Annotated in this window: 53 protein-coding genes (2 of these 53 cut by a window edge); 17 read left to right on the top strand and 36 right to left on the bottom strand. The window is 46.1% G+C overall.

Translation table 11 applies throughout. The features are described from left to right. The 12 genes in view from NL644_RS16580 to gspC are tightly spaced (at most 59 nt apart) and all read right to left on the bottom strand, a layout consistent with a single transcriptional unit that may run on beyond the window. Nucleotides 1–344, bottom strand: partial view of a type II secretion system protein N gene (locus NL644_RS16580; RefSeq protein ID WP_114323038.1) — the 5' end (the start) only. Its footprint begins 418 nt before the window's first position; only the first 344 of its 762 coding nucleotides appear in the window; it begins with the start codon at nt 342–344; its stop codon lies beyond the left edge, outside the window. Between the two features lies 1 nt (nt 345). Then, the gene (locus NL644_RS16575; protein WP_012841219.1) at nt 346–837 is read right to left on the bottom strand and encodes a type II secretion system protein M; all 492 of its coding nucleotides are present in this window, start codon (nt 835–837) and stop codon (nt 346–348) included. A 7-nt stretch (nt 838–844) separates the two neighbouring features. After that, entirely contained in the window at nt 845–2,047 is a 1,203-nt protein-coding gene (gene gspL / locus NL644_RS16570; protein ID WP_005394975.1) for a type II secretion system protein GspL, read from the bottom strand. Beyond that, nucleotides 2,016–3,026: a type II secretion system minor pseudopilin GspK gene (gspK, locus tag NL644_RS16565; protein ID WP_114323037.1), complete on the bottom strand. Its 1,011-nt coding sequence runs from the start codon at nt 3,024–3,026 to the stop codon at nt 2,016–2,018. The genes gspL and gspK overlap by 32 nt, the downstream gene beginning before the upstream one ends. Continuing rightward, the gene (gspJ, locus tag NL644_RS16560; RefSeq protein WP_006741790.1) at nt 3,019–3,696 is read right to left on the bottom strand and encodes a type II secretion system minor pseudopilin GspJ; all 678 of its coding nucleotides are present in this window, start codon (nt 3,694–3,696) and stop codon (nt 3,019–3,021) included. Before gspJ ends, gspK begins: the two co-directional genes overlap by 8 nt. After that, nucleotides 3,683–4,072 carry a type II secretion system minor pseudopilin GspI gene (gene gspI, locus NL644_RS16555; RefSeq protein WP_162860657.1) on the bottom strand — a complete coding sequence of 130 codons (390 nt, stop codon included), beginning with the start codon at nt 4,070–4,072 and terminating at the stop codon, nt 3,683–3,685. The genes gspJ and gspI overlap by 14 nt, the downstream gene beginning before the upstream one ends. Continuing rightward, the gene (locus NL644_RS16550) at nt 4,059–4,661 is read right to left on the bottom strand and encodes a GspH/FimT family pseudopilin (RefSeq protein WP_114323180.1); all 603 of its coding nucleotides are present in this window, start codon (nt 4,659–4,661) and stop codon (nt 4,059–4,061) included. The genes gspI and NL644_RS16550 overlap by 14 nt, the downstream gene beginning before the upstream one ends. 30 nt (nt 4,662–4,691) lie before the next feature. Continuing rightward, nucleotides 4,692–5,135, bottom strand: a complete 444-nt coding sequence (gene gspG, locus NL644_RS16545) for a type II secretion system major pseudopilin GspG (protein WP_005394985.1) — start codon at nt 5,133–5,135, stop codon at nt 4,692–4,694. A gap of 59 nt (nt 5,136–5,194) precedes the next feature. Continuing rightward, a complete protein-coding gene (gene gspF, locus NL644_RS16540; RefSeq protein WP_005394987.1) occupies nt 5,195–6,412 on the bottom strand; it encodes a type II secretion system inner membrane protein GspF in 1,218 nt (405 codons plus the stop codon). Then, nucleotides 6,412–7,914, bottom strand: coding sequence for a type II secretion system ATPase GspE (gene gspE, locus NL644_RS16535; RefSeq protein WP_005394994.1), 1,503 nt, complete (start codon nt 7,912–7,914; stop codon nt 6,412–6,414). Before gspE ends, gspF begins: the two co-directional genes overlap by 1 nt. Continuing rightward, a complete protein-coding gene (gene gspD / locus NL644_RS16530; protein ID WP_005394995.1) occupies nt 7,914–9,932 on the bottom strand; it encodes a type II secretion system secretin GspD in 2,019 nt (672 codons plus the stop codon). The genes gspE and gspD overlap by 1 nt, the downstream gene beginning before the upstream one ends. Nucleotides 9,933–9,968: 36 nt before the next feature. Further along, nucleotides 9,969–10,892: a type II secretion system protein GspC gene (gene gspC, locus NL644_RS16525; RefSeq protein ID WP_048624610.1), complete on the bottom strand. Its 924-nt coding sequence runs from the start codon at nt 10,890–10,892 to the stop codon at nt 9,969–9,971. A gap of 253 nt (nt 10,893–11,145) precedes the next feature. On the opposite strand from gspC, the gene hslR reads away from it, so the two are divergent. The 4 genes from hslR to NL644_RS16505 all read left to right on the top strand — a co-directional run bounded on the left by hslR (nt 11,146) and on the right by NL644_RS16505 (nt 16,680). Continuing rightward, nucleotides 11,146–11,532 carry a ribosome-associated heat shock protein Hsp15 gene (gene hslR, locus NL644_RS16520; protein WP_031780440.1) on the top strand — a complete coding sequence of 129 codons (387 nt, stop codon included), beginning with the start codon at nt 11,146–11,148 and terminating at the stop codon, nt 11,530–11,532. A 31-nt stretch (nt 11,533–11,563) separates the two neighbouring features. Next, nucleotides 11,564–12,439 (top strand): Hsp33 family molecular chaperone HslO, encoded by an 876-nt coding sequence (hslO, locus tag NL644_RS16515; protein WP_046874147.1) that lies wholly within the window; start codon nt 11,564–11,566, stop codon nt 12,437–12,439. Between the two features lie 337 nt (nt 12,440–12,776). After that, nucleotides 12,777–14,405, top strand: a complete 1,629-nt coding sequence (pckA, locus tag NL644_RS16510) for a phosphoenolpyruvate carboxykinase (ATP) (protein ID WP_145473362.1) — start codon at nt 12,777–12,779, stop codon at nt 14,403–14,405. A gap of 193 nt (nt 14,406–14,598) precedes the next feature. Then, nucleotides 14,599–16,680 carry an AsmA family protein gene (locus NL644_RS16505; protein ID WP_253658640.1) on the top strand — a complete coding sequence of 694 codons (2,082 nt, stop codon included), beginning with the start codon at nt 14,599–14,601 and terminating at the stop codon, nt 16,678–16,680. A gap of 13 nt (nt 16,681–16,693) precedes the next feature. On the opposite strand, the gene NL644_RS16500 is transcribed toward NL644_RS16505, so the two are convergent. From NL644_RS16500 to NL644_RS16490, 3 genes are all read right to left on the bottom strand, one after another. After that, a complete protein-coding gene (locus NL644_RS16500) occupies nt 16,694–17,611 on the bottom strand; it encodes a bifunctional GNAT family N-acetyltransferase/hotdog fold thioesterase (RefSeq protein ID WP_005395003.1) in 918 nt (305 codons plus the stop codon). Between the two features lie 106 nt (nt 17,612–17,717). Then, complete coding sequence (gene dtd / locus NL644_RS16495; protein ID WP_012841223.1) at nt 17,718–18,152, bottom strand: D-aminoacyl-tRNA deacylase; 435 nt, start codon at nt 18,150–18,152, stop codon at nt 17,718–17,720. Next, entirely contained in the window at nt 18,124–19,068 is a 945-nt protein-coding gene (locus tag NL644_RS16490) for a virulence factor BrkB family protein (RefSeq protein ID WP_005379281.1), read from the bottom strand. Before NL644_RS16490 ends, dtd begins: the two co-directional genes overlap by 29 nt. Before the next feature lie 34 nt (nt 19,069–19,102). Here NL644_RS16490 and NL644_RS16485 point away from each other — a divergent pair, with 34 nt between their 5' ends. Next, nucleotides 19,103–19,744: a DUF2959 domain-containing protein gene (locus NL644_RS16485; protein WP_006741783.1), complete on the top strand. Its 642-nt coding sequence runs from the start codon at nt 19,103–19,105 to the stop codon at nt 19,742–19,744. A gap of 31 nt (nt 19,745–19,775) precedes the next feature. On the opposite strand, the gene NL644_RS16480 is transcribed toward NL644_RS16485, so the two are convergent. After that, nucleotides 19,776–20,318, bottom strand: a complete 543-nt coding sequence (locus NL644_RS16480; protein ID WP_253658639.1) for an AAA family ATPase — start codon at nt 20,316–20,318, stop codon at nt 19,776–19,778. 80 nt (nt 20,319–20,398) lie between these two features. Further along, nucleotides 20,399–22,228 carry a translational GTPase TypA gene (typA, locus tag NL644_RS16475; RefSeq protein ID WP_046874152.1) on the bottom strand — a complete coding sequence of 610 codons (1,830 nt, stop codon included), beginning with the start codon at nt 22,226–22,228 and terminating at the stop codon, nt 20,399–20,401. 530 nt (nt 22,229–22,758) lie between these two features. Between typA and glnA the strand changes: the two genes are divergently transcribed. The 6 genes from glnA to add all read left to right on the top strand — a co-directional run bounded on the left by glnA (nt 22,759) and on the right by add (nt 31,387). Next, nucleotides 22,759–24,168, top strand: coding sequence for a glutamate--ammonia ligase (glnA, locus tag NL644_RS16470; protein ID WP_005395023.1), 1,410 nt, complete (start codon nt 22,759–22,761; stop codon nt 24,166–24,168). A 196-nt stretch (nt 24,169–24,364) separates the two neighbouring features. Then, nucleotides 24,365–24,946, top strand: coding sequence for a DUF4124 domain-containing protein (locus tag NL644_RS16465; protein WP_114323032.1), 582 nt, complete (start codon nt 24,365–24,367; stop codon nt 24,944–24,946). 132 nt (nt 24,947–25,078) lie between these two features. Next, complete coding sequence (gene glnL, locus NL644_RS16460) at nt 25,079–26,125, top strand: nitrogen regulation protein NR(II) (RefSeq protein WP_012841226.1); 1,047 nt, start codon at nt 25,079–25,081, stop codon at nt 26,123–26,125. A 57-nt stretch (nt 26,126–26,182) separates the two neighbouring features. Continuing rightward, nucleotides 26,183–27,586, top strand: coding sequence for a nitrogen regulation protein NR(I) (gene glnG, locus NL644_RS16455; RefSeq protein ID WP_005395036.1), 1,404 nt, complete (start codon nt 26,183–26,185; stop codon nt 27,584–27,586). Between the two features lie 102 nt (nt 27,587–27,688). After that, nucleotides 27,689–30,235, top strand: a complete 2,547-nt coding sequence (locus NL644_RS16450) for an EAL domain-containing protein (protein ID WP_005395037.1) — start codon at nt 27,689–27,691, stop codon at nt 30,233–30,235. A 147-nt stretch (nt 30,236–30,382) separates the two neighbouring features. Then, nucleotides 30,383–31,387 (top strand): adenosine deaminase, encoded by a 1,005-nt coding sequence (gene add / locus NL644_RS16445; RefSeq protein WP_005395038.1) that lies wholly within the window; start codon nt 30,383–30,385, stop codon nt 31,385–31,387. A 70-nt stretch (nt 31,388–31,457) separates the two neighbouring features. Here add and hemN read toward each other — a convergent pair whose 3' ends face one another. The 5 genes from hemN to NL644_RS16420 all read right to left on the bottom strand — a co-directional run bounded on the left by hemN (nt 31,458) and on the right by NL644_RS16420 (nt 36,167). Then, a complete protein-coding gene (hemN, locus tag NL644_RS16440; RefSeq protein WP_109168673.1) occupies nt 31,458–32,849 on the bottom strand; it encodes an oxygen-independent coproporphyrinogen III oxidase in 1,392 nt (463 codons plus the stop codon). A gap of 184 nt (nt 32,850–33,033) precedes the next feature. Further along, the gene (locus NL644_RS16435) at nt 33,034–33,522 is read right to left on the bottom strand and encodes a DUF2489 domain-containing protein (RefSeq protein ID WP_005379254.1); all 489 of its coding nucleotides are present in this window, start codon (nt 33,520–33,522) and stop codon (nt 33,034–33,036) included. 7 nt (nt 33,523–33,529) lie between these two features. Continuing rightward, nucleotides 33,530–34,072 (bottom strand): Der GTPase-activating protein YihI, encoded by a 543-nt coding sequence (gene yihI, locus NL644_RS16430; RefSeq protein WP_005394455.1) that lies wholly within the window; start codon nt 34,070–34,072, stop codon nt 33,530–33,532. Beyond that, complete coding sequence (locus NL644_RS16425; RefSeq protein ID WP_005394454.1) at nt 34,072–34,710, bottom strand: class I SAM-dependent methyltransferase; 639 nt, start codon at nt 34,708–34,710, stop codon at nt 34,072–34,074. Before NL644_RS16425 ends, yihI begins: the two co-directional genes overlap by 1 nt. Before the next feature lie 839 nt (nt 34,711–35,549). After that, entirely contained in the window at nt 35,550–36,167 is a 618-nt protein-coding gene (locus tag NL644_RS16420) for a cytochrome c (RefSeq protein ID WP_005379248.1), read from the bottom strand. A 159-nt stretch (nt 36,168–36,326) separates the two neighbouring features. Here NL644_RS16420 and yihA point away from each other — a divergent pair, with 159 nt between their 5' ends. Further along, nucleotides 36,327–36,986: a ribosome biogenesis GTP-binding protein YihA/YsxC gene (gene yihA / locus NL644_RS16415; protein ID WP_104971129.1), complete on the top strand. Its 660-nt coding sequence runs from the start codon at nt 36,327–36,329 to the stop codon at nt 36,984–36,986. Between the two features lie 748 nt (nt 36,987–37,734). Here yihA and polA read toward each other — a convergent pair. From polA to hemB, 3 genes are all read right to left on the bottom strand, one after another. Continuing rightward, nucleotides 37,735–40,521 (bottom strand): DNA polymerase I, encoded by a 2,787-nt coding sequence (gene polA / locus NL644_RS16410; RefSeq protein ID WP_006741776.1) that lies wholly within the window; start codon nt 40,519–40,521, stop codon nt 37,735–37,737. 620 nt (nt 40,522–41,141) lie between these two features. After that, nucleotides 41,142–41,576 (bottom strand): GNAT family N-acetyltransferase, encoded by a 435-nt coding sequence (locus tag NL644_RS16405; protein ID WP_012841227.1) that lies wholly within the window; start codon nt 41,574–41,576, stop codon nt 41,142–41,144. Between the two features lie 127 nt (nt 41,577–41,703). After that, nucleotides 41,704–42,765, bottom strand: coding sequence for a porphobilinogen synthase (hemB, locus tag NL644_RS16400; protein WP_031777176.1), 1,062 nt, complete (start codon nt 42,763–42,765; stop codon nt 41,704–41,706). A 184-nt stretch (nt 42,766–42,949) separates the two neighbouring features. Here hemB and NL644_RS16395 point away from each other — a divergent pair, with 184 nt between their 5' ends. Further along, complete coding sequence (locus tag NL644_RS16395; protein WP_006741775.1) at nt 42,950–43,711, top strand: TatD family hydrolase; 762 nt, start codon at nt 42,950–42,952, stop codon at nt 43,709–43,711. 460 nt (nt 43,712–44,171) lie between these two features. Here NL644_RS16395 and tatC read toward each other — a convergent pair whose 3' ends face one another. The 7 genes from tatC to rmuC form a co-directional block, all read right to left on the bottom strand. Further along, a complete protein-coding gene (gene tatC / locus NL644_RS16390) occupies nt 44,172–44,924 on the bottom strand; it encodes a twin-arginine translocase subunit TatC (protein WP_005394442.1) in 753 nt (250 codons plus the stop codon). Nucleotides 44,925–44,992: 68 nt separating this feature from the next. After that, a complete protein-coding gene (gene tatB / locus NL644_RS16385) occupies nt 44,993–45,391 on the bottom strand; it encodes a Sec-independent protein translocase protein TatB (protein ID WP_005382959.1) in 399 nt (132 codons plus the stop codon). A 3-nt stretch (nt 45,392–45,394) separates the two neighbouring features. Beyond that, nucleotides 45,395–45,640 (bottom strand): Sec-independent protein translocase subunit TatA, encoded by a 246-nt coding sequence (gene tatA, locus NL644_RS16380; protein ID WP_005382958.1) that lies wholly within the window; start codon nt 45,638–45,640, stop codon nt 45,395–45,397. 52 nt (nt 45,641–45,692) lie between these two features. After that, nucleotides 45,693–47,327, bottom strand: a complete 1,635-nt coding sequence (gene ubiB, locus NL644_RS16375; protein ID WP_253658638.1) for a ubiquinone biosynthesis regulatory protein kinase UbiB — start codon at nt 47,325–47,327, stop codon at nt 45,693–45,695. Then, nucleotides 47,324–47,959 (bottom strand): SCP2 domain-containing protein, encoded by a 636-nt coding sequence (locus NL644_RS16370; RefSeq protein WP_114323028.1) that lies wholly within the window; start codon nt 47,957–47,959, stop codon nt 47,324–47,326. Before NL644_RS16370 ends, ubiB begins: the two co-directional genes overlap by 4 nt. A gap of 11 nt (nt 47,960–47,970) precedes the next feature. Beyond that, nucleotides 47,971–48,750, bottom strand: coding sequence for a bifunctional demethylmenaquinone methyltransferase/2-methoxy-6-polyprenyl-1,4-benzoquinol methylase UbiE (gene ubiE / locus NL644_RS16365; protein ID WP_005379210.1), 780 nt, complete (start codon nt 48,748–48,750; stop codon nt 47,971–47,973). Nucleotides 48,751–48,828: 78 nt separating this feature from the next. Continuing rightward, a complete protein-coding gene (gene rmuC, locus NL644_RS16360; protein WP_253658637.1) occupies nt 48,829–50,361 on the bottom strand; it encodes a DNA recombination protein RmuC in 1,533 nt (510 codons plus the stop codon). A 168-nt stretch (nt 50,362–50,529) separates the two neighbouring features. Here rmuC and NL644_RS16355 point away from each other — a divergent pair, with 168 nt between their 5' ends. Continuing rightward, entirely contained in the window at nt 50,530–51,438 is a 909-nt protein-coding gene (locus NL644_RS16355) for a DMT family transporter (RefSeq protein ID WP_109168667.1), read from the top strand. 191 nt (nt 51,439–51,629) lie between these two features. Beyond that, a complete protein-coding gene (locus NL644_RS16350) occupies nt 51,630–54,077 on the top strand; it encodes a bifunctional diguanylate cyclase/phosphodiesterase (RefSeq protein ID WP_114323026.1) in 2,448 nt (815 codons plus the stop codon). Nucleotides 54,078–54,095: 18 nt separating this feature from the next. Here NL644_RS16350 and NL644_RS16345 read toward each other — a convergent pair whose 3' ends face one another. From NL644_RS16345 to NL644_RS16330, 4 genes are read right to left on the bottom strand one after another with little or no spacing between them, the layout of a single operon-like run. Next, nucleotides 54,096–55,166 (bottom strand): AI-2E family transporter, encoded by a 1,071-nt coding sequence (locus tag NL644_RS16345; protein WP_005394430.1) that lies wholly within the window; start codon nt 55,164–55,166, stop codon nt 54,096–54,098. Between the two features lie 43 nt (nt 55,167–55,209). After that, entirely contained in the window at nt 55,210–55,605 is a 396-nt protein-coding gene (locus NL644_RS16340) for a hypothetical protein (protein ID WP_239073774.1), read from the bottom strand. Then, nucleotides 55,550–56,062: a hypothetical protein gene (locus tag NL644_RS16335; protein WP_005394427.1), complete on the bottom strand. Its 513-nt coding sequence runs from the start codon at nt 56,060–56,062 to the stop codon at nt 55,550–55,552. The genes NL644_RS16340 and NL644_RS16335 overlap by 56 nt, the downstream gene beginning before the upstream one ends. 46 nt (nt 56,063–56,108) lie before the next feature. Next, the gene (locus tag NL644_RS16330) at nt 56,109–56,357 is read right to left on the bottom strand and encodes a hypothetical protein (RefSeq protein WP_005394426.1); all 249 of its coding nucleotides are present in this window, start codon (nt 56,355–56,357) and stop codon (nt 56,109–56,111) included. 363 nt (nt 56,358–56,720) lie between these two features. Here NL644_RS16330 and NL644_RS16325 point away from each other — a divergent pair, with 363 nt between their 5' ends. Beyond that, nucleotides 56,721–57,158: a DUF2383 domain-containing protein gene (locus NL644_RS16325; RefSeq protein WP_005394423.1), complete on the top strand. Its 438-nt coding sequence runs from the start codon at nt 56,721–56,723 to the stop codon at nt 57,156–57,158. Nucleotides 57,159–57,313: 155 nt separating this feature from the next. Beyond that, nucleotides 57,314–57,671: the 5' portion of a hypothetical protein gene (locus NL644_RS16320; RefSeq protein WP_114323025.1), read on the top strand. 41 nt of this gene lie beyond the right edge of the window; the window shows 358 of its 399 coding nt (coding positions 1–358); its start codon is at nt 57,314–57,316; its stop codon lies beyond the right edge, outside the window.

The following is a 57,671-nucleotide window of genomic DNA, read 5'->3' as shown; positions in this document are numbered from 1 at the left end:
GAGGCAACTAAGTTTTTGGCATAAGGGCCATCACTCAAGCTATAGCCAACAAAACCGCGACCACGAACGTCCATTTCACTACCACGACCAAAGCGTACGGCAAACTCAGCTTTACCAGTTAGTAAACTCGACCATTGGAAATCCCAATTAACTTCTCCAAGGTTCTGGCGCTGCCAACGAACACTAGAAGCTTGACCTTGCCATACAGAGCCATTGGCACCCTGAATGTCTAGTCCTCTCACGGTTGGTGCTTGCTGTAACACCCAAGAAACGGGTAATCCCATTAAAAGACTGACTGAAAAAAAGACGATAAAGATAACAACGTAAAGTACTGCTCGCTTCACCTTAACCTCGCTTAAACTGAAGGCGGTTCACATCAATCATGCCCGCTTGATCCGTTCGGTCGATATCTAAAAATTCGACTTCAATACCCTGTTGCTCTTTCAAGTAACGTAACCAATCCACCAGCTGATTAAACGCGAGTGGTTTGATCCACACCTGAACACTCTCATTGCGAGGTTGTACTCGAATCAACTCAACTTTATAACGACGGGCTGAAGAAGAAACCAGTTGATTCAACGGTTGGCTAGAGTAGCTCACACCGCTGCTTTTGCGCAGTGCAGTAATGCCATCCGCTTTATCTTGTACCCAAGCCAGCAACTGTTTTTCACTTTGAATGCGTGATTGAGCTAGCTCCGCCCGTTGGCTCATTGGCTGTAGCAATCCCCAATAGATAATACCGATAACGGCAATAGCGCCACATCCCATGACCAAACGCTGCTCACGCTGTGAGATGCTGCTCCACCAAGCCTGAGCTTGAGAAATTAAGTTTTTCATCATCACCTCACAAACGCTTCAAAACAAAGCTGCCAACCACAACGTTATCGCTACGGTTCAGCTGTCCTTGCTCAACATTAAACTTCTCTGCCAATTTCACACGAGCCTGCTCAAAAGGTTGGAAGTCTGAACTGCGAGCTTGAATTCGCACTTCGCCACGTTGACCATCATATTTAAAGCTGGTGATTTCCAAATCGCTGACCTGACCAAGTGTCGCGGGCAGTGCCGCCAACCAAGACAACATCGCCTGCTGACCGCCACCACCAGATAAGCGGCGCTCTTCATCATCCATTTGTCGTTTGAGATAACTAACGGTAGGAATTCGTCGTTTATTCGGAAACACCTGGCGGAAAATGCGCTCACTCTCCTCACGATACGCTTGTGCTTGTGCTTCGTACTTGTGGACGACGAGCAACTGCTGCGCAACCATAACAACGATAAGCACGCCCGCAGCAATGGTGGCTTTTTGCCAGAGCTTCCAGTATTTCCCCCAAGAGGATTTAGGCTTGAAGATCCCGGTCAGCAAATTGACTTTGCTTTCTGTAACCCCCTTCGCCAGTAACCCCATGGTCATTTCTTCTGGCTGCGGCTCCCATACTTCAGGTAACGCAGATTCAGGGACTGAGCTATAGCAATCGAGCTTCCAACCTTCATGATTTTGTAGATAAGAAGAGAGGTAAAGGTCTAACCAAGAAGCATCGACAACCGCACCCTCTGTCGCTGAGTGACGAATCAACCATTGATCACCAAGCATCGCGGCACTGCTATGCTCTCCCTGAACAGGTAACGCAAGCACATCTGGCAAGATGCGTTTGATGGTGATGCCTTGGCTTGAAAAACGCTGCAATACGGTCTGAATCCAAGCGCGTTCAACAGCGCACACTTGCGCTTTATCCGCTTGTTTACCTAACACGGTAAAGTGAAGGCCATCAACGTCCTGCGCGACTTCATCTTCCACGAGGTACGGTAACATCGCGTCGAACTGACGTGTTGCGCCAGGCGGTATATCCACTTGCGTCAAGACCACATCATTACTCGCCAATAGCGCCACAACTTGGCGCTGACCTGCATAAGAGATCAACTCATCTAAATGTTCCCATCCGGCGATTTCACCGCTGGCAATCACTTCCTGTTGATCTGTCGACCACACCACCCAAGGAATGGTACTTTGTTGTTCGCTACTCAGCCGAACGGTCAGAAACTCGCTCACTGATCCCTCCAAAACGACGGCGAACTACGGTCACCGTCTCTCTATTTGTACTTTGCAAAAGGCTTCGGATACGTACACGTGATTCATCCACCAACACTTGTGCATCCAATTCAAAAAAGGCGCTATCCACACCCAAATAGCCTTTGGCGTTTTTCTTTACATCTTCACTTAAGCCAGCCATTTCTGACTCTGCTAAAAATTCATCAATGCTATCCCACCCATCAAATGGGCGTTTTTCAATTAGCTGAATCGCATCACTACTGCTTAAGTTTGGTGAGAACATTGCCACCAAAATCGGAGCTTGCTCGACTTCAATCGTATTTACGTTTAAACGCCAATCATCACTAGGCAATGCGCAGATTAGCGGTTCCAATTTTTGGAAAATATCACCACTCACCTGATAAACCGCTCGCAACTCGGTGGCATCTGCCATCCAGCCATTTGACGCTAAATACGCGGGTTTCATCGCTTCATATGTGCTGTCTTCGACCCCGGTTGTGGAGCGAACGGTGTCATCAGCATCAATGTATTCCCAGGTAGAGTCTGCAATGATTTCTGCCTGATACGATTCAACATCCGATTCTTCCAATAAACGCTGCAGCACATTGACTAAATAAGGTCTTGCGATTTGCTGTCCCGTCGGTTGTACACGGCTCAATACATTGAGGTTAAAGCACGCTTGTTTGTCTCTAATTCGTCCCGCCGCTTGACCATAATCTAGCGGATAGACTTGTTCTTTTATTGCCCACGGCTGACTCATATTGATCGTATCGGTGTCTTTGTAGCTTTGCTCGATACCGACTTTTGCCAACGCCTCTACCCCAAGGCTATACCAATACGCTTGCTGGTAGTTAACTTGATTGGCGCCCCGCTGAAACTGCAAAAACAAACGCTCCGACATACTGGCGGCAACTGTCGCCATAATCGCCAGTAACATCAGCACAATAATCAAAGCGACACCGCGCTGACGATTAACCATTATTGCTGCCTCCTGAACTTCCTTCTTTCTGACTCAATGTGCCATCAGGAGTCAGATAGGTGCGGGCAATCTCTCCATAATCTTTTAGAGTAAGGATTACAGAAACCGCTTTCGGTAGCGATTTTTCATCATCCCACTCTTTTTTCCATTGTTTACCATCGTAAAAACGCATATCAAACGATTCGACCTGCGTCAGCAATGGGGTAACGATGCCTTGTTGACCCACTGGCGTGTCAGGGTAGCGCCACCATACTCGTTGTAATGTTTCTTCTTTTAAACGATAGCCAACCTTGGTGACCTCCCCTCGGGGAAACTGCTGTTGAGGGTTGTGCCATCCTAAGCGAGCAAACATTAGCCCTTTAGTGTCGGAGTCGAGCAAGTAATCTGACCAAAAAATCAGTTGGCTCGCGGGCTCTTCACCATTTGTCCGCGTTTGGCGCATCGCCATTTGACGAAAGTCATTATCCATCATCACCATGGCGCGCTGAATTTCATTTAAGCGCTGAGTTCGCTCTTGTGATAGTGCATTGCTGCGCTGCACTTGCGATACCACTTGATACGCGGCGACACTTAAACTGGCAAAGATGGCAATCGAGACCAACACTTCAATAAGTGTAAAACCTTTTGCCAGTTGGCGCTTACTTGCGCGTGGATTCTTATTGCGCCACATAACTTCGTACCGTCACGACTGGGCTCGCGTTTTTCTCGAGCGCGACACTCACATCAAATGCTTTCAGCAATGGCTGCGTGGTGGCAACAGGCGTGATTTTCCAGTACCAAGTGCGCCCAGCCAGCTCTTCTGTGCCGTTCTTTACTTTAAGTTCACTGGTACTCAACATCACGTTGGCCATCTGATTATCCACAACCATGGCTGCAAACATTTTTTCTTCTAAATAACTGATCGTATTAATATGCTGGCTCACCGAGCGAATGACGCTGATGGCAGCGGTGGCGAAAATAGCCAGTGCGACCAATACTTCCAGTAGTGTCATGCCTCTCGTCCGGCGATGACTCCAATGTGGGCGAGCTTGCTTAGAATTGCGCATTCTCATCCTCTTTCACTTCTTCGCCCGGCGCTAGTAACAAGATTTGTCCACTTTCTTTGCCGATGACTCGCCACCCGTCATTAAAGGCGTCACCATTTTGCGGAAAAAAAGACAGAGTAAATGGCGTAACTTCTGCACTGGAGAAGATAAACACTTGCGGTGGCTTAACTTTCTTTTCGTCGTCTTCTTCTTCAGCAAACATGTCTTCATCAAAAAGAGAGCCCGGTTTGAATAGGCGATCATCATTATCCCAAGCACCGCCACCTAGCTCGAGCCATAGCGTAATGTCATCTTCCAACTTGGTTTTGCTCGGAATCTGCTTTAACTCCAGAGGCTGCCAACCTTCCGCGGTCAAACTCAGTAGAGCGTACGTTGATTTAGCGTCATCCACTCGAACGCCAAAGTCTTTACCGCTTAGTACGGCCTCTTCGTTAAGTAGCTGTAAACGCTGAAAAAAGCTTTGAGCATACTGTTTGGAAAGATCTTTTTGGCTGGTCGGTAATGTCGTGATCACGGCCACTGCCGTGAGGGATAGCAAAACCAGCACCAATAGAATTTCTATCAATGTAAAACCGTTGTGTTTTCGCATTTGCTTCATTAGTGCTGGCTTAGGCTCTATTTATTGGAAATCTTGCATGTTCCAGTTGCCAATATCTGCAGCTGGACCTTCTCCACCCTCTTGGCCATCTGCGCCTAGAGTGAAGATGTCAATCGTACCGTTATCGCCTGGGCTTAGGTACTGGTACTGGTTACCCCAAGGATCATTAGGAAGACGTTTGATGTAACCGCCATCACGGTAGTTGCGAGGCTCTGGGTTAGAAGGCTTGCTAACTAATGCTTCCAGGCCTTGGTCTGTCGTTGGGTAAACGCTGTTATCCAACTTGTACATATCTAGGGCATTTTCCAGCGCTACGATGTCCGTAATCGCTTTTTGTTGGTCAGCCTTCTCTTTGTTACCCAATAGGTTTGGAACAACGAAACTTGCCAAAATACCAAGGATAACGACAACAACCATCACTTCTAAAAGTGTGAAACCGTGTTGTTTACTACGTTTAAATTTCATTTTTTTCTCCGAAAGTTAGATTCAAGCCATGCCGTAAGTAGACACGTCTTAATTCGAATTTATCCGCTCATCAAGTTATTCATTTCTAGCATTGGCATCAAGGTCGCCATCACAATGAACAACACTAATCCAGCCATTAAGGCAATTAATGCCGGAGTGAATACGCCTAACGCAATATTGACTGTAGATTCAAAGTTTTGATCTTGGTTATCGGCAGCACGCGTCAACATGCTCTCCAATTCACCACTTTGCTCACCACTGGCGATCATGTGTAGCATCATTGGTGGAAACAGACGAGTTTGATCTAACGCCTTACGCAGGCTGGCACCTTCTCGAACGTTATCTGCAGCAAGTAACACTTGCTGCTTCACATAGCGATTAGACATAACATCCACCGCGACACGCATGCCTTCTAGAATTGGAATCGCACTGGAAGTACAAATCGAAAGTGTTCGTGCGAATCGTGCGGTATTCAAACCTCGAGAGATTTTGCCCAATAGCGGTAGACTCAAGATTTTTCTATCCCAAGCTAAGCGAAAGTCTGGTTTTTGCAACGCCAGTTTGAGCCCATAGAAAAACACCACCAGCACGACGAAGATGATAAGCCCCCAATCTTGCACAAACTCACTGGCTGCCAGTAAGAACTGTGTTGACTGAGGTAATTCTTGTCCCATCTGAATGATTGGCTCAATGATTTTGGGTACCACTGTCGCTAATAAGAAAGAAACAATAACAACCGCAAACACCACTAAAACCACCGGGTAAATCATGGCTTGAAGCAGTTTGGAACGCATCTTCTGACGGTTTTCGACGTAGTCCGCCAAACGCTCTAATACCGTATCAAGATGGCCTGACTTTTCACCCGCCGCAACCATGGAGCGATAGAGCTCATCAAACACGTGAGGGTAATCAGCAAAACTGTCGGCGAGCGGATAACCCTCGGTTACTTTCGAGCGAACCGCAGCCAGCATAGAACGAATTCTCGGCTTTTCAGCCTGCTCAGAGACCGCGCGCAAACATTCTTCCAGAGGCATACCTGATTGGACTAACGTGGACAATTGACGTGTGATTAGTGCCAGCTCAGATGTTGAGATGCCGCGCTTAAAGCTGACTGAGCCTGAAGACTTAGCCGATTTAGCTTTCGTCTCAACCACTTCAATCGGGATCATCCCTTGCTCTTTGAGTCGCTGGCGCACTTGTCGGGCGTTGTCCCCTTCTATCGTGCCTTTTTTATGCTTGCCTTTTGCATCTAGCGCTTTGTACTCAAATGCCGCCATTAGGTTTCCTTCGTCACTCGCATCACTTCTTCAAGTGACGTAATACCACGACGTACTTTGCTTAGACCATCACTGCGAATACTTGGCGTATGGGCGCGAACGGCTCTCTCAATTTCTTGCTCACCAGACTCTCGGTGAATCAATTCTTGCACTTGCTCATCGACCATAATGAGCTCGTGGATACCTGTTCGACCTCGGTAGCCTTTTTGGTTACACGCTTCGCAGCCCTTAGCACGGTGTAGCTCTAGTGGTTCATGTGCTTCCATACCAAACAGTTTCTTCTGTTCAGCATCGGCTTCATACGGTTCTTTACAACTTGGGCAAAGCGTACGAACCAAGCGCTGTGCTAACACACCCAATAACGATGAAGAAATAAGGAATGGTTCAATGCCCATATCGCGTAGACGCGTGATCGCACCAACAGCGGTGTTGGTGTGAAGGGTCGACATTACTAAGTGACCCGTTAAGGACGCTTGCACTGCAATTTGTGCGGTTTCTAAGTCACGGATCTCACCGACCATCACCACGTCAGGGTCCTGACGCAGAATAGCACGCAAGCCACGCGCAAAAGTCATGTCGACCTTCGGGTTCACCTGAGTCTGACCGATGCCATCAATGTCAAATTCGATCGGGTCTTCAACCGTTAAGATATTGCGTTCGTTACTGTTGATCTCTTGCAAGCCAGCGTACAAAGTCGTCGACTTACCAGAACCCGTCGGGCCGGTGACCAAGATGATACCGTGAGGACGCTGAATAAGATGACGGAAATTGTCGTGCACGGAAGGCGTCATACCTAAGCTATGCAAATCGAGGCGCGTCGCGTTTTTATCCAACAGACGCATAACTACTCGCTCACCATGTGACGACGGCATTGTAGAAACACGCACATCAACCGCACGACCACCAATACGCAGTGAGATACGACCATCTTGAGGTACACGCTTTTCTGCAATATCCAGCTTCGCCATGACCTTCACTCGCGACACTAACAGTGGTGCAAGCTTACGACTTGGAGTGAGCACTTCACGCAATACGCCATCGACACGGAAACGAATCGAAAGGGTTTTCTCGAAAGTTTCGATGTGAATATCCGACGCCCCTTCTTTGATCGCTTCACCCAACATCGCATTGATCAACTTAATGATTGGTGCATCGTCTTCTGACTCTAGTAAGTCTTCATCATGCGGCAGCTCTTCAGCCAATGAGAAAAAGTCGTCGCTATCGGCACCGATGTCTTCCATCAATTGACGCGCTTCAGACGAGTCACGCTGATAAGCTTCGGTTAACTTTTTATCGAAGGCTTCTTTATCGATAGGTTGCGGCACGAAGCTTTTCTTCAGCACACGACGGACTTCGACCAGAGCCGCTGGGTTGAGCGGCTCGACATAGTAAAGAATGGGCGGACGCTCAGGATGCTCTGTCTCCAGCACCAGTTTAAAGCGATTGGCAAAACTGAATGGCAGACGACGCATACTTGGCGCTGTGTCTAACATATCAACCATTAGTTGTTTTCCATTTGATCAATAAACGCTTGGATCTCGGTTGGGTGCTGACGCTCCTGGCCAAAGGCTGGCATGACTGGGATCTTCTCGTCAGCCATCAACTTCAATCCTTGATCCGCTTTGTAGAGTTGCTCTGCGCGAATAAAGTTGTATTTGCGCTGTGTAATGCCGTCTGCGGTCATACCATCACGAATAATCGTCGGCTTGATGAACACCATCAAGTTACGCTTTTCTGTTTGCGTGCTGGTTGATTTGAACAAATGACCAAGCACTGGGATGTCACCCAGTAGCGGTACTTTTGACTCACTTTCGAGTGCACGTTCATCAACCAAGCCACCAAGAACCAGCATCTGACCATCTTGGATCATAACTGAGGTATTTAGCTGGCGCTTAGCAAATCGAACGTCAACCGCACCGTTTGCACCCAACACATTGGACACTTCTTGCTCGATATTTAACTGAACAGAGTCACCTTCGTTAATTTGTGGCACAACCTTAAGCTTGATGCCCACTTCTTTACGATCAACCGTTTGGAATGGATTGTCGTTGTTTGAGCCAGCCGTAGAGCCTGTGATAACAGGCACTTCTTCACCAACAATAAATGATGCTTCACCATTATCCATTACAGTGATACTTGGAGAAGATAGAATGTTTGAGTTGGAGTCGGTCGCTACCGCACTGACTAAGGCAGTCCAGTCACCCATCACGATGCTCATCGCAGCGCCGTTAACACCGCTCAGTGCCGATGCAAGAGTAGAATAGTCACCAGATTCAGTAACATCATATGGCGTTCGTTCGCCATTCGCATTTGTGTAGTATTCAGTTCGAGTTTGATCTTTTGCTTCTTCTAGACCAACCATCACCTGACCAATCGGTGCACCAGAGTTACCGTACTGAATCACCGCACCGGTTTCCAGTGAGCCCCACTGAACACCTAAGTTAATGCCGTCACCTTCTGACATTTCAACGATCAGCGCCTCAATCAAGACTTGAGCACGACGAATGTCAAGCTGAGCAATAACATCTTGTAGCGCATTCATGATATCTGGTGGAGCCGTTAATACTAAGGCGTTGGTCGCTGCGTGCGCAGCAATCACCACTTCACCACGCTGGGCACCTGACGCTTTCTGGCCGACTTGCTTTTCAGCTTGTAGGTTATCGGAGACACCTTTTAGTACATCCACCAAATCTTCAGCTTTCGCGTTCTTCAGGTAAACCACGCGGTTGTTACCTTTGGTCGCCATTTCAACGTCAAGTTGACGAATCAATCGCTTCAGACGCGCACGTACTTTAGGATCGCCAGAAATCAAAATCGCGTTGGTGCGTTCATCGGCAACAATTTTAGGCTCAAGGAACTCAGGCGTGCTCTTCTGATTGGTGCTTTTATTCAGTGCTTCAACAATACGCACCATTTCGGCAGCAGAAGCATTGCGCAGTTCCACCAGCTCAATTTCTTTATCACCCGCTTGGTCAACACGCTTAATGATTTCTGCTAAGCGATTTACGACCGCCGCACGACCTGTGATCAAGATGATGTTCGCAGGATCGTAGTGAACTACGTTACCAGCACCAGCATTATCAATCAGTTGACGAAGTAGAGGAGACAACTCACGAACCGACACATTACGCACCGCAACAACTCGAGTGATAACGCTATCGCCTTGCGCGCTGCCATCACCTAATACAGGGATTGCTGACGTTTTTGAGTCTTTCGCTTTGATAACCTTAAGTACACCGTTGTCCATTTCTACGACGGCGTAGCCGTATACTTCGAGTACGTTAAGGAAAAAGCTGTAGTATTGCTCTTCGTTAAGCACGTCATAGCTGCGGACATCGATTTTACCGCGCACTGAAGGGTCAACAATGATGGTCTTTTCGAGATTACGACCCACTATGTTGATGAATTCTTGAATATCAGTGCCTTTAAAGCTGGCACTAAATTCGTTTGCTATTGCACCTGGGACGCAGAGTAAACTTCCTGCTAGTAGCCAAGCACTTTTGCTGAACCAATGTTTCACGTATGTCTCCCTGAACTTACGCCGGTTGCCTAAGTCTTACAATTGGATATAGATATCGTACTGTTGGCCGTCGCGCTCAACAGTTAAATTTAATTCTTGCGGATCGCTCATCACTTGCATCAGTTGTACTGAAGAAGACGGGTCGCTTAAATCGATCCCGTTAAGTTGCACCGCAATATCACCAGGTTCTAGACCCACATCATTAAACAGCGCGGCATCACGACCAGGTGACACTCGATAACCAACAATGCCCCCGTCTCTTTTGACGGGTGAAATGGTGATGTATTTGAAAACGCTTTGTGGATCTTTCGCAATTTCCTCTCGGATTTGCTCTAATTTTTCTCCAACGTCAGACGTTGATTCTGCTCGTTGAGATTGGGCTCTGGCTATCTGCGGCGATTCAGATAGCTTCTTATATTCTATACCCTGCATCATTAAGGTCTCGTCTCGACCTTGGTTATCAATGATGACGCGATCCACTAATACGGCTTTTAGTGTCGCACGCGTACCTTCAATTTCTTCACCTAAACCATACGTTGCTTGCTTGCCACGGTTGGCAATGACAGCAAGGCTGGTATTCGCATCACTGCTTGCAACCGCGCCAACCAGTGTAAGGTTAAGGCGCGTCTTAGGAGCGTCTTTAACAACAGGTTGTTCTACAACTGCAGGCTTTTGTTCAGTGAATTTACCGAATAGGTTGGCATTCTGAAGGGCATTAAAATCTATCGCGTCGCCTTTATTGCTCGCAACAACGCTGCTCGTCGATGGACGCCATTGCGGCACTTCCGACGATTGAGGTATAGCTAACCATACAATTTTGCCAAGTATCCATCCGGTTATCGCAATAAACAGACAGGTGAGCAACAAGCTAAGTTTGGCTTGAATTGTATAATTATTGGACTTGATCTGAGCCAGTAGCGGTCTGCTTGATAATCCTGCACTTAGCTCTAAACGTTTCACTGAATGGATTCCTTTATTCTAACGTTCGTCATGTAAGCTATAACAATAGCTATCGACTTTAAATTGCTAAATTTGCAATAAAATTATTACTCAACAAAGAGCAGTGAACTATATCACAAGTTGTCTTTCATACCTTTTTCTTATGCAGTTTTTGCCAACTCCCTTGAAAAAAATACGCCTTGACTCCATCTGTAGGTGAATAATCCATCACTCATTGCCATATTCGGGCAGTGATTAGATAGCGTAGTGTTCTATGAGTTCCCTAAATGAAGCCGTTAGGCTAGATAAATGGCTATGGGCCGCAAGATTTTATAAAACCCGCTCTATCGCTCGTAACATGGTCGATGGTGGTAAAGTCCACTATAATGGCCAACGAAGCAAACCGAGTAAAATCGTTGAAGTGGGCGCCGAAGTAAGACTTCGTCAAGGCAACGAAGAAAAAACTGTGATCATCGAAAAAATTTCTGATCAACGCCGAGGCGCTCCCATCGCACAGACCTTGTATCGCGAAACTAATGAAAGTATAGCGAAACGTGAGGAACACGCGACTCAACGTAAGCTTAATGCCCACAACCCAAGTCCAGAACGCCGCCCAGATAAAAAGCAGCGCAGAGACATCATTAAGTTCAAACACCAATAAAAGCCGGAATTACCAACGAGGAAAGCACTCCATGGCAAATAATGTTTTAAACCGCTACCTATTCGAAGATCTTTCAGTACGTGGCGAGTTGGTACAATTGGATGAAGCGTACCAACGTGTTATCTCCAGCAAGGAATATCCGGCAGCAATAGAGAAACTGCTGGGTGAGCTACTCGTTTCAACCACTCTTTTAACTGCCACTCTTAAGTTCGAAGGCTCAATCACCATTCAGCTACAAGGCGACGGCCCTGTATCTCTTGCCGTTATCAACGGTGACCACAAGCAACGCGTTCGTGGCGTGGCTCGCTGGGAAGGCGATATTGCCGATGATGCAAGCCTCCACGATCTCATGGGCAAAGGTTACCTCGTTATCACTATCGAACCGAAAAACGGTGAGCGTTACCAAGGTGTCGTTGGATTAGAAGGTGATACTCTAGCCGACGTACTAGAAGGCTACTTCGCAAACTCAGAGCAGCTAAAAACGCGCCTATGGATCCGCACGGGCGAGCACGAAGGTAAAGCCCACGCAGCAGGCATGTTGATTCAAGTAATCCCTGATGGCACTGGTTCACCAGATGATTTCGAGCATCTAGAGCAACTGACTGACACGGTAAAAGATGAAGAGCTATTTGGTTTAGAAGCTAACGAACTACTATACCGCCTATATAACCAAGACAAAGTGCGCCTTTACGAACCGCAACCTGTCGAATTCCATTGTGGCTGTTCTCGTGATCGTAGTGGTGCCGCTATCATCACCGTTGAGAAAGCTGAAATTTATGACATTTTGGCTGAAGTAGGATCCGTTTCTTTACATTGTGATTACTGTGGCACGACCTATACGTTCGACGAAGCGGAAGTCACCGAGCTGTATGCACAAGCTTCTGCGGACAAGAAAACCCTGCATTAATTTACATAGCTTATCAAGCACGTAATTTACCCTACAAAATGCCAGCTTAATGCTGGCATTTTTGTGATCAACCCCTCGTAATGCCTCGCTTCAAGCGTAATAAAACAACTGCTTAATTTTAAACAATTAATAATGATTTTGCCCTAGCGCAAAGGATTGCGTGCACGATAAACTATTCCCACCAATATGTGACGGGTTACCTAAAACCTTATTGAAATCATGGATAAATTTTGAGCTATCTCCCTGTTTTCTCCCCGCCCCGTTGCTAGCATGGTGAGCAGATTAAAATTAAAACATTCTTACAAAATCCCTACAAAAATCCTTATAAGGAGCACCTATGACCGTTATGGAACATACTAAGGCTGCAACACTTGATCTAACCAAGCACGGACTGCATAACGTTAAAGAGGTTATTCGCAACCCTAGCTACGAAATGTTGTTTGAGGAAGAAACGCGTGAAGACCTAACAGGTTATGAGCGTGGCGTGGTTACTGAACTAGGTGCGGTTGCCGTTGACACTGGCATCTTTACTGGTCGCTCACCAAAAGATAAATACATCGTCAAAGACGCTACGACAGAAGAGCATATGTGGTGGACGTCTGATCAAGTAAAAAATGACAACAAACCAATCACTCCAGAAGTGTGGGACGAGCTGAAAGAACTGGTCACAAACCAGCTTTCTAACAAACGCTTGTTTGTTGTTGACGGTTACTGTGGTGCAAACCCAGATACGCGTTTGAGCATTCGTGTTATCACGGAAGTCGCATGGCAAGCGCACTTCGTTAAAAACATGTTTATCCGCCCAACAGAAGAAGAATTGACAACATTTGAACCAGACTTCGTGGTAATGAATGGCGCAAAATGCACTAACCCAAAATGGGAAAAGCAAGGTCTGAACTCAGAAAACTTCACCGTATTTAACCTAACCGAGCGCATGCAACTTATCGGTGGTACTTGGTACGGCGGTGAGATGAAGAAAGGCATGTTCGCAATGATGAACTACTTCCTTCCATTAAAAGACATCGCATCAATGCACTGTAGCGCTAACATGGGCAAAGACGGCGACGTAGCGGTATTCTTTGGTCTCTCTGGTACCGGTAAAACCACACTATCAACTGACCCTAAACGTGCGCTAATTGGTGATGATGAGCACGGTTGGGATGATGACGGCGTCTTCAACTTCGAAGGTGGTTGTTACGCGAAAACCATCAAGCTATCGAAAGAAGCGGAGCCAGACATCTACAACGCAATTCGCCGTGATGCACTGCTAGAAAACGTAACGGTACGTAGCGATGGTTCTATCGACTTTGATGATGGTTCGAAAACAGAAAACACTCGTGTTTCTTACCCTATCTACCATATCGACAACATTGTTAAGCCAGTATCAAAAGGCGGTCACGCGAATAAAGTGATCTTCCTATCAGCGGACGCATTTGGTGTGCTACCTCCAGTGTCTAAATTGACACCTGAGCAAACTAAGTACCACTTCCTATCTGGCTTTACTGCAAAACTGGCAGGAACAGAGCGTGGTATTACTGAGCCAACGCCAACCTTCTCTGCATGTTTTGGCGCAGCGTTCCTAACGCTTCACCCAACTAAATACGCAGAAGTACTGGTTAAACGTATGGAAGCAGCAGGCGCTGAGGCTTACCTAGTGAACACAGGTTGGAACGGCACTGGCAAACGTATCTCGATTCAAGATACGCGCGGAATTATTGATGCGATTCTTGATGGTTCGATTGAAGATGCACCAACTAAGCACATTCCTATCTTCAATCTTGAGGTACCGACTTCACTACCAGGTGTGGATCCAAGCATTCTAGACCCTCGTGACACGTACGTTGATCCACTTCAGTGGGAAAGCAAAGCGAAAGACTTGGCTGAACGCTTTATCAATAACTTTGATAAATACACGGACAATGCGGAAGGTAAATCTCTGGTTGCCGCTGGCCCTCAGATTGATTAAATCGAGTAACAACGACGTCGCGTAAACCACAGTGGTAAGTGGTCAGCCACTTATCACTTTTACGTAGACCAAGTTACAAAAAAACCGCTTCAAGCCCCTCTTTTGAGGGGCTTTTTATTGAATACCGCAGAATATTGATACAAGCTAAAGCCTATCTAGTTTTATTTAATAGCAAACGTAGGTTCTAGCAGGGATGAAAACAGCGCGTCGAGTTCTAATTCTGTTACTGGTTATCTTAGTTGCCATTCCGGCCACTATGATTGCGCTGTTAACAACATCTTACGCCGATGCAACTTGGCGTCTGCTATCAAACAGCCTCTCCCTGCCCTTTCAAGCAGAAAGCGTGCGTTACGATTTTCCCTACCACTTAACTTTACAGGGTGTGAACACAAACGTAGACGACGGCTCTTACATCGAGCAAGTCGATTTATGGATGAATCCCGATGTTTATCGCGATGGTAAATGGATCGTTGATAGCTTATTGATTGATGGACTTAATTTGCAGTATGGCGCGCCAAAGCTCCCGCCTTTAGATAACGTTTTGTTCCATCAAATCGCGCTCAAAAATATTGATTACGCCGACGAGCAGTTTTCTGGTAATGGCATTGACCTTCAAATTCAATCACCACAATGGAATGGCCAGTTAATACCATATGGCGAGGTTCAACTTGCAGCCGACCAGATCTATTGGAATGGCGAAGCCTTTAATCAGGTCTTGGTCGACATGGACTACAAACCGCAAGACAGTACGCTCTATGGCACTTCATTTAACTGGCGTAACAGTCAAATTTCAGGGCAAGGCGAGCAGTATCCACAAGGCTGGTCTTTAGTGAATGTGACCATCAATAAGTTGCAACTCAATCATATCCAGCTCCAATCACTGCTTGCTAAGCCTTGGCAAGCAATGCCATTCCAGATTAATCACATTAATAGCTTAGACTTACTGAACGCCGATATTAAATGGGGCGATTGGCACTGGCAAAACTTAGAGCTCTCCGTAGAAAACGCCACACTGCCACTGTCTCCCTGGGAGACAACGGCTCAAGTTTCATTGCAGGCGGATAGCGTCCGATTCCAACAGCAAACCGCAATAGAGCCGCGTTTAAGTGCTGTTATAGAGCCTGGAAAAATCCAGCTCAACGAGCTCAGCTTAGATTGGCAGCAAGGTCGTGTGCAGGTCTCTGGGGTGTTCACTCCAACGCAATGGCAACTCGAAGAAGCCTCCATTCAAGGCCTCAAGTGGGCAATACAACCTGAAGATAACCAAAACTGGTGGCACGCCGCCATCAGTAAGTTAGATCATGTCACAGTCCAACGACTCGACATCGAGCGCAGCCAAATCATTCAGCTATCTCACGAACCTTATTGGCAGTTCTCCGGTTTAAACATCGAAGGGCAGCAGCTTGATCTTAAGCAGTTAGGTCAACGTTGGGGCCTTTGGCATGGCGATCTGGAAGTCAGCGTTGTCAACGCCAGTTATAACCAAGTGCTCACGTCTCATGCTGCACTTGCCATGCAAAGTGAGAATGGCTTTTGGCAACTGACACGCCTTTTTGCACCACTCGAGCAAGGCTACGTTGAAGGCGTCGGACAGATAGACCTAAGTACTCCGAGTCAGCCTTGGGCACTCAACCTCAATGCCGATGGTATTCCCTTATCACTCTTCCACGATTATTTACCCGACACACTGGCTATTGATGGTCTTTCCGATCTCAGCCTCGATCTACAAGGGTTATCAGGTGATCGCAACATGCTGGCCTACAGCTTATCGGGTGAAGTGGAAGCCAACCTACGAGATACCCGTTTAAAGTCCCAAGCGAATCATTCTCTCAAAGCCATTACCTTAAGTCCGCTGCGTTTAACCGCACAACGAGGGGAAGTCGCCATAGAACCAGTCACCATTTCAGGGAAAGCTATGAGTGGTAGGGTTTGGGGCGAGTTTGATATGGCCAACAACCCGCTAAGTGGCATTGTTTATCAATGGAAAGAGTCGTGCGGGAGCGTTGAAGGCGATCTACTCAGTGGCGAAATCCATCATAATGAGTGTTTAAAAGCACCAGCTCCAAAAGAACCGGCTGATGTTGAAAGCACTCCACAAACAAGTGAATCAGCCATGGAGCTGCCAACTGCGATTGATAACATCAATGTGGAGATTCAAGAGGAAGAAATTGTCGAAGAAGACGAAGCATCTGTCACTGATCCCACCACAGAGGAACAAATCCTCCCACCGACAGAGCGAGAAAACGAAACAGATAAGCGCCCTACAGATCAGTAAGGCGCCCTCTCAATTAACAGCTGAGTAATTGCGAATAGTTCGGTATCAGCATATAGGTACCAACAAAATCTACGGCTGGCGTGTCGCCACTATAAATCACCACGTGAATGACGATGCGTGCTTTACGCCCTGACTCCAATCGATCTAGGTCACCACTGATCCCATCTAACGAAGTACTTGCCACGGGGTTTTGTTCGACTGGTTGACGATAACGAATCGAGCTGTCGGCCAACACAATATCACCATGCAAACCGCGCTCTTTAAGCAGCAGCCACGTCATACCCCACCCCGTCAAGGTAGCTAAAGTAAAAGCCGACCCCGCAAACATGGTGTTATGCGGATTAAGGTTTGGATTAAGTTGCGCGCAGCATTCAAACTGGTAACCCGTGTACTGGTTAATTTTTATCCCCATTTTGTCACTAATTGGGATCTGTTGCTCCCAGCGCTGCTGAAGTTCAGTGCACCATTCTGGGCGACGCAACACATTCGCCATCGGATCCAATGGTTTCACCATTTGCTGGTGACGCACAGGACCGCGCTCGTCGGTCAGTTCACCGCGACGCTCAAAGCCATTTTTCTCGTAAAAGGCGATGGCATCTTCACGGGCATTACACACCAAGCGCTTCGCCCCTTCTTGGCGTGCTAACGACTCTAGCGCGACCAGAACCAGCGAGCCCATACCTTTACTGCGGCGATTATTTTTAACCGCCATATAGCGGATTTGGCCATCATTATCCGGCGTAATGTATAAACGACCGATCGCCATAGGACGACCTCGGCCATCAACAATCATACGGTGATGGCTCATTTCATCGTATTCATCGCGTTCAGAGCCAATTGGCATACGCCATGGCTCACGAAGCAGTTGCCAGCGAAACTGATAATACTTGTTTATCTGATTATCGGTTTTGGGAGTAATGAGTTTGAACATATCAATCCTTTGAAAGCACAACACTAATAAATGTCGGGAAAATCACTCCAAGCCAATTCCATGAGCTTGGAGTTAAAGCTTAGACCATGGCGCTTGTGTTACCAGACTAGACCTGCAACCAAAACGTCACCGGACCGTCATTCACTAAGGACACTTTCATATCGGCAGCGAAGCGGCCACGCTGTGTGGGTAAAACTTGTTCACACAAATCAGAAAAGTAATCATACAAGCGCTCCGCATCAGCAGGATGCGCACCGCGAGAAAAGCCAGCACGAGTGCCTTTTTTTGTATCCGCAGGTAACGTAAATTGAGAAACCACCAGCACTTTGCCTTCTACCTGTTTGACATTCAGGTTCATCTTACCTTCATCATCTTCGAACACGCGGTAGGTCGTAACACGCTCCATCAAGCGTTTTGCTTTGGCCTCATCGTCGTCTTTCTCTACTCCTAATAAGACCAGCAGACCACGATCAATTTCCCCTACGACTTCACCATCCACACGGACGGCAGCTTCACTGACTCGTTGAATTAGCGCTATCACTACTCTCGCTTCCTTCATCTGTTAACTGAGATTCAGCGGTCGAGTGTATCATGTCTAAATCTTCACTCCAGTGCTCTCGCTCACCAAGCGCAGCTGTGACTTCCGCACCCAATAACACGATCATCCAGCATAAATACACCCAAACAAACAAGATAGGAATCGCGGCTAACGCGCCGTAAATGAGCTGATAAGACGGGAACTGCGTGATGTAGAGTGCAAAGCCCTTTTTACTTAATTCGAACAGTATCGCAGCGACTGCTGCCCCCATCGCGCCATGAGCCAGGTGCACTTTTTTATTCGGCACCAGAATATATAAGCCAAGGAAAGCGAAAAAAGACAACAACAGCGGTAACCAACGTAAAAACAGATTGAACGCACCAGATAATGTCTCGTTCTCTAAAATTTGCAGTGAGGTCACGTACGATGTCGCCGCGATACTCGCACCGACCATGATCGGCCCTAACGTGAGTACCATCCAATACATAGAGAATGAAAAGACTAAACGGCGCTTGTCTTTAACTCGCCAAATGTAGTTTAAGTTCTTATCAATGTTCGAAATCAGCATGACTGCAGCAATGAATAAAAACCCACCGCCAACCGCGCTCATTTTGCCCGTATTCGCCACAAATTCCTGCAATGCCGTATGTACAGCTTCCCCAGATGCCGGAACAAAATTCTCAATAATGTAGCCTTGCAACACCTCACCGACGTTCGCAAAAACGGGAAATTTCGACAATATTGATAACAATACCGTCAGCATTGGCACGATGGATAACAAGGTAATGTAGGCAAGATAGCCCGCGTTCACATTGACGCGATCATGCGTTAATCGCTTAAGAAGATACTTAAAAAACGCGACGCAACTTGGCAGTAGATTGATTAATCTTGCCTTGTAACTCTCTGATAACTGGTTCATAGTTCATCCCATAATTAGCGTCGAGGACATAAGAATGCCTTATTTATTAGCAATTGTACTATCAATTTTCACTTTAACAGGGTGTCAATCTGCTTATTACTCAGCGATGGAGCAAGTTGGGTACCATAAACGAGATATTATGGTCGACCGCGTTGAAGATGCCAAAGAATCTCAACAAGATGCACAAGAAGAATTCACCAGTGCGCTCGAAGCCTTATCTGCGATCACTAATTTTGATGGTGGTGAGCTAGAAAGTGTCTACAACAAAATCAATGACAAGTACGAAGACAGCGAAAAAGCGGCGCAAGACGTTCGTGACCGCATTGCTGCGATTGAAGACGTTTCCGGCGCACTGTTTAATGAATGGCAAGACGAACTAGAGCTGTACTCGAGCGCGAAATTGCGCCGTTCAAGCGAACAAAAGCTACGTGAAACCAAAGCTTCGTACAAAACCATGCTTAGCGCAATGAAGCGTGCAGAGAAAAAGATGACGCCTGTACTAAATACACTGCGCGACAACACGTTGTACTTGAAACACAACCTTAACGCCAGTGCAATTGGCTCTCTACAAGGTGAGTTTTCTAGTCTAGAGAAAGACATTCAGTTTGCCATCAAACAGATGAACGAAGCGATTGCAGAGTCTGATAAATTCCTGCAAAAGCTCAATCAAAAGTAAATGATTCAAACCTCCTCCTAGCGAGGAGGTTTTAGTCTGCGACCTCACCAACTAAACCGATGACTCTTCGAACAAAGCCTACTCGTTCTAGCACACTGCCCCATGGCACTTCTACCACTTCGTAACCCAACTCAGCATAGATATCCACTAAGGACTGATGAATCTCCAATGCTTCTTCAAAGCTGTGTGGACGCACTTCATCTTGCACGTAAATGGATGCTTCAGGTCGACAAGTAAACACCTGACTATGATACCCAGCACTTTCGGTTAAGAAAGCTTGGTCAACCTTACAACCGCCCACTTGTAAGTAAGCAATGATGTCTGGGATCGCGCGATCAACAAACGCAATGTCATGACAACGCGCATCACTCTTTTGCTTGCTCATCAAGTCGAGACACAATTGAGCAAACTCAGGCAGGTTCGTCCACGGCAAGATACCGTCGTCTAACTGGTTTTGCTGTTCAATTAGCGTACGAGAGCTCTCTACAAACGTCGCATACCCTTGCCGCTCTAATGCATTCAGTAGGGTGGTTTTCCCCGCACCTGGGCCACCAGTAATCACAATTGGCTTCATGCTGATATGTTCATTCTCTAGATACAAAAAACCCTGAGCATAACTCAGGGCTTCTTCTTAATTGAATCGCTTAACGAAAATTATTTCGCGCCACGAGAAGCACGTTTACGATCGCTTTCCGTTAGGAATTTCTTACGGATACGGATGCTTTCAGGTGTTACTTCTACTAGCTCGTCGTCATCGATGAACTCAAGCGCTTGCTCTAGTGTCATGATGATTGGCGGAGTTAGAACCTGTGCGTCATCGGTACCAGATGCACGAACGTTGGTTAGCTGCTTACCTTTCAGTGCGTTTACTGTTAGGTCGTTGTCGCGGCTGTGAATACCGATAACCATGCCTTCGTAAACTTCCACACCGTGACCGATAAATAGACGACCACGTTCTTGAAGGTTGAACAGTGCGTTAGTTAGCGCTTTACCCGCAGCGTTAGCAATCAGAACACCGTTGATACGCTGACCGATGTTACCGCCTTTGTGTGGGCCGTAGTGGTCAAACGTATGGTATAGAAGACCAGAACCAGAAGTCAGTGTCATGAATTCCGTTTGGAAGCCGATCAGACCACGAGATGGCATGATGAAGTCCATACGTACACGGCCTTTACCGTCTGGAGCCATATCTTTCAGCTCACCTTTACGTAGGCCGATATTCTCCATGATACCGCCTTGGTGCTCTTCCATTACGTCGATAGTTACCGTTTCAAACGGTTCCATTAGCTGACCATCTTCTTCTTTGATGATTACTTCTGGACGAGATACGGCAAGCTCGAAGCCTTCACGACGCATGTTTTCGATCAGGATAGACAGGTGAAGCTCACCACGGCCTGATACGCGGAATTTGTCTGGATCGTCTGTTTGTTCAACGCGCAGTGCAACGTTGTGTACCAGTTCCTTCTCTAGACGCTCAAGGATGTTACGTGAAGTGACGAACTTACCTTCTTTACCAGCGAATGGAGACGTGTTTACTTGGAACGTCATGGTTACTGTTGGTTCATCAACAGACAGTGCTGGTAGTGCTTCTACTGCGTTTTGTGCACAGATAGTGTCAGAGATTTTAAGCTCGCCAAGACCAGTGATTGCAATGATATCACCCGCGTTAGCTTGCTCAACTTCGTGACGCTCTAGGCCTAGGTAGCCCATTACTGTACCCACTTTACCGTTGCGAGTTTTGCCGTCTGCACCAACAACCGTTACTTGCTGGTTTGGCTTAACGCTACCACGAGTTACACGGCCAACGCCGATAACGCCAACGTAAGAGCTGTAATCCAACTGAGAGATTTGCATCTGTAGTGGACCATCTAGGTCAACTTCTGGTGCAGCTACTTCGCCAACGATAGTTTCGAATAGCGGTTCCATGTTCTCGCCAGTTTCGCCTTCTTCTAGAGAAGCCCAACCGTTAAGAGCAGAAGCGTAAACCACTTTAAAGTCTAACTGTTCGTCAGAAGCACCTAGGTTGTCGAATAGGTCGAACACTTGGTCCATAACCCAATCAGGACGTGCACCAGGGCGGTCAATCTTGTTGATAACAACGATTGGTTTTAGACCATGAGCAAACGCTTTTTGTGTTACGAAACGCGTTTGAGGCATTGGACCATCAACCGCGTCAACGATAAGTAGTACAGAGTCTACCATCGACATGATACGTTCAACTTCGCCACCGAAGTCCGCGTGTCCCGGAGTATCTACGATGTTGATACGGTAATCGTTCCAGTCGATTGCTGTGTTTTTAGCAAGAATGGTAATACCGCGCTCTTTCTCGATGTCGTTCGAGTCCATGACTCGCTCTTCAGCTTCACCGCGAGACTCAAGCGTGCCTGATTGTTGTAGCAGCTTGTCAACCAACGTGGTTTTACCGTGGTCAACGTGCGCGATGATCGCGATATTTCTTAATTTATCAATCTGTGGAGTAGCCATGGATATTGATTCACTTAGATAGATGAAATGCCCCCACGCTGAGAACGGGTGCTCTCTGGCGACATTTGCTGATTAAAAAAACGGCCATAATGTACCAGATTTTAGCAAAAAGCCTAGAAATATGTGATCTACTCCCGAGCATTTCTGCGATTTTTACGCTTAATGCCCATTTTCTTCCTCAGAACGAATTGATTAAACGCAACTTTATTCCAATCGATGCATAATTCAAATTGACTCTTGCTCAAAAACTGGGCTGAATAAGCAATGCGCCTGTCACATTATGGTGCAATAATGATTTTCCGCACCACAATAGTGCAAGTAAAGATCATTTTGGTGCAATCATCTGCACCAAGCTAGCGCCAAAAAACACAATTGCTTGAAATTAATGGAATATTTTTTTTGGCACGGTTTTGGCTTTAGTTAAAACAGCATCGATTAATGAAAAGTCAAATTGATTAATCAATGCCAGGTTTCATGAATAATTCATAAATCGAGCTTTTACCGCTTATTAACACTGGAGGTTATCCAAGATGTCAGTAGAAAACGTTCTATCGCTGATCCAAGAAAACGAAGTTAAGTTTGTTGACCTACGCTTCACTGATACAAAAGGTAAAGAGCAGCACATTTCGATCCCTGCTCACCAAATCGACGCAGACTTCTTCGAAGAAGGTAAAATGTTCGATGGTTCATCAGTTGCTGGCTGGAAAGGTATCAACGAATCAGACATGGTAATGATGCCTGACGCATCTTCTGCTGTGCTTGACCCATTCACGGAAGACGCAACACTCAACATCCGTTGTGACATCTTAGAGCCGGCAACAATGCAAGGCTACGACCGTGACCCACGTTCTATCGCAAAACGCGCTGAAGACTTCATGCGCTCTACTGGCGTTGCAGATACTGTACTTATCGGTCCTGAGCCAGAATTCTTCCTATTTGACGACGTGAAATTCGCGACTGACATGTCAGGCTCTTTCTTCAAGATCGATGACGTAGAAGCAGCATGGAACACAGGTTCTGATTACGAAGAAGGTAACAAAGGTCACCGTCCAGGCGTTAAAGGTGGTTACTTCCCTGTAGCTCCAGTGGATTCATCTCAAGACATCCGTTCTGCTATGTGTCTAGTAATGGAAGAAATGGGTCTTGTTGTTGAAGCGCACCACCACGAAGTGGCAACAGCGGGTCAAAACGAAATCGCAACTCGTTTCAACACGCTAACAACCAAAGCTGACGAAATCCAAATCTACAAGTACGTTGTACACAACGTTGCTCACGCGTTTGGTAAAACGGCAACATTCATGCCTAAACCACTTGTTGGTGACAACGGTAGCGGTATGCACGTTCACCAATCTCTAGCGAAAGATGGTGTAAACCTATTTGCTGGTGACAAGTACGGCGGTCTATCTGAAATGGCGCTTTACTACATTGGCGGTATCATCAAACACGCTCGTGCAATCAACGCATTTGCTAACCCATCAACAAACTCGTACAAACGTCTTGTACCAGGCTTCGAAGCGCCAGTTATGCTTGCTTACTCTGCACGTAACCGCTCTGCTTCAATCCGTATCCCTGTGGTACCAAGCCCGAAAGCACGTCGTATCGAAGTTCGCTTTGGTGACCCAGCGGCTAACCCATACCTATGCTTTGCATCAATGCTAATGGCTGGTCTTGACGGTATTAAGAACAAGATCCACCCAGGCGAAGCAATGGATAAAGACCTTTACGATCTACCAGCAGAAGAAGCAGCAGAAATCCCAACGGTTGCATACTCACTGAAAGACGCACTAGCAGAGCTAGATGCTGACCGTGAATTCCTAACAGCGGGTGGTGTATTCTCTGACGACTTCATCGACTCTTACATCGAGCTAAAATCTCAGGACGTAGAGCGCGTGAACATGACAACTCACCCAGTTGAGTTCGAACTTTACTACTCTGTATAAGGTCGACACTGTGTAAAATGTAAACACAGCAACAAAATATTAGGCTCGCCTCGCAGGCGGGCCTTTTTTGTATTCGTCAGTCAAGATTCGACGTTTAACATGAGGGGATAATAAAAATACGCTTGGACTTTTTACCTTGTAGGTCAAAGAGCTAAGCCATTGAAACGTGAAATCATCGATCAAAAGAAGGTGAGCAATGAAAGTTCAGCTTATTCCATCGCTATGTGCTCTCAGCGGATTGTTAATCGCCTCCATCGCATCAGCGCAGGTTGCTTATACATGGGTAGATAAAAATGGCGTGGTTCATTTTAGTGATACGCCAAACCAAGGTGCAAAAGCCATCGCGCTGCCAAACCTTGAAGCCAGCGCACCCGCTCCTAAGGTAGAAAGCACGGAATCACTCGCCCCTCAGGCCAAGCCATCGAAAGAGCCACAAGACAAGCCGGAAAAGAAAACCGATAAACCTCTCCCATTAAAGCTCTCGATGCTGACTCCTCAACATAACGAAACCATCCGCAGCAACCGAGGCATCATCAATATTCAACTGGAAACCAATCGCAAGCTTGGTATCGGCGAACAGTTGCAACTGCTGCTCGACGGAAAACCTTATGGTGCGCCACAAAGCCATATGATGTGGCAGTTAAACAATATTGACCGAGGCACCCACACACTGGCCGTGCACGCGAAAAGAAGCGGCAAGCTTATTGCATCTACTAGCCCTATAACGGTGCATTTACATAGAGCAAGTGTTAAGCCGACCGTAAAAGGGGCAAAATAGAATATCTGGTGAAAAAAATAGCATCACTGCGGTGCTTTTCACTTTTTCTTCTGAGATTTATTCGCCATACTTAACGTTCAATTGCACCATTATTGTGCAACGCACAATCTTAAAGCAAAACAAGGACGTAATGTGGATACCAGTCTTCCTAGTGCCATTCTCAACAACATGGTGACAGCAACGCTGATTCTTGATGATGGATTGGCTATCCGTTATGCCAATCCGGCTGCCGAGTTGCTGTTTTCTCAAAGCGCGAAACGTATTGTTGAACAATCGCTTTCTCAATTGATTCAACATGCGTCGCTGGATCTCGCGCTGCTCACTCAACCATTGCAAAGTGGCCAAAGCATCACCGACAGTGACGTCACTTTCGTTGTTGATGGCCGCCCCTTAATGCTAGAGGTGACAGTTAGCCCAATCACTTGGCAAAAACAACTGATGTTACTCGTCGAGATGCGCAAAATTGATCAACAGCGCCGACTCTCTCAAGAACTGAACCAGCACGCCCAGCAACAAGCGGCGAAACTGTTAGTCCGAGGGCTTGCACATGAGATCAAAAACCCGCTAGGTGGATTACGTGGTGCAGCGCAATTGCTAGAAAAAATGCTGCCAGATCCCTCTCTCACCGAGTATACGCACATCATTATTGAGCAAGCCGACCGTTTAAGAGCGCTCGTTGATCGATTACTCGGGCCACAAAAGCCAGGTAAGAAGACACAAGAAAACTTGCATCAAATTCTGGAAAAGGTTCGCCAGTTGGTTGAATTAGAATCGCAACGTTCAATCGTGATTGAACGCGATTACGACCCGAGCTTGCCAGAAATTTTGATGGATGCGGACCAAATCGAACAGGCGATGCTTAATATCGTCAGTAATGCAGCGCAAATTCTTAGCCATCAAGAACACGGTAAAATCACCATTCGCACCAGAACGGTGCATCAAGCTAATATTCACGGCAAACGCTGTAAACTCGCTGCGCGTGTCGAAATCACAGACAACGGCCCAGGCATTCCACCGGAATTACAAGACACGCTGTTCTATCCCATGGTCAGTGGCCGCGAGGGAGGAACTGGCTTAGGGCTGTCTATTTCACAAAATTTGATCGACCAGCACAATGGAAAAATAGACGTAGAAAGCTGGCCTGGTCACACAACATTTACTATTTATTTGCCGATCTGATTGCGCTAATGGACTTCAAGTCGCATCAGTTTTTCGGTTTGCTGCAAGGATTACTACATGAGTAAAGGATATGTTTGGGTCGTTGATGACGACAGTTCCATTCGCTGGGTGATGGAGAAAACGCTCTCCTCTGCCAACATAAAATGCGAAACCTATGCCGATGGGGAAAGCGTTTTGATGGCGCTCGAACGCGAAGTACCAGATGTGCTGGTATCAGACATTCGCATGCCGGGCATTGATGGATTAGAGCTGCTAAAACAAGTACAGCGCGATTACCCAGACCTTCCCGTGATTATCATGACCGCCCACTCAGATTTGGATGCGGCAGTGAATGCGTACCAAAAAGGCGCCTTTGAATACTTACCAAAACCTTTTGATATCGATGAAACCTTAACTCTGGTTGAACGAGCGATTGCGCACAGTCACGAAAATAAACGTGAGCAACTCTCTCCAGAAGACATTCCTGCGGAAACGCCAGAAATCATCGGTGAAGCGCCAGCCATGCAAGAAGTATTTCGCGCCATTGGTCGTCTTTCTCGCTCCTCAATTTCAGTATTGATTAACGGTGAATCGGGCACGGGTAAAGAGCTCGTTGCTCATGCGTTGCACCGCCATAGTCCTCGCGCCAACAAACCTTTTATTGCACTCAATATGGCGGCGATTCCCAAAGATCTGATTGAGTCAGAGTTGTTTGGTCATGAAAAAGGGGCATTTACCGGGGCGAACAATGTTCGTCAGGGTCGATTCGAACAAGCCAATGGCGGCACCCTATTTTTAGACGAAATCGGTGACATGCCGTTAGATATTCAAACCCGTTTGCTGCGTGTTCTGGCCGACGGACAGTTTTATCGAGTGGGCGGTCACTCCCCAATCAGCGTCGACGTAAGGATTGTCGCGGCAACACACCAGAATTTAGAAAAGCTGGTGCATGAAGGCGATTTCCGTGAAGACTTATTCCATCGCTTGAACGTGATTCGAGTGCAGATTCCGGCATTGCGTGAACGTAAGCAGGACATCGAAAAACTTACGCAGCATTTTCTTATCCGAGCGGCTGATGAGCTGGGGGTCGAAACCAAAACTCTGCATCCGTCGACCGTTGAAATTCTTAACCGCCTTGATTGGCCGGGCAACGTGCGTCAATTAGAGAATATTTGCCGTTGGTTAACCGTCATGGCCAGTGGTAGCGAGGTATTGCCAAACGACTTACCAAGCGAACTGCTCGAAGAGAAAAAATCCATTTCGGACTCTGAGCATGGCAGCTGGCAAGAACAATTGGCGGATTGGGCACGTCAATCACTCGCGGCAGGAGATAAAGAACTGCTTTCTTATGCTTTACCAGAATTTGAGCGCATTTTATTAGAGGCCGCTTTGGAGCACACTAAAGGTCACAAGCAAGATGCCGCTAAAGTATTAGGCTGGGGGCGAAACACGCTTACCAGAAAATTAAAAGAATTGTACTGACAATCACTTACGTGGTGCGTTAACAACGAGAGTCGTTTGTCACTCGATATTAACAAAAATATCAGTACAATTGTGGCGCACCACCATCTATGTGATTAGGCAATGTCTACTGCTACGACTCAAATTACACTGCGTACCGCTGTTCTCATTCCATTTGTCATGATCTTCTTACTGGCGATCGGTGTCATTGTCTACGTCCAAAAACAAAGCTACGAAGAAGTGGTCACAGATATCAGCGACAAACAACTTTCCGTGTTAACCGAAAGTGTCCACGACCACCTTAATAGCTATCTGCGCAAGCCGTTTACTGCAGTTATGGCTCTCGCACATAACGTCAGCTATCACAACCTTTATCACCCTCACGACACCTCAGATATTCAAAGCTACCTGCTGAGTGCATTCAAAAACCTTTACCAATCGATACCGCAGTTGGATGTCATCGCATTTGGTTCAGAAAGCGGTGACTTTGCCGGGTTCCGCCGCGAGCTTTCCGACGATTACACCTTAATGGTTCAAGATCGATATACCGATGGTGATCTGATTATTTATGGCACCAACCATGTGAGTAATAGCATTCGAACGGTTATCTCTCCATACGATCCTCGCACTCGCCCATGGTATACGCCCGTCGCAGAGACTCAAACCTCGATGTGGTCTGAGATTTATACGAATGCCGATGAACGCCAGGATATTACGCTGTCAGCCATGACACCGGTGTATAAACACGACCAATTTGCTGGCGTGTTGGTGACAGACATTCGCATCAACACATTTAACGAATTTCTACGTGAGTTAAAATACAACACCAAAGCTTCGGTCTACATCATGGACCCAGAGCATCGTTTAATCGCTCACTCAGGCCCGGGAAGCGTTATCTCATGGGGCACAAAGTTTTCTGATAAAGGGCAGCGTTTGTTTGCGGCTGAAAACGCAGATCCGATCATCAAAATCAGTGCGAGCCGCGTTCGGTCGTTTGATCTCAACAATACTAAGCAACCTTACACCTTTTCATTTGAGCATGACGGCCAACGTATTTTCAGCCGACTAACCCCATACCGAGATCAAAACGGTTTAACATGGTTTATTGGCACCTCTATATCTGAATCCGAGTTGCTGGGTACATTGCCGAAAAGCCAACAAAAGAGTTGGCTGGTCGGATTTATCGTCAGCTTATTTGGTATCGCCATCAGTTGGATCATTTTCAACCGAGTCACCAGACCGATTAACGCGACGGCCGACGCCGCCCAACACCTTGCGAATGGCGATTGGGACAGCAGTATGCCAAAACCTGGTTATGTGTATGAGACAACGGTACTTGTGCATGCCTTTAATGAGATGACGAGTAACCTCAGAGCCTCATTTAAAGCGTTGCGTGAGCAGTTGGTTTATGACTCTCTGACACGCTTATACAGTCGTCAGGGCTTGGTCGAAATCTGTGAGAACCAATCTCACCTGTGCCACGGCAGTTTATTTTTACTTGGTATCAACAAATTTAGAGATATCAACGACAGTGTGGGTCATCATAACGGTGATCAACTGTTGGTCAGCATCGCAGAAAGGCTAAAACAAGAGTTTAGTGATAACGCGTTACTGGCTCGGATTGGCGGTGATGAGTTCGCAGTGTTTCTCTCAAACGCCGATACTGAAGCCAAAGTTAAACAAACCGAGCGTCGATTACAGCAACTCTTTTCCACCCCATTTATGGTGGAAGGTGAGAATGTAGTGATGAAGATTTCACTTGGCATTGTGCAAACCCAACCAAATGAAACCATGCCGCTGTGGCTTCGCAACGCCAGCATCGCATTAAGCTACGCCAAGCAAGACTCACTGACCGGTGTCTGTCATTACAGCCCTGAACTGGCAAGCGCTTCAAAGTTCCGCACCCAAATGCTGACTAAGATTCAAACTGGCATCGAAAACCAAGAATTTGTCCCTCATTATCAACCTATTGTGGATCTCGCTAGTGGTAATGTGTGTGGCGCAGAAGCGCTGGCGCGCTGGCACAGTGACTCAGGAATGGTGTCACCATTAGATTTTATTCCAATCGCAGAAGAAAGCGGCATGATCAAAGCCATTGGCCAACAAATTCTGTTACAAGCTTGCCGCGATACATACCAAGCCATTCAAAGTAATCAGTGGCCATCAGACTTCCAACTGCATGTGAACATCTCCGTTAATCAACTGTCCTGCCCTGATTTTGTCGATACGGTGACCAACGTATTGGATATCACAAAATTACCCGCCAGTAACCTAACACTGGAGATCACCGAGTCGCGCATTATTGATAGCGCACCAACCACACTGGAAAATATGACCAAACTGCGTGATATGGGGATTGGTATCGCGATCGATGATTTCGGTACCGGTTACTCATCACTGGGTTATCTTCACTCACTGCCATTTACTTGTTTGAAGATTGATCGCACCTTCATCAATCAACTCACGCAAGAAAACTTAGACAGTTCGGTCGTTGCTGCGGTCATCAATATCACCGCGGGCCTCAAAACCAATGTCGTCGCAGAAGGCGTAGAGGATAGCAATCAAGCACAATTACTACGCTCTTTAGGCTGCAACCAAGTGCAAGGCTTCTATTACAGCCGTCCAATGCCACTAGAAGAGTGGCCAACACATTTGGTTAACATGAAGTAGAAAAGAGCGAGAATCGTTGATTTCCTAGTCATCCTCTACTGACAATCTACCTAACTGTTATTTATACTTAACTGCAAATCTTACCCATGTATTGTCACAGATGATGTTTGGGCCCTGTTCCAGTTCATAACTATCCGGATCGACATAATGATAACGAAGAACCTTCCTCTTACTGATTTGCACCGCCACCTAGACGGTAACATTCGTACTAAAACGATTCTTGAGCTTGGCCAAAAATTTGGTATTGCTCTGCCAGCGTACGATATTGAGTCTCTAACTCCTCACGTTCAAATTGTCGAAGCGGAACCCTCTCTTGTTGCTTTCCTTTCTAAGCTCGACTGGGGTGTTGCGGTACTGGGCGACCTAGATGCATGTCGTCGTGTGGCGTACGAAAACGTGGAAGACGCACTAAACGCTCAAATCGATTACGCTGAACTGCGTTTCTCACCATACTACATGGCAATGAAACACAAGTTACCAGTAGCGGGTGTTGTTGAAGCAGTCGTGGACGGTGTGCAAGCGGGTATGCGCGATTTTGGCGTGAAAGCCAACCTGATCGGCATCATGAGCCGCACATTTGGCACCGACGCGTGCCAACAAGAACTGGACGGCATTCTGAGCCAAAAAGATCACATCGTTGCTGTCGACTTGGCGGGTGACGAACTGGGCCAACCAGGCGATCGCTTTGTGTCTCACTTCAAACAAGTACGCGACGCTGGCCTTGGGGTAACGGTTCATGCTGGTGAAGCAGCAGGTGCAGAGAGCATGTGGCAAGCAATCAATGAGCTGGGCGCAACTCGTATCGGTCACGGCGTAAAAGCGATCCACGATCCAAAACTGATGGATTACCTAGCAGAAAACCGCATTGGTATTGAGTCTTGCCTAACATCAAACTATCAAACAAGCACGGTAGAAACGTTAGAAAACCACCCTCTCAAACAGTTCCTAGAGCATGGAGTTCTTGCGTGTCTGAACACTGACGACCCAGCGGTTGAAGGTATCGAGCTGCCATACGAATACGAAGTAGCGGCACCAGCAGCTGGTCTGAGCCAAGACCAGATTCGCCAAGCACAAATCAATGGTCTTGAGATTGCATTCCTTTCAGAAGCAGAAAAAGCGGAACTGAAAGCAAAAGTAAAAGATCGCGCTTAAATCCAGCGAAAACATAAAAAAATGCCAGCATCTGCTGGCATTTTTTTATATCTTGAATCGGCGTCTATGATTAGATAACACGAGAGAATTGTTGCTGACGCGCCTTCGCTCGCAGGTACTTATCGAAGCTCATACAAATATTACGGATCAGCAAACGACCTCGCAGCGTCACACGAATTTCATTGTCATCCACTTCCACCAGCTCATCGTTGATGAAGGTCTGAAGTAGCTGCAAGTCTTCTTTAAAGTACTGATCAAACTTCACTTTAAACTCAGACTCGATCGCTTTCTTGTCTAGTTTAAAATTACAAATCAGCTGCTTGATCACTTCGCGACGTAGCAAATCATCAGAGTCCAGCGAGACCCCTTTCCACAGTGCGTGACGAAGTTCGTTGACTTGAGCGTAGTATTTCTTCAGCTCTTTCTGGTTTTGCGCGTATGCATCGCCGATCATCGAGATTGCAGAGACACCAAAGCCAACCAAATCACATTCACCTTGTGTGGTGTAGCCTTGGAAGTTGCGATGCAAAATACCTTCGCGCTGAGCAACGGCAAGTTCGTCATCAGGCAATGCAAAATGGTCCATACCGATGAACTGGTAGCCAGCACCAGTCAGTGTCGCGATGGTGTCTTGCAGAATCGCCATCTTCTCTTCTGCTTTAGGCAGATCTTCGTCTTTAATCTTACGCTGCGCTGCAAATAGCTGTGGCATGTGCGCGTAGTTAAATACGGACAGACGGCCCGGCTGCATTTCCAGTACTTGTTCTAACGTCTTGGCAAAAGAGACTTTGGTTTGCTTTGGCAAGCCGTAGATCAAATCTAGGTTTGTCGAACGGAAACCCAACTCTTTTGCGCGCGCAACCATCGCAAAGATGAACTCTTCATCTTGCTCACGGTTCACCAGCTTTTGCACTTCTTTGTTGAAGTCCTGAACACCGATGCTCAAGCGGTTAAAGCCTTCGCTACGCAGGTGATCCAACATGGTGATCTGAATTTCACGCGGGTCAACTTCGATACTGATTTCAGCATCACTGCTAAAGGTAAACTCTTGGCGCAACAGGCTCATTACGCGTGTAATTTGCTTTTCAGAAAGGAACGTTGGCGTACCACCACCAAAGTGCAATTGCGTTACCGTTCTGCCCACCAATAAAGCTGCACGTTGACGAATCTCATGCTCAAGCACATCGAGGTATTCGTCCGCTTTGTGCGAGTGGCGCGTGATGACTTTATTACAACCACAGTAGTAACAAAGCTTGTGACAGAACGGAATGTGCACGTACAGCGATAATGGGCGGTCTGGGTACTGAGTGCATGCCATATCATAATCAGAAATGGTGAACGCTTCATGGAACTCCAGCGCCGTTGGGTACGACGTGTAGCGAGGACCGGAATAGTTGTACTTATCCAATACCGCTTGATCCCAGACGATTTGCTGCTTCGATTCAGTGTGTTGATTCGACATGGTGGTACTTTCCGTTAAATGCTAGGGCAACGAAAGCCGTCACCCGATATTCAGAGCCGCTATTTTGCCATACGACGATGACAAGCGTGGCAACGCCGACTGGCTTTTTAATTATAAAACTAAAGAAGTGCTAGCGTGATCACGATACCCCCAACAGTCATAAGGAAACCATTGGGGGTAACTATTAAATCATCTGAATATTGATTTGATTATTCAGTGGCTGGACGTTTTTCTGCAACACTTTGAGCTCCTCAATGATCGCATCAGTGAGGCGGCTTTCCGCTTTATGACGCGTCAAGTTCTGTTGCATACGCTCTTTCTTGGCAAGTTGTTGGCGTTCTTCACCACGTGCCATATCTTTCACGATATGGTAAAGCTCAGAAATTGCAGGGTACGTTTTATCGAAATCGACACGGTCTTCACCTTGTACATAATCCATGATGTTATACACACGAATACTGATTTCAGATAAATCGCATTGGCCTTGAATACCCGCCTGACACAAGGTATGCACATTCTCAAAAATGTTGGCGTTACGTTTATCTATCGCCAATTTTTGATGCTTTAGCTGCAATTCCTTTTGCTTTTTCAATTGAAGCAGAAGGTAACCTGCATAAGAAGCAAGTGCGATGATAATCACAACACCAGCAATAGCTAATAAGGTTACATTCATAGCTTAATTATCCTTTGTAGTCGTCGAAGTTAATGTCGTCGAAATCTGCCAGCAAGTCATCATCATTGCGCGTGCTTTTCTCAGCAGGAGCAGTGAAGTCTTCCTCTTCTTCAGGTTCCAACAAACCTAGTTGGTCCATTAACTTCTCAATGCGATCGAGCTTCTCATCGACGTATTTCTGTAGACCTGTGCCTAGGTTTTCACCCGCTTCAATACGGTCTAGCAACACGTTCAATTGCGCGTCATTTTCTAGCATCTCTAGTTCTTGCTCTGCCGACAAACGACGCTCTTGCTTCGTCATTTTCTTCGCAGGCTCAACAACCAGAGGAATTTTCTTTTTACTGCCTAAACGCGGGTCGCGGTTTTGTGCAGCAGCTTGCTTTTTCTGCTCGTTAACTTCTGAGTTACGGTTACCCGTTTTCAAGCCTTTGCGCTTTTTAGCACGCTTGCGTAGGCGGCCTTCCACATCAGATTCTGTACGGTTACGAGTTACAACAAACTCAGGTGCGCCAGCGGCACCTGGCTTTCTAGATTTTTTACTACGGCTCATTACTGGGGTTTCCTCAGTAAAATTACATCATTACCAATAAATTCGAGTTCGAGCTTATCCCGCTCTGCTAGGAACTGGAACGTGTCACGACTAAAGAACACTACATGAGTGAGATCGTTCTTATAATGCCATGATTTGAAAGCCTCCACGTCGATGACCATTTTCGTCATCAGGCCTATCCAGCCCCCTGGCTTAACTAAATTCAACCATTGCTTCCACACCAAATCTGGGTGGTAGAGGTGCTCTATCACCTCTGTTGCTGTCATGAAATCATACGTTTTTTCTAAAACCGACGTATCAGGGTGGTAGTAGAGATCGTACAACGCCATGTTGTGCCCCGCCTCTTCCAGCATCAAGGAGAGCGTTGGGCCAGGACCACAACCAAAGTCGATACCATTTGATTGTGGAGAAATTCGCTCTGTGATCGGGTCAGCAATACGCGACAAAAAGCGTCGGTAACCTAAATCTTCAGGGTTGTTCTCATGCAAATCATAGTGAGCTTTTTCGGTTTCCGCATCCAAACGTTGGTCTGGATTCACAAACACCAAACTGCACTGCTCACATTGAAGATATTCACGTCGCTTATCTTCAAAATAGTGGTGAGTACGCTGATTTTGGCATAAAGGACAGGTATGCATGCTGACTTCCTCAAACAGGGATGCGAAACATACCAGAAAGTGAACTCAGATTGGAGTGTTGCTGAGCATTTTTTCAGCAATTTTTGTTAAAAAACTTTGTTTACAACCCATCGAAGTAAATAAGTGCAGTAATCGTAATTCAGATTGCGACTTACCAAGGGAAAAGAATATAAAAAAAGCGACAGTCAGACTGTCGCTTTCTAAGTGCCATCAATTGGCGAAACTGTGTTGCACACATTTGGTGCACCAATGATCCCTTTGTTTTTCGAGCTTTCCCTGCCAAAAAGAGTTGTTTTTCATCTTCCTGATGAGTTTTGGCTATCCGTTTACTTCCTGTCTACTGAGCAACTTCCTGTGCCTGATCCGTTTCACTGTCTTAACCGTCAGACGAGATGACCATCCTTATCAGATAGGCTCCCTACCTATCTAAATCCCTTTCTAAATCACCAAGCATCCGAGCTACATCCTTGGAGACCTAAACCGTGCTCTTAAATCCTTACATTCACCCCCTGTGAACGACTTCTACTTTACGCCATCCCGCGATGCTCACAAGTAATGGGTTGAAAAAATAATCCGCCCATTTTCTAAAAATATCAAAATTGTTATTTAATCAAAAACTTAAAAACACTAACAAGAAAAAGCCAACATCAAGTATGGCAAATGTCTCACAAACTGCCGAGCCAACTATCGCTTTCGCATCCAAACTCGACTGTGATATCTGTCACGAACAAAAATGCCCTAGTGGATTCACTAGGGCATTTTTGTACAAGTTGCTCGAACGATGTAGGGACATCTACCCAACCAGCTCAAGATGCAGGATCTTGAGCGATTTAGGTATATTAGTGCAGACCGCCAACGTATTTAGACAGCACTTCGATATCTTCGTCTGTCATTTTCTTCGCGATGTCGCGCATCATGGCATTCATATCATTACCACGGTCGCCATCACGGAATTTTTCTAGCTGAGCTTTGATGTAGTCAGCATGCTGACCAGAAATTTTCGGGAAACCTGAAAGCTCAGTACCATTGCCACGAGGACCATGACATGCAATACATGCGGTTAGGCCACGCTCGGCATCACCAGCGGTATAAAGCGTTTTGCCTTTTGCTACCACATCTTCAGGTGTTGAGTTTTCTGAAACTGGTAGCGAAGCGTAGTAAGCAGATAGGTCTGCGATATCTTCATCGCTCAGTGGCATTGCCATACCACTCATTACAGGATCGTAACGACCTTGTTTACCACCACTTGTCATGCCTAGCTTAAGTTCTTTTAACTGCTTCTCAAGATACTTAGCGTGTTGGCCTGCGAGTTTCGGGTACGTTGTTATTGCACTGTTGCCATCTGCTCCGTGACAGGCGACACAGGTTTGTGATTTTGCTTTACCAGCCTCAATATTACCTTGGGCCCATACTGAGCAACTGGCTAAAAGACTCAAAATTAGCGCTAATTTCTTCATGACATTCCATTATAATTATCAAGCTTCCAGTACCACGGAATGTGAACATACCGCGTACACTCATGGTACAATAGGCGACCTTATGCCGAGCACGGTTATTTTACACATTTTCACAAAAAAGTAATCAATCGACTACACAAAGTCGAGATGGAGTTAACAGTGAGCGTAAAAATTCATTACCAAAATACGCATTTCATCACCAGCGCACCCGATATTCGTCACCTACCGGAAGACGAAGGTGTCGAAATTGCGTTTGCAGGACGCTCAAACGCTGGTAAATCGAGTGCACTTAACCGTCTAACTAATCAAAAAAGCTTAGCCAAGACATCAAAGACACCTGGTCGTACGCAATTAATCAACCTTTTCAAAGTAGAAGAAGGTTGTCACATTGTCGATCTACCTGGATACGGTTTTGCTCAAGTACCGGTAGAGATGAAAAACAAATGGCAGAAATCTTTAGGTGAATACCTACAGAAACGCGAGTGCCTAAAAGGCTTAGTGGTTCTGATGGACATTCGTCATCCAATGAAAGATCTCGACCAGCAAATGATTTTCTGGGCCATCGATAGCCACATTCCTGTGCAAGTTTTGCTAACCAAAGCAGATAAACTAAAAAGTGGCGCACGCAAACAAACCCTGCTGAAAGTTCGCAAACAAGTGGAAACTTTCGGTGGCGACGTTTCCGTTGATGTGTTCTCTTCCCTTAAAGGATTAGGCGTTGATCAGCTGCGCGCAAAACTAGATACCTGGTTTGCACCGGCGCTCGCGCACCTGATAGAAGAAGACGAACTGGATACCCCAACAAGCGACGAAGAATAATTAACAATATTTGTTAAATTTTTTCGACACGGCCCTACCATTTGGTGGGGCTTTTGTTTATCTGAGCTAAATAACAGACAATAAAAATCCCCACCTTCCTGGCAGGGATAACGGGAGAGAAAAATTGGTAATTATTGTTATGTGACGAAGCATTGCTGAACTATCGGATGATTTCAATAGCTTAAAAAGCCACCCAACTTTAGCTTTCGCTTAATTAACTCACAACCATAACCAATAAAGAAAATACAATTCAACAAGTTAGACAGAAACCTACCCACTTTCACGTCAACTTAGTTTCCTTCAAGAAAAAATCATAGTGTGATTGGCATAAATTTACAGACTGAATAGTTTGCGAGTTTTTGAAGAAAATTGGAGTGTAGACAATAGGTTAAAGGTGGGAGAAATATAAAGACAAGTCGTTACCAACCCAACACATTGAACAAAAAGAAAAATTTTCTTTCGCCCAATAAAAAACGCCCCAGTCAAAAGCTGACTGGGGCGGCTGAATCAGCCTAATCCAATAACGTGAAACAAAAGGTCTGAAAGATAGAACATCTTACCTCTGTACCCTACGAGTATTAATGTACAACAATTGGTCAGAATTGCAAAGAATTTTTGTAGTTTTTTTTCATGAAATTTTTATTAAGCAACATCAAAGTTAACTTTGCGCTAGCTTTTTTAATCGCAAAAAAAAGCCAGCGTTTGTGCGCTGGCTCATAATTAATGGGTTATTTTGGTCTAAAAGTGACTAATGAGCTTGATCCCAGTTGTCACCGTGCCCTGCTTCTGCAACCAACGGTACTTTTAGCTCTGCTGCAGATTCCATCAATTTCTGTACTTTACTTTCAATTTCGGACAATGATGACTCTTCAACTTCAAAGACCAATTCATCGTGTACTTGCATTAACAACTTCACACGGCCATTGCCTTCTTCCTGAATCCACTGATCAACCAACAGCATCGCTTTCTTAATGATGTCCGCAGCCGTACCTTGCATCGGTGCGTTGATTGCCGCACGTTCAGCAGCTTTACGACGCATCCCGTTGCGCGATTTGATTTCTGGTAAATGCAAACGTCGACCAAAAATCGTTTCGACATAGCCCTTATCTGCAGCCGTGCTGCGCGTGTCTTCCATGTACTGCATAACGCCAGGGTAACGCTCAAAGTATTTATCCATGTAGGCTTGTGCTTCGCCGCGAGGGATACCAAGCTGCTTCGCCAAACCAAATGCACTCATGCCATAGATAAGCCCGAAGTTAACGGCTTTAGCACGACGACGCTGCTCGCTCGATACTTGTTCAATATCCAGACCCATAATTTCTGCCGCAGTTGCCGCGTGAATGTCTTTACCATCACGGAAGGCATCTAATAACGCTTGGTCGCCAGAAAGGTGCGCCATGATGCGCAGTTCGATTTGCGAGTAGTCGACCGCTAAGATCTTATGCCCAGATGGTGCGACAAACGCTTGGCGAATACGACGGCCGGCTTCGTTACGAATTGGAATGTTTTGTAAGTTCGGATCGGTAGAAGATAGACGACCTGTTGCGGTTACTGCTTGATGGTAAGAAGTATGCACACGCCCTGTTGTTGGGTTGATCATCTTCGGCAGCTTATCCGTGTACGTCGATTTAAGCTTCGCCAAACCGCGATATTCCAAAATCAATTTTGGCAGTGGGTAATCTAGCGCGAGTTCTTGCAGAACTTCTTCATTCGTCGATGGTGTACCTGATGGCGTTTTCTTCACCACCGGTAAACCCATTTTTTCAAATAGGATGGCTTGTAATTGCTTTGGCGAGTTCATGTTGAACTCTTGCTCTGCAATTTCATACGCTTTCTTTTCAAGCTCATCAAGGCGAGCGGTAATCTCGACCGACTGCGCACTCAGCTTCATTTCGTCAATAAAGACCCCGGTGCGTTCAATGCGCGAAAGAACTGGCACCAACGGCATTTCAATCTCTTCGTACACTGTCTTCAGGCTTTCATCCTGCTCGATATTCGCAAACAAGCGATTGTGCAGACGAAGGGTCACATCCGCATCTTCTGCCGCGTATGGCGATGCTTGTTCCAACTCGATTTGGTTAAACGTAAGCTGATTTTTGCCTTTACCTGCAATTTGCTCAAAAGAAATGCAACTATGTTGTAGGAAGCGAAGCGCCAAGCTGTCCATATCGTGTTTACCGCCGACACTGTTGTAAATGTACGATTCCAACATCGTGTCGTGCTTGATACCTTTTAGCTCAATGTCATAACGAGCCAATACAGACGCATCATACTTTAAGTTTTGACCAACTTTTGCTTTCGCTGCATCTTCAAGAATTGGCTTAAGCTGTTCTAGAACCCAATCACGATCAAGCTGTTCAGGTGCATCTAGGTAGTCATGTGCAACAGGCACATAAGCGGCAATACCTTCATCGACAGCGAATGACAAACCAACTAAGTTCGCTAGCATGTAATCTAGGTTGTCGGTTTCCGTATCAAACGCAAACAACTCGGCCGTTTGAAGTTTGTCTAGCCACGCATTGAAGGTTTCTTCATCCAGAATCGTTTCATATTGGCTGCGGTCGATTGTCACTGCGGAAGTTTCCATCTCGGCATGAGAAGCGGAGGCTTGAGCAGAGCCAGCAAGCTCAACAGCTTCTACCGACCCAGAACCACCTTCAAGTAATTCGTTCAACCAAGATTTAAACGTCAGTTGACCATACAGCTTCACCAGTTCGTCTTTATTTGGTTCCGCTTTCAGCAGTGATTCTGGCGTTTCTTCAAGTTCAACATCCAATTTAATGGTTGCGAGCTCGTACGACAGCATGGCATTTTCTTTGTTATCGATGAGCTTCTTCGCCATGGTTTTAGAGCCACGGAAACCGAGCGCAGCAATGTCATCGAGATTTTCATACAGCTTAGTCAGACCGCCAATACCTTGCAGTAGTGCGGTCGCTGTTTTGTCACCCACGCCTGGTACACCAGGGATGTTATCTACTTTATCGCCCATCAGCGCTAGGTAGTCGATGATTAACTCAGGTGGAATGCCAAACTTTTCAACCACACCTTCACGATCCATCACGACGTTCGTCATGGTGTTGATCAAGGTAATATTATCATCCACCAACTGCGCCATGTCTTTATCACCAGTACTGATCAATACAGGCATGCCCTTTTGTGATGCTTGATGCGCCAACGTACCAATGACGTCATCTGCTTCGACACCAGGAACGCAGATCAGTGGTAAACCCATCGCGCGAATAACATTGTGCAATGGTTCAATTTGGCAACGCAGATCATCCGGCATTGGCGGACGATTAGCTTTGTATTCTGCATACATATCATCACGGAAGGTTTTTCCCTTCGCATCGAAAACCACCGCGATGCGCTCAGACGCAAACTGACGCATCATGCTGCGTAACATGTTCACGACACCGTAAACGGCATTAGTTGGAATTTCACCATTGCTCATGGTGCCCGGGTAGGCGTGAAAAGCGCGATATAGGTAAGAAGAGCCGTCGATAAGGATCAACGGATTTTCAGGAATACTTGCCATAATTGTCTGTATCCAATTCAGTACTTGAGAGATCTGCCTAGGATGCCATGACTGCTGATCCGAATCTATCTTGTTCGCTCGATCTAGGTCGCGTAAATTTTTCGATTTTATTCACGAAGATAACCCCACCCTGTGGATAACTCTGTTTATAGAAATTATCCACTGGTTATCCAATGATAGAAAACACAAAAAGCATGTACGTTAAGCTATTGTTTTTAAAAGTTTATTTTATAAAACGGCGAGAAGATCAACGATCCTTAAATGATCATCGTGTGTGGAAAAAATACGAATAGTGACGTCAAATAGAAATCGTAGAAAAGAAAAAAGCGACCCGAATGGGGTCGCCTAGCAGAAGTGGTAAAGCAAATTCTGTAAATAGAGCAGCTTAACCAAGAAGCTATAAATTACACTGGAAGCAATGTGAGCAATGTCGTGTCAAAAAGAATTCGTGCAAGTTCTCGGAAAAATGTTTCATCACTTCTCAACTTTCAGTTAATCAACTTCTGTTAATAAGTCATTCAACGTCCTTGTGAACTCTTCCTCATTCCCTAAGACAGGTTTAATAATAATGATTCTCATTTCGTAGTCAACAGTTAAATGAGAAAAAATCTCATTTATTTTCACATCGCTTTAATGAAATGAACTCGAGATTCACGAAGATTAATTTTTTCTTCAAATTTTTCAATGATATAGCCATTCCTCAATAACAATCGAAGCATAGCAGGAAACTGATTTCGAGATTTCACTTTTAACGTGTTATAGCCTTGCTCAGCCGCCCAATCTTCTTGTGCTTCCAAAAGCAATTGTGCCACGCCTTCATTTCGAGCCTCAGGAACAACACCACCCAACCAGCTATAGAAAACACCATCCTCTAATTCGTAACCTATTTTGAAGCCGACAATCGTGCCATTTTTTTCTGCAACGAGGATTAAACTGTTTTTCTCTTCTAAACGTTGAGTCATGGAGTCTACCGTTTCTCCTTTCGAAAATTCGGTAACACGTGCCACAACTTGAAGTGCTTCTTCCAATGTGCCTTCACGAATCAGCATTGTCATTGTTCTCTTCTCCAAAATAAAAATACCCAAGCACCTTGGATTGTTACTGTTGTAATCCGCCTGAGGTTACTTGGGTATATACAGACGAACAACTCTTGTTGGTCTGGTGTTTCTCACTGAGCGATAATTACTCTTCAGTCGCTTCCGGAGTACGATTTAGGTGTTGAGCAGTTTGTGCATTCTCTTCTGCCAACCACTCAGCCACATCTTTCGCAAAGTACGTTAAGATGCCGTCAGCACCTGCACGTTTGAAGCATAGTAGTGATTCCATCACAATTTCGCGCTCTTTGAGCCAGCCATTCATGATCGCCGCTTTATGCATCGCGTACTCGCCAGATACTTGATAAGCAAATGTCGGTACTTGAAGTTCAGTTTTTACTCGGCGAACTACATCTAAGTATGGCATACCAGGTTTAACCATCACCATGTCCGCACCTTCATTGATGTCTAGCGCCACTTCGTGAATCGCTTCGTCAATGTTTGCTGGGTCCATTTGGTAGTTTTTCTTGTTGCCGCCTTTTAGATTTGAAGAAGAGCCAACCGCATCACGGAATGGTCCGTAGTAGTTCGACGCGTACTTAGCCGAGTAAGCCATGATTTGTGTATGAATGTAGCCCGCATTTTCTAATGCTTCGCGGATCTTACCAATACGGCCATCCATCATGTCTGAAGGCGCGACTACGTCAGCACCCGCTTCTGCATGAGACAAAGCCTGCTTAACCAGTACTTCCGTGGTTTCATCATTCATTACGTAGCCATCTTCATCGATGATGCCGTCTTGGCCGTGCGTCGTGAATGGGTCAAGTGCCACGTCTGTGATCACACCGATTTGAGGAATATGTTCTTTAAGCGCACGTACTGCTCGCTGGACCAAACCTTCTGGGTTGTAGGCTTCAGTAGCACATAAGCTTTTAGCGTCTTGGTTTACGACAGGGAAAAGCGCGATTGCTGGAACGCCTAGATTTGCAAGGTATTGCGCTTCTTCTAGCATTAAATCAATCGACAAACGCTCTACACCCGGCATGGACTCCACGCTCTCACGACGATCTTTACCCATTAGGATGAACATTGGGTAAATCAGATCATTAACAGAAAGTTGGTTCTCAGCCATCAAACGACGACTAAAATCGTGCTTACGTAAACGACGCATACGGCGTGCAGGGAATGGACCTTGAATTGATACAGACACCATTTTCTCCTTGTCTGGACGGTTATGATGATCAAATCATCTGGTGAACAAAATCATATCACTCTTGATGCATGTTGCGAGTGACAATCTGGAAAAAGGTAATGAAAAAAACTGAAAATGACCCAGCACTCACACTCAAGTATACTTCGAATACGAAACCAATCATGAAGCACAGAGAGTAACGATGATCGATACCCACGCGCACATCTATGCCAGCGAATTTGATAACGACCGCGATGAAGTAGTACAACGCGCCTTAGCGCAAGGCATTAATAAGATCCTGTTGCCAAACATCGATCTGGACTCTATTGAGCCCATGCTACAAACCGAAGCGGCATATCCTGACGTGTGCCACTCAATGATGGGACTCCACCCTTGCTATGTGGATAACAACGTTGAGCAAACGTTGGAAATCATCCGCGGCTGGTTTGAGAAACACAAGTTTATTGCGGTGGGCGAAATTGGTATCGACCTGTATTGGGACAAAACCTATCGCGCCGAGCAAGAGATGGCATTCGTGACTCAGCTAAACTGGGCAAAAGAGATGGATTTACCAGTCGTTATCCACACTCGTGATTCGATTGAAGAAACACTCACCTTGCTAAGACAAGAGCAAGATGGTCGTCTGCGTGGTGTATTCCACTGTTTTGGAGGCAGCTTAGAAGAAGCGCAAGCAATCAATGAGCTAGGCTTCCACTTAGGCTTGGGTGGCGTATCGACCTTTAAGAATGGCGGGATGGATAAAGTCATTCCACATTTGGATATGCAGTGGGTCATTTTAGAAACCGATTGTCCATACTTAGCGCCAGTACCGCACCGTGGTAAGCGTAATGAACCAGCCTACACTTCTCTCGTTGCACAACGTGTTGCCGACTTGCGTGATGTCGATGTCGCAACTATCGATGCCATAACGACTGAAAATGCCAAAAAGCTGTTTAATATTTAATTCACGAAAATTGAAAAAAGCGACGAAACCAACGTCGCTTTTTTATTACCTAAACTATTGAATGAATGATTCAACCTATTGAAATAATAGAACAACCCACACAAAGTTATTGATAAACATAATAATTAACTAGCAACTCTACTTACCTCTCATATCGCCACTTTACTTCGTCTGTTTTGCAAAACGGTCGACAATTAGACATATTCTTTTTCTATACTGCTTTATGCCCATTAATTAGCACAAATGTAAAACAGCATGAATATGGAAGTTGAAGTGTGTACACATGGTGCTTACTTACAACGCGTACCGCGCAGTTTTTTTCAAAAGCTGCTGGGCATCAAGGAAGTATACGTATGCACAAAGTGTGGTTACGTCATGAAAGTTAAGTAGTTAGCCCAAGAAACAAACCAACCGCAAAAAAAGCGGCTCAATTGAGCCGCTTTTTACATCTACAGTAAACTTATTCTTCGGTTTCCGCTTCCGCCTCTTCGCCTCGACGCGTATAAAAACGCGCAAAGAACAAACCGACTTCAAACAGTAAACACATCGGAATAGCGAGTAAGGTTTGCGAGATCATGTCTGGTGGCGTTAACACCATACCTACGACAAACGCCGCCACAATGATATAAGGCCGTTTCTGTCTTAGATCTTCTGGTGTGGTGGCCCCAGTCCAACACAACAAAATAATCGCAACAGGCACCTCGAATGCGATACCAAACGCCATAAATAGCGCCAGTACAAAATCGAGATAGCTAGAAATGTCGGTCGCAAACTCTACACCACCCAATGAGATAGCAGTAAAGAAGCCAAACACTAGTGGAAACACCACAAAATACGCAAATGCCACACCGCAATAAAACAGCAGTGAGCTGGAAAACAGCAACGGCATAATCAAACGACGCTCATGTTTGTATAAGCCAGGAGCAACAAAGGCCCAAACTTGATACAAAATAAACGGCACCGCAATAAATACCGAAGCGATTAACGTCAACTTCAGTGGCGTGAAAAAGGGTGAAGCCACATCCGTAGCAATCATGGTTGCGCCTTCAGGTAGACGCTCTACTAAAGGTGCGGAAACAAACTCGTAAATGTGGTTAGAGAAATAAATTAGTCCGACAAACACCACCAACACTGCCAAAATTGAGCGCAGTAGTCGGTTGCGAAGCTCCAACAAATGACTAATTAAAGGTTGTGTCTGCTCGACGGTAGACATGGCAAACCTCTTATTAAAAACCAGATCAAAAAGGAGCTACCAATCACTAGTAGCTCCTCCTAATGAGACTATTCGGCTTTCTTATCTGCCGCTGTAACCTTGCTCTCTTCCGCTTTCTCTACCTTTTCTGCTGCTGGCTCTGTTTTTACAGGCTCAGCCTCTGAATCGGTGTTCTTTGCGTAAGGACGATTTACAGATTGCGCTGCCTTCTTCAATTCTTCGACTGAAGATTTCAACTCAGGGGACAAATCATCCATCCCCATTTGCTCTGCTTTGCGCAAGTTTTCTTGCAGCTCTTGGACTTTCAGCTCGTGTGACAATTCGTCTTTGACGCTATTTGCCATACTCTTAGCGGCACCGATAAAGCGAGACACGCTGCGAATAGCATGAGGCAAACGCTCCGGCCCAAGAACGACCAGACCAACAACAGATATTAATACCAGTTCCCAAAAACCGATATCAAACACGTTTTACGCCTGCTCTTTGTCTTTTTTCGTTTCAGGAGCAGCTTCTTTTTTCTGCTGCTCTTCTAGACTTTTTGGTTCGAAGTCTGCGTCTTTGTCATTTTTCGCAGGTTCATCTTCGCTCATCGCTTTTTTGAAGCCCTTAACGGCACCACCCAGATCGCCACCGATACCGCGTAGTTTCTTAGTTCCGAATAGCAATACAACAATTACAGCAATGATTAGAAGTTGCCAAACACTGATACCACCCATTCTCTTTACCTCGGGTCTTTAAATAAACAAAAATATTTCAAGAGTTTAACGTCTATTGACGATAAGCTCGCCAACTAAGCAGCCAAAATGTGACACCTGCGATACCGCTGGCCAACGAAAGCTGCTCAAAAGCATTGTTCACCAATATTGCCGAGCATACGACTAAAGTGGCGCCAACGCCAAATAAAAACTTTCCTGTCGCCTGCTGGCGCTTGCTCTGACGATACCCTTGGTAAAGCTGATCCATGCGTTGGTTCATCGCTTTACCTTGTTTCAGGCTATCGTAAAGCAGCTCTGGCAGTTCCGGTAACTTCTCCGCCCAAAATGGTGCGCGATCTTTAATTGCATTCACCAAAGCTTGCGGCCCAACTTGATTCATCATCCATTCTTCAAGGAATGGTTTTGCGGTCTCCCACAAATCAAGCTGAGGGTACAGCTGCCTACCAAGACCTTCCACGTACAGCAGCGTTTTTTGCAGCAATACAAGCTGTGGCTGAACCTCCATATTGAATCGACGTGCCGTGTTGAACAAATTCAACAACACATGACCAAAGGAGATTTCGCACAGTGGCTTAGCAAAAATAGGCTCACACACAATGCGAATCGCGAACTCAAACTCATCGACATTGGTATCGGCAGGCACCCATCCTGAGTCCACATGTAACTCCGCCACTCGGCGATAGTCTCGATTGAAAAACGCCAGGAAGTTTTCCGCCAGATAACGCTTGTCTTCACTATTAAGTGTACCAACGATTCCGCAATCTAGCCCGATCCACATTGGGTTCTCTGGATGTTCGGGTTTGACGAACACGTTCCCCGGATGCATATCGGCATGGAAGAAGCTGTCTCGGAACACCTGAGTGAAGAACACACTCACACCGCGCTCCGCGAGCAACTTCATATTGGTGCCATTTGCTTCCAAGCCTTCAATATCAGAGACTTGGATGCCATATATTCGCTCAGAAACCATGACAGTTTCATTACTGAAGTCAGGAAAAACTTCAGGAACATACAATTCTTCGCTGCCTTCGAAGTTACGACGCAGTTGAATGGCATTCGCCGCTTCACGACGTAAATCGAGCTCGTCGAGCAAGGTTTTTTCGTACTCGCGTACGACTTCAACGGGTTTTAAACGACGTGCTTCAGGCATCGCTCCGGCGACTATACGCGCCATTCGGTGCATCAGTTTTAGATCTGAATCAATGACCGGGCGAATATCTGGGCGGATAACCTTTAATACCACTTCTTGGTTAGAGTCTTTTAAACGCGCAGTATGCACCTGAGCAATCGACGCAGACGCCAGTGGTTTGATATCAAACTCGGTAAACCAGTTTTCTAACGGGCCACCTAATGCCTGCTCCATCTGCTTTTTTGCTAGCTCACCATCAAATGGCGCCACTTGGTCTTGAAGCAAAGCCAGGGGATCAGCAATGTGCGGAGGAAATAAGTCACGGCGCGTTGACATCATCTGACCGAACTTAATCCAAACTGGTCCCAGCTCTTGCAACGCTAAACGCAGGCGCTCACCGAGTGGTTTTTCTGGATGCTTGTTCTTAATCCAGAACAGGCTTTTGCGCAGTAATAACGGAGCTTTGGTCAGTTGGTGATCGGGAAGCAGCTCATCTAAGCCGTATTCCAGTTGTACTTTGGCGATGTCGTATAAACGCTTTAGTTCTGCTGGCGTCATGGTTTCTCCAATGCCGGCTTATCTGCATCCAGCTTATTCAGCAAAGCAGTCAAGCGAGCTTCAACGCGAGAAGCCTGGCTGCGAACCTCATCAACCTGGTCGCAAAAATACGCCACTTCTAGAGGAGCAGGTGCCAACTTCCACTCTTCAGTTACTACTTGCGCAAGATGACGCTGGTGTTTCTCTGCTTGAGATGCGAGGAAGTTGCCTATGTTTTTTGAACCTTGCACAAAGGTATGTGCAGCGACATCGCCAGTTACGCGAGACAACCACTCTTCAACATCTGGCTTGCAATCCACCATCAACTGAGAGAATTTCTGCGCCAATTGAATATCGCCTTCAAGCTCAAGTTTATCTTGTTTAATAAGGCGAGTGATGTTGGCCTGGTCACGCAGCTCTGGCAACACGCTCAAGTTGAGCGATAAGTAGCAGTTTGGCTGTCCTTCGTAATGACCGAGCACATCAATTTGCTGACTAAAAACGAACGTCAGTGTTTTATTGATCTCTTTCAGGTGAACTTGAATAACTTGACCTTTTAGACGCGCTAAACGGCGGCCCAATTCAGGGTCGTCTTTGATCAGAGTATTCAGTGACGTTTCAATCACAGCGGTGATAAGTGGTTCAAATGGCATGCCGTTAACCCTTAGAATTTATAACCGCGATGCAAAGCCACAATACCACCAGTTAAGTTGTAGTATTTGGTGTTTTCAAAACCTGCGTCTTGCATCATGCCTTCCAGCGTTTCTTGGTCTGGATGCATACGGATTGACTCCGCTAGGTAACGGTAACTCTCTGAGTCATTCGCAACTAGCTCACCGATTCTCGGCAATAAGTGGAATGAATATGCGTCGTATACTTTCGATAACGGCTCTAGCACTGGTTTCGAAAATTCTAGCACCAATAGACGGCCGCCTGGCTTCAATACGCGGAACATTGAACGAAGCGCTTTGTCTTTGTCAGTCACATTACGCAAACAAAAACTGATGGTGATGACATCAAAATAATCATCAGGGAACGGCAGTTCTTCTGCGTTAGCTTGAACGTAATGCACGTTACCCACAATTCCGTTATCGCGCAGTTTATCGCGGCCAACGTTAAGCATTGAATTATTGATATCAGCGAGGATGACATGGCCTTCATCGCCAACAATGCGCGAGAATTTCGCCGTTAAATCACCCGTACCACCACCTAGGTCAAGAATACGTTGGCCAGGGCGAGCACCACTACAATCGATAGTGAAGCGCTTCCAAAGGCGGTGAATACCACCAGACATCAGGTCATTCATGATGTCGTATTTTGTTGCCACGGAGTGGAATACTTCGGCAACCTTAGTCACTTTTTCGTCTTTTGCCACTGTAGAGAAACCAAAGTGGGTGGTTTCATTCTCTAACGCTGTATTGGATTGCAAACTTGTGTCCGTCATTCTAATTCCTCTTAGGCAGCGCTTTCTCTCTGCGGGGCGTTTGCTGACAAATAAAATCGCCCACTGCACTGCGGGCGATTAGTTTACTTTATCCTCAGCCGGATGTCTTTCTACTAACGGGTCATTTTCTGAAAATGAATCACTCTGCGCTAACTGTGCGAGGTCAGAAGAAATTGGTCGTTTGATTTCAACCCCAAGGTGCTTAAAGCTTTCGGCTTGACGAATCACATTCCCGCGCCCTGTGGCAAGCTTGTTCATTGCGCCTTGATAGCTTTGATTCGCCTTATCCAGCGCACCGCCGAGCCCTTCCATGTCGTCCACAAACAATCGTAATTTGTCGTAGAGTTTTGTCGCGCGCTGCGCAATCATTTTGGCGTTTTCATTCTGCCGTTCATTGCGCCATAGATTATCAATGGTGCGCAGTGCCACCAGCAACGTTGTTGGGCTCACCAAAATGATGTTTTGCTCCATCGCGTCTTTGATCAAGCTCGGATCGGCTTGAATCGCAACTTGGAACGCAGGCTCAACCGGAATAAACATCAGCACATAGTCCAAACTCTGAATACCTTTGAGTTTGTGGTAGTCCTTCATGCTTAAACCCTTAATGTGAGCACGCAGTGCGGCTAAGTGCGCACTCAAAGCCTGGTCTCGATCGGCATCAGTTTCGGCGTTGAAATAGCGCTCATAGGCGACCAGCGCCATTTTGGAATCCACAACCACTTGTTTGTTTTGTGGGAGATGAACAATCACATCAGGTTGGTAGCGCTTGCCTGCTTCATTTTGCAAATTCACCTGAGTCTGATATTCGTGCCCTTCACGTAAGCCAGACTCGGCAAGCACCCTAGCGAGCACCACTTCGCCCCAGTTACCTTGCTGCTTGTTGTCCCCTTTCAACGCTTGGGTCAAATTAACCGCTTCGCGCGTCATTTGCTCATTCAAACGTTGCAGGTTTTTCAGCTCATGCACTAAGGTATGGCGCTCTTTAGCTTCTTGGCTAAAGCTGTCATTAACGTGCTTTTTGAATCCTTCTAGCTGCTCTCGGAGCGGTGACAACAAACCCTCCAAACTCTGACGGTTTTGCAAGTCGACCTTCGCGGTTTTTTCTTCAAACAGTTGGTTGGCCAAGTGCTCAAATTGCTGTTTCAGGCGCGCTTCCGCTTGCTCTAGAATTTGCAGTTTTTCGGCATTGGCTTGGTTGATTTGCTCATGACGTGCTTGCTGCTCACACAGTTGCGTTTCTAGACGTGATTTGTGCTCACGCATCTGACCAAGCTCATCAAAGTATTGCTGGCGCTCTTGCTTTACGGCCTCGAAGTAACGCAGTTTTTCCATTGCTGCCATCAGCTTTCCATGTGTTTGGCGTACTTCAAACGCGGCTTTATCGCGCTCATCATCTAATTCATCCAACTCTTGCTGGGCATCGGCAAGGCTTTGTTTAACCTGTTCAAGCTGCTGTTGGTGAAGCTGCTTTTCTGAAACAAGTTGTTGTTCGAGAAGCTGAGTTTGGGTGATAAAACGCTGTTTCACCCACCAACCGACGGCGACACCACTAAGCGTGGCAGCGCAAAGAGAAGAGAGAATGAGAGATTGGTACTCAAGAATCCATTGCATAATAGCGAGTTAGCCTGTGTTTTGTATCTATAACAATGGTATTTAGACACTGGATAAATGTCCAGTTTGTTGGATGAAAAATCCTCGCATACACTAGGCCTTCCTATAATATTCTTTCTTCCGCTCAAATGAACCAGACCGAGCGGCACATCATCACGCAGAGGCATCATGAACGAGCGTCGCGCCCTAGGATTTGGGCTCTCAGCAGTATTACTTTGGTCTACCGTTGCAACCGCATTTAAACTCACGTTGGCAGAATTTACGCCAATCCAAATGCTGTGCATTGCCAGTATCGTCTCTGCGATTGCGCTGACGATAATCTGTGGTGTGCAAGGCAAGTTGGGCCAATTAAGTGCCACCTTCCTCTCAAACCCTTGGTATTACCTACTGCTTGGGTTGATTAACCCCTTGGCGTATTACGTCATTCTCTTTAAAGCGTATGACTTGCTGCCTGCATCCCAAGCCCAAGCAATTAACTACAGCTGGGCCATTACCTTGACGCTAATGGCTGCTGTTTTCTTAGGGCAGAAGATCCGAGCTAAGGATTGGCTCGCTTGCGGTTTTAGCTATGTAGGCGTGATTGTGATTGCCACACAGGGCAATGTTCTCGGCATGCAATTCGAGAGCCCGCTGGGCGTGGGGTTGGCGCTGCTATCGACACTGTTGTGGGCTGGTTACTGGATTTTAAACACCAAAAATAAGGCCGACCCTGTGGTTGGTGTATTACTTGGTTTTTTGGTCGCTATTCCATTTGCCATTGGTTTAAGTATTTATGAAGGTGCGAGCTGGCAGGCAATCTCAATTAAAGGTTGGGCAGCGGTGACGTATGTCGGGCTATTTGAAATGGGGATCACTTTCGTCCTATGGCTAAGCGCCCTCAAATCGACGCAAAACACAGCCCGCATCAGTAATCTGATCTTTGCTTCGCCATTCATCTCACTGATGCTGTTGGCAACCATCATTGGTGAAGAAATTCATCCATCAACCTTGATTGGTTTAATACTGATCATCAGTGGATTAGTGGTCCAACAAGTATCGTGGGGTAAAAAAAACAAAGCCATGAGCACATCTCAATGATGAACAAAAAACCTCAATAAACGATGCAATGAGTTGGATAAAAAAGAGATATAGCTAACAGTTTAATGATAGAAAGCGCCTTACGCTGCTGGGAATTACCTAAGCGTTGGATACGATACCAACACGGCCCAATAGCTTAAGCTAGATTCTAATACCACTATCTTTGGGCGCTTCAGGACACGTTATTAATTATGTTTCGCTTCGCTATTCCTTCGCCTTTGATGGCAGACTGGCAACAGGCTCTGCAACAATGCTGTGATGCTACTCAAGCTCAGGGACAACTTTATACTCTGAGCGATACCCAGCAGTGGCTATCAACTGAGGTGTCCACCTCGGCTCAAAATCATCGCGCTATCGTCGAAGTGGTAGTGCAAGTTGCCGCTCAATTTACACCGACAGACTTGACGATAAGCCACACATCCTTTGGACAGCAAACCTTGAGCATAGGTCCAATTTGGCTACCAAATGGCGATCTGTTTGCCGTATTGGCGCTGACTCACCCTGACGATCAAATCACGGTAGTCTCTGCTTGGCTGAGTGCATTAGTGGGAAGAATGAGCTTTGATGTCAGCTCACACTACCAGCAAGAACGAACACGCCATCAAACTGCAGCGACCACACCATTACCGACGCTGCAAGAGTTTATCGACTGCCTTGAAGACCATATTTGGATAAAAGGCATGGATGGTCTTTATTCGATGACCAACCGAAGCGTAGAAAATGCGTGGCAAAAGACCAATAGTGAGATCATCGGCAAAGATGATTTCGCACTGTTTAGCCACGAGCGAGCAGAGAAGTTCATTGAGGCCGATAACTTGGTCGTGGCGACAGGCACGCTGAACATCGTCGAAGAATGCCGCCAAATTGATGAAAACAATAACCCAACTTGGCTAGAAACCATTAAGTCTCCTGTCCGTGATAATGACGGTAACTTAATTGGCATTCTGGGCATGACGCGCAACATCACACGCCGGAAAATGGTCGAAACGCAACTCTCATTGGCATCCAAAATTTTTAATAACTCACAAGAAGGCATGGTCATTACTGATCGCAATGCCAACATCATTGATGTAAACACAGCCTTTACTCAAATCACCGGCTATCGCTCTGAAGAGGTGATTGGAAAGAACCCTAGAATTCTGCGCTCAGGTCATCATGACCAAGGCTTCTATAAACAGTTGTGGCATCAGCTCGAAACCAAAGGTCAATGGAAAGGCGAGTTCATCAACCGAAAGAAAGATGGCAGCATTTACCCGCAGTTAGCGACCATTAGTGCCGTAATGGACGATAAAAATCATCTCATTAACTACATCTGTGTATTTGAAGATATTTCCGTGCGTAAAGCGCACGAAGAAAAACTGCAGCGCATGGCCTTTTATGATCCGTTAACGAATCTGCCTAATCGCACCCATTTACTTAGCTTGCTTGAACAACACATTGAAACCGGGCACAAGAACCAACAGACGTTTGCCACCCTATTTCTGGATATCGACCATTTCAAGCACATCAACGATAGCATGGGTCACTTTTGTGGTGATCAGTTGCTGTCTAAGTTGGCTATCCGTCTGCAAGATATTCTTCACTTAAATGCGCATGTGGCTCGTATTGGCGGCGATGAGTTCGTGATCATTTTGCCGGACGTCCACAGTGATGTGGCTTTGCTGGAAACCGTCGGCGATATTCTCAGCGTTTTCCAACAACCGTTCGACTTGGCAAATCACGACTCACTGCGCGTCTCGACCAGTATTGGCATAGCCTTATACCCAAGAGACGGCCAAGACAGCGAAACCTTACTCAAAAACGCAGATACGGCGATGTACTTAGCGAAGAAAAATGGGCGCAACGGCTACGCATTTTACTCACCAGATTTAACCGATAAATCGGTATCCCATGTGCGCATTCAATCTGCTTTACATCAAGCGATAGAAAAGCAGCAACTTCGATTAGAGTTCCAGCCACAATATAACTTGGAGCAACATGCGATTGTTGGCGTTGAAACCTTATTACGCTGGCAGCACCCCGAATTTGGCCTTGTACCACCAGCCGACTTTATTCCAATTGCAGAAAAAACGGGGCTTATCCAAAGCATTGGCGAGTGGGTCTTGCTACACGCTTGTCAGCAAGGAAATGCTTGGCTGAAACAAGGCGTTGAGTTTGGCAGAATTGCGGTTAATGTGTCGGCATTACAGCTTCAGCAATCGAATTTCATTCAGCGATTGAGCGATATCCTCAATCAAACTGGTTTCCCTGCTCAACGGCTGGATTTGGAGATCACCGAGAGCTTTTTACTGATCGACCCTCAACAAGCCATTGCGTCGTTAAATCAACTAAGAGGGTTAGGCATCGAGATTTCTCTGGATGATTTCGGCACAGGCTATTCGTCTTTGTCTTATTTGAAAGGTTTACCCATCAATAAGCTGAAAATTGATCGTTCGTTTGTCAGTGATGTACCCAGCAATAGCGATAGCAATGCGATTGTGAATGCGATTATCGCCATGGGCAAAACACTGTCATTGAAAGTGGTAGCGGAAGGAATAGAAACTCAGGAGCAAGCCGATTACTTGTTTGAAAAAGGCTGTGTTTACGGTCAAGGGTATCTTTTTAGCCAGCCAGTAAGTGCGGAAAAACTTTTTCGTTGAGCCAGCTTGTAGCCCAAGTCATTCTCGTGGAGCCACATCCTCGGGGATGGTTTGGCTTGGTTGACTTTGAGTTGATTGACACAGCTCCAGACGCTCAACCAAAATATTAATGCAGACCAATAGCGGTACACCAATTAATAGCCCCATACCGCCCCAAAGCCAACCCCAGAACACGAGCCAAACGAAGATCACTAACGGATTTAAGTTGAACCTTTTCCCTAATAACGTTGGCGTGACAAACTGGCTTTCAATCAAGTTGATCAACAAATAGATAGACACCACAGTGAGCATAAAACTGACCGACTCCAACTGTAGATAAGCCACAAAACCGAAACTCACCATGGAGATGACTGGGCCAAGATACGGCGCAAAATTCATCACGCCAGCAAACGCGCCCCACAAGAACGGGTCCTCAAGGCCTAAAACAAAAAACACCGCCCCAACACTCAACCCAAGTCCCGCATTCACCAACGTGATAGTACCAATGTATCGAGATAGGTCTTTCTGTAGTGCTTTGACCAGTTCAATCGCTTGGCGCTGCTTGGCAAACCCATGCAAGTACGACACTGACTTTCGAAATAAGCTGCGTCCGTGATTGAGCATAAAATACACCATAAACAGCACGATCATCGCTTGTGTCAAAATGGTCGGCGTCGTGGTCGCGAGTGTCTTCACCAAAGAAAATACGGTATTGTTCCCGACTTCATCCATACCCATATCGCTGGCAATATTCAGCGGCGTATTAAGGTGATCCGCCGAGGCTTGAGTCACTTCGCTCACTTCTTGCGACACATTTTTCACGATACTGGGCAGTTCAGACCACCACTGCTTGGCAGGCTCCGACATGGCAGCAAGGCCAATAATTGAAGCACCAACCAAGAATGACAGAGTCACCACGACGGTAATCGCGCGCGGTAAACCTTTGTCTTCAAGATAGTTAATGAAAGGACTGCATAACAGAGAAATAAAGGTACTAAGCACAATAGGTAACAAGATTGGCTTAGCAAAATACAGCCCAGGAACGAGCAATAAGACAAGAAGGGTTGCACCAATCGCGGTGTTGGCAGGAATGTTCAATTTCGCTGTCATAAAAAGGCTCAAGGTCGGTAGGAATAATTATCGGCGAAAGCCGTTATTGGGGTTGCTCGACTTCTGTTTCTGTCGCGGTCTCTTCTGTCGAAGCAGTATTGCTTGCTTGTGGTTCAGCATTTCGCTCTTGTTCTACGCCCGACTGGTTAGAAGACGCGGCCCTAACTGGCTTGGCAAGCGAATCCGTTAGTTCGGAGACACTACTCGCCAATAGCCCCATGGAAGAGATAGAGGAAGTCAGTCGAGACAATCGACCCGCTTTGGCAGCGGTAACGGCAACGACAGCACTAATACCTAGCGTCGTCCAAGGATTTTCTTTCACAAACTTCTTAGTGGTAAACGTGAACATTTCCATCGACAAGCAGCATTGCTCTAAAGATGCCTTACCTTCCATCCGCTTGATTCGCATGGCTCGATTGAGCTTTTGTAGCGAGCGCATCCCACCCCTCCTGCAACTGTTCTGTCGTATTTTTGAATCCAAGGAAACCAACTAAACGCTTCTGCCACCAAGCTAAAGACAATAATGCCAAACCTAAGGACGCAATAAATACGCCCACTGCAACATACACGTTAGCGGTCAGCTGATAAGCCACCACACCAGAAGCAAGGCACAAACTGAACACGAACAATACCGACAATAAGGTAAAAACAATGGTGCACAGCAAAATCTGTCGCGCTGCGGACGCATTAACTTTCACCTCCAAGAGGAACAAATCCAACGTTGAACCCGACCACGCTTTCAGCGATTGAGTCAATTGGTCCAGTTGTGAAAGAATACTGCTCAAACCATTGATGGTTTGTTGGATATCCTGCTCTTGTGCCCCACTTGGGGCTCGACCGCTGTCTGCTGCGGCCGAGCCTGGTTGCTGGTTGGTGACTTGTCCGGAGTTATTCATTGGAACCCTCGCCTTCTGTTATGTGGCTTAATCCGTTGGACCGTGATTATTTGATCAGCTTCGAAACCGCCCAACCCGCAAGGAAGGCACAACCAATGCTCAGCAATGGACGCTCCTTGATAACGTTCTCTGCCGACTTGGTCGCCTGCTGAACGTGTTCCGCGCCCACATCAAATTTCTCTTTAGCTTGGTCTTTCATTGCGCCGACGGCTTCCGTCGTGGCTTGCTCCGCCAAGTGATATGCTTCTTCTAACTGCTCTTGAGGTTTTACTGTGCTTTCTTTTGTTGTAGCCATAACTAGCCTCCGTTGATGAGTTGAGTAGTAAATCAAGTGAAACAACTTTTGAACTCACTTACTCACTACAAAGCCATATCCGTGCCAAAATTATAAGCATCTGTTTTTATTTGATTTTTGTTTTGTTTCACGACAAACCCTTATCTGTACGTGTAATTCTTTCCAGACTTCCCCAACATTCTTGTAATTTTTTCTTAGCGCCTCATCTGCAACCCTCCAATTCTTGCGCAAGAAACTCATAACTAATTGATTAATAGAAAAATAACATTCCTTGGCATACAACCTGCAACTAAAGATGAAACATTGGTGTTTGTTCCCCATACGTACAAACACTCCCATCACCAACCAAATCAGGAGTGAGATATGAAAAATGAAAATATCGCCTCAATCATTGAGCTTATCGAGAGCGGAAATGACATTTACAACAAGGCCATTGAGAACATTGACAACACTTCTTTGAATAATGTGTTGGTAGAACTGCTTAGAGTACGTGAGCGAGCGGTGCTTGAGCTTACTCCCTACACATTGGCAAATAACCAGGAAGACTCTGCCGACGACACTCCGGTTTCCTACACCATTAAAGCGCGTGAAGTGTACAGCGATGTGATGAAGGAGGTGTCTTCTGACAAAGAGTCCATGTATTTGGAACAGCTCGAAGGTGTTGAAAGCAAGGTGCTCAAAGAGATTGAAAACCTAATTACTAGCCACCCAGAGCAAGCGGATAATTCGGTTCTACTGAAAGTTCGCAGTGATATCAAAAGCTGTAAAGAAAAGCTCAGCAGCATCAGCCTTATCAGCTGATCCTTAGTGGTCGCCTTTGCAATCAATCGCTGGCAGAGAAAATGGCCAACTCGTTTTGGCCATTTCTGATAAGACCACAGGCACCTCAATACAACCAAAACTAGAAAACACTAAACAGAGTAATCAACACGGTAGTCATAAATAAAGAGGTCAGTATGACATTGGATAATAATCGAGTAAGGGAGCTACTCGTAAAAATGACACACCATCGCCAAACGTGTTTGCCTCTCGTTAATCCGCAATCGCATATGACACTCGCAAGAGCGGCTTATCGATTCGTTAAAATAGAAAAAGTGATGATCAAAAAGATGGCGAAGTTGTTCTTCGACCAAGATGGTGAACAATTCATTGCGGAAAATGCCACCGAATACGGCGTTGCCGAACTAGGTAATTACAAAGAAATGCATTTCATGAACAAGTTGTTGTTAGATGATTTAAAAGCGCTACTCAGAGCCATTGACGACTCCAACTTAACGGCGCTTGTTTCTTACTGGTTAGCTGCTTTACAAGTCG

Source organism: Vibrio sp. Y10_XG_PY6, assembly GCF_024181795.1.
GTDB classification, from domain to species: domain Bacteria; phylum Pseudomonadota; class Gammaproteobacteria; order Enterobacterales; family Vibrionaceae; genus Vibrio; species Vibrio diabolicus.
The sequence above is the reverse complement of the archived record's forward strand: the minus strand, read 5'-3'. Positions and strand labels throughout refer to the sequence as shown.

Bases quoted from the DNA above. Each gene is read 5' to 3' on its own strand.
- NL644_RS16575 (WP_012841219.1), bottom strand. From the start codon at position 837: ATGAAAAACTTAATTTCTCAAGCTCAGGCTTGGTGGAGCAGCATCTCA.
- gspK (WP_114323037.1), bottom strand. From the start codon at position 3,026: ATGGTTAATCGTCAGCGCGGTGTCGCTTTGATTATTGTGCTGATGTTA.
- gspJ (WP_006741790.1), bottom strand. From the start codon at position 3,696: ATGTGGCGCAATAAGAATCCACGCGCAAGTAAGCGCCAACTGGCAAAA.
- gspI (WP_162860657.1), bottom strand. From the start codon at position 4,072: ATGCGCAATTCTAAGCAAGCTCGCCCACATTGGAGTCATCGCCGGACG.
- NL644_RS16550 (WP_114323180.1), bottom strand. From the start codon at position 4,661: ATGCGAAAACACAACGGTTTTACATTGATAGAAATTCTATTGGTGCTG.
- gspG (WP_005394985.1), bottom strand. From the start codon at position 5,135: ATGAAATTTAAACGTAGTAAACAACACGGTTTCACACTTTTAGAAGTG.
- gspF (WP_005394987.1), bottom strand. From the start codon at position 6,412: ATGGCGGCATTTGAGTACAAAGCGCTAGATGCAAAAGGCAAGCATAAA.
- gspE (WP_005394994.1), bottom strand. From the start codon at position 7,914: ATGGTTGATATGTTAGACACAGCGCCAAGTATGCGTCGTCTGCCATTC.
- hslR (WP_031780440.1), top strand. From the start codon at position 11,146: ATGAGTTCCCTAAATGAAGCCGTTAGGCTAGATAAATGGCTATGGGCC.
- hslO (WP_046874147.1), top strand. From the start codon at position 11,564: ATGGCAAATAATGTTTTAAACCGCTACCTATTCGAAGATCTTTCAGTA.
- pckA (WP_145473362.1), top strand. From the start codon at position 12,777: ATGACCGTTATGGAACATACTAAGGCTGCAACACTTGATCTAACCAAG.
- NL644_RS16505 (WP_253658640.1), top strand. From the start codon at position 14,599: ATGAAAACAGCGCGTCGAGTTCTAATTCTGTTACTGGTTATCTTAGTT.
- NL644_RS16500 (WP_005395003.1), bottom strand. From the start codon at position 17,611: ATGTTCAAACTCATTACTCCCAAAACCGATAATCAGATAAACAAGTAT.
- NL644_RS16490 (WP_005379281.1), bottom strand. From the start codon at position 19,068: ATGAACCAGTTATCAGAGAGTTACAAGGCAAGATTAATCAATCTACTG.
- NL644_RS16485 (WP_006741783.1), top strand. From the start codon at position 19,103: ATGCCTTATTTATTAGCAATTGTACTATCAATTTTCACTTTAACAGGG.
- NL644_RS16480 (WP_253658639.1), bottom strand. From the start codon at position 20,318: ATGAAGCCAATTGTGATTACTGGTGGCCCAGGTGCGGGGAAAACCACC.
- typA (WP_046874152.1), bottom strand. From the start codon at position 22,228: ATGGCTACTCCACAGATTGATAAATTAAGAAATATCGCGATCATCGCG.
- glnA (WP_005395023.1), top strand. From the start codon at position 22,759: ATGTCAGTAGAAAACGTTCTATCGCTGATCCAAGAAAACGAAGTTAAG.
- NL644_RS16465 (WP_114323032.1), top strand. From the start codon at position 24,365: ATGAAAGTTCAGCTTATTCCATCGCTATGTGCTCTCAGCGGATTGTTA.
- glnG (WP_005395036.1), top strand. From the start codon at position 26,183: ATGAGTAAAGGATATGTTTGGGTCGTTGATGACGACAGTTCCATTCGC.
- NL644_RS16450 (WP_005395037.1), top strand. From the start codon at position 27,689: ATGTCTACTGCTACGACTCAAATTACACTGCGTACCGCTGTTCTCATT.
- add (WP_005395038.1), top strand. From the start codon at position 30,383: ATGATAACGAAGAACCTTCCTCTTACTGATTTGCACCGCCACCTAGAC.
- hemN (WP_109168673.1), bottom strand. From the start codon at position 32,849: ATGTCGAATCAACACACTGAATCGAAGCAGCAAATCGTCTGGGATCAA.
- NL644_RS16435 (WP_005379254.1), bottom strand. From the start codon at position 33,522: ATGAATGTAACCTTATTAGCTATTGCTGGTGTTGTGATTATCATCGCA.
- yihI (WP_005394455.1), bottom strand. From the start codon at position 34,072: ATGAGCCGTAGTAAAAAATCTAGAAAGCCAGGTGCCGCTGGCGCACCT.
- NL644_RS16425 (WP_005394454.1), bottom strand. From the start codon at position 34,710: ATGCATACCTGTCCTTTATGCCAAAATCAGCGTACTCACCACTATTTT.
- NL644_RS16420 (WP_005379248.1), bottom strand. From the start codon at position 36,167: ATGAAGAAATTAGCGCTAATTTTGAGTCTTTTAGCCAGTTGCTCAGTA.
- polA (WP_006741776.1), bottom strand. From the start codon at position 40,521: ATGGCAAGTATTCCTGAAAATCCGTTGATCCTTATCGACGGCTCTTCT.
- NL644_RS16405 (WP_012841227.1), bottom strand. From the start codon at position 41,576: ATGACAATGCTGATTCGTGAAGGCACATTGGAAGAAGCACTTCAAGTT.
- NL644_RS16395 (WP_006741775.1), top strand. From the start codon at position 42,950: ATGATCGATACCCACGCGCACATCTATGCCAGCGAATTTGATAACGAC.
- tatC (WP_005394442.1), bottom strand. From the start codon at position 44,924: ATGTCTACCGTCGAGCAGACACAACCTTTAATTAGTCATTTGTTGGAG.
- tatA (WP_005382958.1), bottom strand. From the start codon at position 45,640: ATGGGTGGTATCAGTGTTTGGCAACTTCTAATCATTGCTGTAATTGTT.
- ubiB (WP_253658638.1), bottom strand. From the start codon at position 47,327: ATGACGCCAGCAGAACTAAAGCGTTTATACGACATCGCCAAAGTACAA.
- NL644_RS16370 (WP_114323028.1), bottom strand. From the start codon at position 47,959: ATGCCATTTGAACCACTTATCACCGCTGTGATTGAAACGTCACTGAAT.
- ubiE (WP_005379210.1), bottom strand. From the start codon at position 48,750: ATGACGGACACAAGTTTGCAATCCAATACAGCGTTAGAGAATGAAACC.
- rmuC (WP_253658637.1), bottom strand. From the start codon at position 50,361: ATGCAATGGATTCTTGAGTACCAATCTCTCATTCTCTCTTCTCTTTGC.
- NL644_RS16355 (WP_109168667.1), top strand. From the start codon at position 50,530: ATGAACGAGCGTCGCGCCCTAGGATTTGGGCTCTCAGCAGTATTACTT.
- NL644_RS16350 (WP_114323026.1), top strand. From the start codon at position 51,630: ATGTTTCGCTTCGCTATTCCTTCGCCTTTGATGGCAGACTGGCAACAG.
- NL644_RS16345 (WP_005394430.1), bottom strand. From the start codon at position 55,166: ATGACAGCGAAATTGAACATTCCTGCCAACACCGCGATTGGTGCAACC.
- NL644_RS16340 (WP_239073774.1), bottom strand. From the start codon at position 55,605: ATGCGCTCGCTACAAAAGCTCAATCGAGCCATGCGAATCAAGCGGATG.
- NL644_RS16335 (WP_005394427.1), bottom strand. From the start codon at position 56,062: ATGAATAACTCCGGACAAGTCACCAACCAGCAACCAGGCTCGGCCGCA.
- NL644_RS16330 (WP_005394426.1), bottom strand. From the start codon at position 56,357: ATGGCTACAACAAAAGAAAGCACAGTAAAACCTCAAGAGCAGTTAGAA.
- NL644_RS16325 (WP_005394423.1), top strand. From the start codon at position 56,721: ATGAAAAATGAAAATATCGCCTCAATCATTGAGCTTATCGAGAGCGGA.